The sequence below is a fragment of the Streptomyces sp. NPDC059256 genome (assembly GCF_042753785.1).
Lineage (GTDB): Bacteria > Actinomycetota > Actinomycetes > Streptomycetales > Streptomycetaceae > Streptomyces.
The window spans coordinates 57,672-114,030 of sequence record NZ_JBHYZO010000016.1; the positions used below are offsets into that span (position 1 = coordinate 57,672).

General features: G+C 70.1%; 47 protein-coding genes and 1 pseudogene (2 of these 48 only partly in view). 20 read left to right on the forward strand and 28 right to left on the reverse strand.

Annotated features, from left to right (window positions below; all coding sequences use genetic code 11):
• Nucleotides 1-14, forward strand: partial view of a hypothetical protein gene (locus ACFXJL_RS26515; RefSeq protein ID WP_384634452.1) — the 3' portion only. Its footprint begins 175 nt before the window's first position; 14 of the gene's 189 nt are visible here — the last part of the coding sequence; its start codon lies beyond the left edge, outside the window; its stop codon occupies nt 12-14.
• A gap of 50 nt (nt 15-64) precedes the next feature.
• Here the strand turns inward: ACFXJL_RS26515 and ACFXJL_RS26520 are convergent, their stop codons facing one another.
• A complete protein-coding gene (locus tag ACFXJL_RS26520) occupies nt 65-871 on the reverse strand; it encodes a site-2 protease family protein (RefSeq protein WP_358879419.1) in 807 nt (268 codons plus the stop codon).
• A 130-nt stretch (nt 872-1,001) separates the two neighbouring features.
• On the opposite strand from ACFXJL_RS26520, the gene ACFXJL_RS26525 reads away from it, so the two are divergent.
• Nucleotides 1,002-4,370, forward strand: a complete 3,369-nt coding sequence (locus tag ACFXJL_RS26525) for a BTAD domain-containing putative transcriptional regulator (protein ID WP_384696384.1) — start codon at nt 1,002-1,004, stop codon at nt 4,368-4,370.
• Nucleotides 4,371-4,463: 93 nt separating this feature from the next.
• On the opposite strand, the gene ACFXJL_RS26530 is transcribed toward ACFXJL_RS26525, so the two are convergent.
• From ACFXJL_RS26530 to panB, 3 genes are all read right to left on the reverse strand, one after another.
• Complete coding sequence (locus ACFXJL_RS26530) at nt 4,464-5,330, reverse strand: ABC transporter permease (protein ID WP_384696387.1); 867 nt, start codon at nt 5,328-5,330, stop codon at nt 4,464-4,466.
• Complete coding sequence (locus ACFXJL_RS26535; RefSeq protein ID WP_358879422.1) at nt 5,327-6,367, reverse strand: ATP-binding cassette domain-containing protein; 1,041 nt, start codon at nt 6,365-6,367, stop codon at nt 5,327-5,329. Before ACFXJL_RS26535 ends, ACFXJL_RS26530 begins: the two co-directional genes overlap by 4 nt.
• A gap of 220 nt (nt 6,368-6,587) precedes the next feature.
• Nucleotides 6,588-7,448, reverse strand: a complete 861-nt coding sequence (panB, locus tag ACFXJL_RS26540) for a 3-methyl-2-oxobutanoate hydroxymethyltransferase (RefSeq protein WP_384696390.1) — start codon at nt 7,446-7,448, stop codon at nt 6,588-6,590.
• Nucleotides 7,449-7,620: 172 nt separating this feature from the next.
• On the opposite strand from panB, the gene ACFXJL_RS26545 reads away from it, so the two are divergent.
• From ACFXJL_RS26545 to ACFXJL_RS26555, 3 genes are all read left to right on the forward strand, one after another.
• Complete coding sequence (locus ACFXJL_RS26545; protein ID WP_384696392.1) at nt 7,621-9,354, forward strand: DHA2 family efflux MFS transporter permease subunit; 1,734 nt, start codon at nt 7,621-7,623, stop codon at nt 9,352-9,354.
• A gap of 307 nt (nt 9,355-9,661) precedes the next feature.
• A complete protein-coding gene (locus ACFXJL_RS26550) occupies nt 9,662-10,309 on the forward strand; it encodes a TetR/AcrR family transcriptional regulator (RefSeq protein ID WP_358879483.1) in 648 nt (215 codons plus the stop codon).
• Nucleotides 10,310-10,666: 357 nt separating this feature from the next.
• The gene (locus ACFXJL_RS26555) at nt 10,667-11,698 is read left to right on the forward strand and encodes an endonuclease/exonuclease/phosphatase family protein (protein ID WP_358879425.1); all 1,032 of its coding nucleotides are present in this window, start codon (nt 10,667-10,669) and stop codon (nt 11,696-11,698) included.
• A 122-nt stretch (nt 11,699-11,820) separates the two neighbouring features.
• On the opposite strand, the gene ACFXJL_RS26560 is transcribed toward ACFXJL_RS26555, so the two are convergent.
• The 6 genes from ACFXJL_RS26560 to ACFXJL_RS26585 form a co-directional block, all read right to left on the reverse strand.
• Complete coding sequence (locus tag ACFXJL_RS26560; protein ID WP_384696396.1) at nt 11,821-13,578, reverse strand: NAD+ synthase; 1,758 nt, start codon at nt 13,576-13,578, stop codon at nt 11,821-11,823.
• A gap of 183 nt (nt 13,579-13,761) precedes the next feature.
• Nucleotides 13,762-15,366, reverse strand: coding sequence for a multicopper oxidase family protein (locus ACFXJL_RS26565; RefSeq protein WP_384696399.1), 1,605 nt, complete (start codon nt 15,364-15,366; stop codon nt 13,762-13,764).
• A gap of 83 nt (nt 15,367-15,449) precedes the next feature.
• Nucleotides 15,450-16,001, reverse strand: a complete 552-nt coding sequence (locus ACFXJL_RS26570; RefSeq protein ID WP_384696401.1) for a hypothetical protein — start codon at nt 15,999-16,001, stop codon at nt 15,450-15,452.
• A gap of 161 nt (nt 16,002-16,162) precedes the next feature.
• Nucleotides 16,163-16,948 carry a hypothetical protein gene (locus tag ACFXJL_RS26575; RefSeq protein ID WP_384696404.1) on the reverse strand — a complete coding sequence of 262 codons (786 nt, stop codon included), beginning with the start codon at nt 16,946-16,948 and terminating at the stop codon, nt 16,163-16,165.
• A gap of 55 nt (nt 16,949-17,003) precedes the next feature.
• A complete protein-coding gene (locus tag ACFXJL_RS26580; RefSeq protein ID WP_384696407.1) occupies nt 17,004-17,384 on the reverse strand; it encodes a hypothetical protein in 381 nt (126 codons plus the stop codon).
• Nucleotides 17,385-17,512: 128 nt separating this feature from the next.
• Nucleotides 17,513-18,478: an ATP-binding protein gene (locus ACFXJL_RS26585; RefSeq protein WP_384696410.1), complete on the reverse strand. Its 966-nt coding sequence runs from the start codon at nt 18,476-18,478 to the stop codon at nt 17,513-17,515.
• Nucleotides 18,479-19,056: 578 nt separating this feature from the next.
• Between ACFXJL_RS26585 and ACFXJL_RS26590 the strand changes: the two genes are divergently transcribed.
• From ACFXJL_RS26590 to ACFXJL_RS26600, 3 genes are all read left to right on the forward strand, one after another.
• Nucleotides 19,057-20,028 carry a hypothetical protein gene (locus tag ACFXJL_RS26590; protein WP_384696413.1) on the forward strand — a complete coding sequence of 324 codons (972 nt, stop codon included), beginning with the start codon at nt 19,057-19,059 and terminating at the stop codon, nt 20,026-20,028.
• A 10-nt stretch (nt 20,029-20,038) separates the two neighbouring features.
• On the forward strand, nt 20,039-20,617 hold the full coding sequence (locus tag ACFXJL_RS26595; protein WP_384696415.1) for a GNAT family N-acetyltransferase: 579 nt from the start codon (nt 20,039-20,041) through the stop codon (nt 20,615-20,617).
• Between the two features lie 293 nt (nt 20,618-20,910).
• Entirely contained in the window at nt 20,911-21,777 is an 867-nt protein-coding gene (locus ACFXJL_RS26600; protein WP_384696418.1) for an alpha/beta fold hydrolase, read from the forward strand.
• Here the strand turns inward: ACFXJL_RS26600 and ACFXJL_RS26605 are convergent.
• On the reverse strand, nt 21,762-22,181 hold the full coding sequence (locus tag ACFXJL_RS26605; RefSeq protein ID WP_358879436.1) for a CBS domain-containing protein: 420 nt from the start codon (nt 22,179-22,181) through the stop codon (nt 21,762-21,764). The two genes, ACFXJL_RS26600 and ACFXJL_RS26605, sit on opposite strands and share 16 nt — an antisense overlap.
• A gap of 149 nt (nt 22,182-22,330) precedes the next feature.
• Between ACFXJL_RS26605 and ACFXJL_RS26610 the strand changes: the two genes are divergently transcribed.
• Nucleotides 22,331-22,774, forward strand: coding sequence for a DUF5990 family protein (locus ACFXJL_RS26610; RefSeq protein WP_384634499.1), 444 nt, complete (start codon nt 22,331-22,333; stop codon nt 22,772-22,774).
• A 9-nt stretch (nt 22,775-22,783) separates the two neighbouring features.
• Here ACFXJL_RS26610 and ACFXJL_RS26615 read toward each other — a convergent pair whose 3' ends face one another.
• The 3 genes from ACFXJL_RS26615 to ACFXJL_RS26625 form a co-directional block, all read right to left on the reverse strand.
• Nucleotides 22,784-23,434, reverse strand: a complete 651-nt coding sequence (locus ACFXJL_RS26615) for a DUF305 domain-containing protein (protein WP_384696423.1) — start codon at nt 23,432-23,434, stop codon at nt 22,784-22,786.
• Between the two features lie 19 nt (nt 23,435-23,453).
• Nucleotides 23,454-24,098: a DUF3105 domain-containing protein gene (locus ACFXJL_RS26620; protein WP_358879439.1), complete on the reverse strand. Its 645-nt coding sequence runs from the start codon at nt 24,096-24,098 to the stop codon at nt 23,454-23,456.
• A gap of 129 nt (nt 24,099-24,227) precedes the next feature.
• On the reverse strand, nt 24,228-24,590 hold the full coding sequence (locus tag ACFXJL_RS26625) for a hypothetical protein (RefSeq protein ID WP_358879440.1): 363 nt from the start codon (nt 24,588-24,590) through the stop codon (nt 24,228-24,230).
• A 241-nt stretch (nt 24,591-24,831) separates the two neighbouring features.
• Here ACFXJL_RS26625 and ACFXJL_RS26630 point away from each other — a divergent pair, with 241 nt between their 5' ends.
• Together ACFXJL_RS26630 and ACFXJL_RS26635 are read left to right on the forward strand one after the other, a co-directional pair.
• Nucleotides 24,832-26,193: a glutamine synthetase family protein gene (locus ACFXJL_RS26630; protein WP_329017836.1), complete on the forward strand. Its 1,362-nt coding sequence runs from the start codon at nt 24,832-24,834 to the stop codon at nt 26,191-26,193.
• 173 nt (nt 26,194-26,366) lie between these two features.
• Nucleotides 26,367-26,567 carry an antitoxin gene (locus ACFXJL_RS26635; protein ID WP_329017829.1) on the forward strand — a complete coding sequence of 67 codons (201 nt, stop codon included), beginning with the start codon at nt 26,367-26,369 and terminating at the stop codon, nt 26,565-26,567.
• A gap of 178 nt (nt 26,568-26,745) precedes the next feature.
• Here ACFXJL_RS26635 and ACFXJL_RS26640 read toward each other — a convergent pair whose 3' ends face one another.
• Both ACFXJL_RS26640 and ACFXJL_RS26645 read right to left on the reverse strand, forming a co-directional pair.
• Nucleotides 26,746-27,177 (reverse strand): VOC family protein, encoded by a 432-nt coding sequence (locus tag ACFXJL_RS26640; RefSeq protein ID WP_358879442.1) that lies wholly within the window; start codon nt 27,175-27,177, stop codon nt 26,746-26,748.
• A 54-nt stretch (nt 27,178-27,231) separates the two neighbouring features.
• On the reverse strand, nt 27,232-27,756 hold the full coding sequence (locus ACFXJL_RS26645; RefSeq protein WP_384696426.1) for a pyridoxamine 5'-phosphate oxidase family protein: 525 nt from the start codon (nt 27,754-27,756) through the stop codon (nt 27,232-27,234).
• 232 nt (nt 27,757-27,988) lie between these two features.
• Here ACFXJL_RS26645 and ACFXJL_RS26650 point away from each other — a divergent pair, with 232 nt between their 5' ends.
• Together ACFXJL_RS26650 and ACFXJL_RS26655 are read left to right on the forward strand one after the other, a co-directional pair.
• A complete protein-coding gene (locus tag ACFXJL_RS26650; RefSeq protein ID WP_384696430.1) occupies nt 27,989-30,979 on the forward strand; it encodes a bifunctional [glutamine synthetase] adenylyltransferase/[glutamine synthetase]-adenylyl-L-tyrosine phosphorylase in 2,991 nt (996 codons plus the stop codon).
• Between the two features lie 220 nt (nt 30,980-31,199).
• Nucleotides 31,200-32,261, forward strand: a complete 1,062-nt coding sequence (locus tag ACFXJL_RS26655) for an alpha/beta hydrolase (protein WP_384696433.1) — start codon at nt 31,200-31,202, stop codon at nt 32,259-32,261.
• Here ACFXJL_RS26655 and ACFXJL_RS26660 read toward each other — a convergent pair.
• Nucleotides 32,258-32,863, reverse strand: coding sequence for a TetR/AcrR family transcriptional regulator C-terminal domain-containing protein (locus tag ACFXJL_RS26660; RefSeq protein ID WP_358879446.1), 606 nt, complete (start codon nt 32,861-32,863; stop codon nt 32,258-32,260). The genes ACFXJL_RS26655 and ACFXJL_RS26660 overlap by 4 nt on opposite strands.
• Nucleotides 32,864-32,979: 116 nt before the next feature.
• Between ACFXJL_RS26660 and ACFXJL_RS26665 the strand changes: the two genes are divergently transcribed.
• Nucleotides 32,980-34,548 carry an amidohydrolase gene (locus ACFXJL_RS26665; protein WP_384696436.1) on the forward strand — a complete coding sequence of 523 codons (1,569 nt, stop codon included), beginning with the start codon at nt 32,980-32,982 and terminating at the stop codon, nt 34,546-34,548.
• A gap of 22 nt (nt 34,549-34,570) precedes the next feature.
• Here ACFXJL_RS26665 and ACFXJL_RS26670 read toward each other — a convergent pair whose 3' ends face one another.
• From ACFXJL_RS26670 to ACFXJL_RS26680, 3 genes are all read right to left on the reverse strand, one after another.
• Nucleotides 34,571-35,458, reverse strand: a complete 888-nt coding sequence (locus tag ACFXJL_RS26670; protein ID WP_384696439.1) for a phosphatase PAP2 family protein — start codon at nt 35,456-35,458, stop codon at nt 34,571-34,573.
• Nucleotides 35,459-35,887: 429 nt separating this feature from the next.
• Nucleotides 35,888-37,486 carry an alpha-amylase family glycosyl hydrolase gene (locus ACFXJL_RS26675; RefSeq protein ID WP_384634521.1) on the reverse strand — a complete coding sequence of 533 codons (1,599 nt, stop codon included), beginning with the start codon at nt 37,484-37,486 and terminating at the stop codon, nt 35,888-35,890.
• A 389-nt stretch (nt 37,487-37,875) separates the two neighbouring features.
• Nucleotides 37,876-38,637 carry a TetR/AcrR family transcriptional regulator gene (locus ACFXJL_RS26680; RefSeq protein WP_384696443.1) on the reverse strand — a complete coding sequence of 254 codons (762 nt, stop codon included), beginning with the start codon at nt 38,635-38,637 and terminating at the stop codon, nt 37,876-37,878.
• Between the two features lie 101 nt (nt 38,638-38,738).
• On the opposite strand from ACFXJL_RS26680, the pseudogene ACFXJL_RS26685 reads away from it, so the two are divergent.
• Nucleotides 38,739-38,795 (forward strand): annotated as a pseudogene (locus ACFXJL_RS26685) (hypothetical protein); the annotation flags it as partial.
• On the opposite strand, the gene ACFXJL_RS26690 reads toward ACFXJL_RS26685, so the two are convergent.
• Complete coding sequence (locus ACFXJL_RS26690) at nt 38,790-40,673, reverse strand: hypothetical protein (RefSeq protein WP_384634527.1); 1,884 nt, start codon at nt 40,671-40,673, stop codon at nt 38,790-38,792. The pseudogene ACFXJL_RS26685 and the gene ACFXJL_RS26690 overlap by 6 nt on opposite strands.
• Nucleotides 40,674-41,151: 478 nt before the next feature.
• On the opposite strand from ACFXJL_RS26690, the gene ACFXJL_RS26695 reads away from it, so the two are divergent.
• Nucleotides 41,152-41,985 (forward strand): helix-turn-helix transcriptional regulator, encoded by an 834-nt coding sequence (locus ACFXJL_RS26695; RefSeq protein ID WP_358879452.1) that lies wholly within the window; start codon nt 41,152-41,154, stop codon nt 41,983-41,985.
• Here the strand turns inward: ACFXJL_RS26695 and ACFXJL_RS26700 are convergent.
• Together ACFXJL_RS26700 and ACFXJL_RS26705 are read right to left on the reverse strand one after the other, a co-directional pair.
• Nucleotides 41,975-42,400 (reverse strand): hypothetical protein, encoded by a 426-nt coding sequence (locus ACFXJL_RS26700; RefSeq protein ID WP_384696447.1) that lies wholly within the window; start codon nt 42,398-42,400, stop codon nt 41,975-41,977. The two genes, ACFXJL_RS26695 and ACFXJL_RS26700, sit on opposite strands and share 11 nt — an antisense overlap.
• Nucleotides 42,401-42,838: 438 nt before the next feature.
• Entirely contained in the window at nt 42,839-45,931 is a 3,093-nt protein-coding gene (locus tag ACFXJL_RS26705; protein WP_384696450.1) for an alpha-N-acetylglucosaminidase, read from the reverse strand.
• A 117-nt stretch (nt 45,932-46,048) separates the two neighbouring features.
• Here ACFXJL_RS26705 and ACFXJL_RS26710 point away from each other — a divergent pair, with 117 nt between their 5' ends.
• The gene (locus tag ACFXJL_RS26710; RefSeq protein ID WP_358879455.1) at nt 46,049-46,555 is read left to right on the forward strand and encodes a hypothetical protein; all 507 of its coding nucleotides are present in this window, start codon (nt 46,049-46,051) and stop codon (nt 46,553-46,555) included.
• 140 nt (nt 46,556-46,695) lie between these two features.
• Here ACFXJL_RS26710 and ACFXJL_RS26715 read toward each other — a convergent pair whose 3' ends face one another.
• The 3 genes from ACFXJL_RS26715 to ACFXJL_RS26725 form a co-directional block, all read right to left on the reverse strand.
• Complete coding sequence (locus ACFXJL_RS26715) at nt 46,696-48,207, reverse strand: DUF1996 domain-containing protein (protein WP_358879456.1); 1,512 nt, start codon at nt 48,205-48,207, stop codon at nt 46,696-46,698.
• A gap of 245 nt (nt 48,208-48,452) precedes the next feature.
• Nucleotides 48,453-49,100 carry a LuxR C-terminal-related transcriptional regulator gene (locus ACFXJL_RS26720; RefSeq protein WP_384696453.1) on the reverse strand — a complete coding sequence of 216 codons (648 nt, stop codon included), beginning with the start codon at nt 49,098-49,100 and terminating at the stop codon, nt 48,453-48,455.
• On the reverse strand, nt 49,085-50,347 hold the full coding sequence (locus ACFXJL_RS26725; protein ID WP_384696456.1) for a sensor histidine kinase: 1,263 nt from the start codon (nt 50,345-50,347) through the stop codon (nt 49,085-49,087). Before ACFXJL_RS26725 ends, ACFXJL_RS26720 begins: the two co-directional genes overlap by 16 nt.
• A 255-nt stretch (nt 50,348-50,602) precedes the next feature.
• Here ACFXJL_RS26725 and ACFXJL_RS26730 point away from each other — a divergent pair, with 255 nt between their 5' ends.
• Nucleotides 50,603-52,744: an MMPL family transporter gene (locus ACFXJL_RS26730; RefSeq protein ID WP_384696459.1), complete on the forward strand. Its 2,142-nt coding sequence runs from the start codon at nt 50,603-50,605 to the stop codon at nt 52,742-52,744.
• Here ACFXJL_RS26730 and ACFXJL_RS26735 read toward each other — a convergent pair.
• Together ACFXJL_RS26735 and ACFXJL_RS26740 are read right to left on the reverse strand one after the other, a co-directional pair.
• Nucleotides 52,736-53,020, reverse strand: a complete 285-nt coding sequence (locus tag ACFXJL_RS26735; protein ID WP_358879460.1) for an antibiotic biosynthesis monooxygenase family protein — start codon at nt 53,018-53,020, stop codon at nt 52,736-52,738. The two genes, ACFXJL_RS26730 and ACFXJL_RS26735, sit on opposite strands and share 9 nt — an antisense overlap.
• A gap of 282 nt (nt 53,021-53,302) precedes the next feature.
• A complete protein-coding gene (locus tag ACFXJL_RS26740; protein ID WP_384696462.1) occupies nt 53,303-54,298 on the reverse strand; it encodes an NAD-dependent epimerase/dehydratase family protein in 996 nt (331 codons plus the stop codon).
• Between the two features lie 147 nt (nt 54,299-54,445).
• Between ACFXJL_RS26740 and ACFXJL_RS26745 the strand changes: the two genes are divergently transcribed.
• Both ACFXJL_RS26745 and ACFXJL_RS26750 read left to right on the forward strand, forming a co-directional pair.
• Entirely contained in the window at nt 54,446-55,084 is a 639-nt protein-coding gene (locus tag ACFXJL_RS26745) for a hypothetical protein (protein WP_384696465.1), read from the forward strand.
• 44 nt (nt 55,085-55,128) lie between these two features.
• Nucleotides 55,129-56,359, forward strand: partial view of a PepSY domain-containing protein gene (locus ACFXJL_RS26750; protein ID WP_358879463.1) — the 5' portion only. It continues 194 nt past the right edge of the window; only the first 1,231 of its 1,425 coding nucleotides appear in the window; it begins with the start codon at nt 55,129-55,131; the stop codon falls past the right edge of the window.

Genomic DNA, 56,359 nt, shown 5'->3' on the forward strand with positions numbered 1-56,359 from the left:
CGGCCACCGACTGAGGCACGCCGGCTCCCACCGACTGGGGCAGCAGCCCGAGCCGCCTTCGCCGTCACTGGTCGACGAAGGACTCGCAGAACTCGTTGGTCCCCTGCCAGAAGCGGTAGTACTCCAGCCCGCAGTCGGACTCCAGCCCACCCACGCCCAGCCCGCGCAGTACCGCGTCGACCCCGTCGAAGAAGAAGTGGTTGACCTCGGGGATGAACAGCAGCGCGAACACGGCGAGTAGCCCGAACGGCGCGAACGGCTCCACCTGCCTGCGGATCTTGTACGACAGCCAGGGCTCGATCACTCCGTAGCCGTCCAGCCCCGGCACCGGCAGCGAGTTCAAGATGGCCGCCGTCACCTGGAGGAGCGCCAGGAAGGCCAGCGCGTACCGGAAGACCATCGGAACGCCGTCCAGCGCGTCCAACCAGAACGGCGCCGTGCACACGACGGCGAACAGCACATTGGTGAGCGGCCCCGCGGCCGAGATCGCGCTGTGCTTCCACCGCCCCCGGATGCTTCCGCGCTCGATGAAGACCGCGCCACCGGGCAGACCGATACCACCCATGATCACGAACAGCACCGGGAGCACGATGCTGAGCAGGGCATGGGTGTAGGCCAGCGGGTTGAGCGTGAGGTATCCCTTGGCGCCGATCGAGAGGTCACCGCTGTGCAGGGCGGTGCGCGCATGGGCGTACTCGTGCAGACAGAGCGAGACGATCCACGCCGAGGTGACGAAGAGGAAGACCGCGAGCCCGACCGTCGCCGCGTAGTCCGTCCACACCGCCCAGCCGCTCACCGCCATCACGGCGACGATCCCGAGGAAGACCGGGCTGATGCGCCGGTCGCTGTGGCGTGAGGCGGCAGTGGGCATGGGGCGACTCCGATGGCCGTGGCGCTGACGTGTGCTGAGAGACCGTACAACCGGTGACCGGGCAACGACCGACGGGTGCGGGTCGGTTCCTGGCGGGCGGGCGGTCACCCGGACCGGGGACAATGGCCGGGTGCGCTATCGGCTGATCGGCAACACCTCTGCACTCCGGGACGACGGGACGCCCGTTTCCGTCGGCGGGGCGCGACTGCGCGCCCTGCTGACCGTGTTGGCACTGCGACCGGGCCGTGCGGTCCCGACCGGTGTGCTCGTCGACGAAGTGTGGGCCGGCGATCCGCCCATGGACGCGACGGGCGCGGTGCAAGCCCTGGTCGGACGGCTGCGGCGGGTGCTGGGTCGGGACGCGATCGTCTCGACCGAGGGCGGCTACCGACTGCGCGCGGACCCTGACGACATCGATCTGTACCGCTTCGCACGGATCGCGGGGGAGGGCGCCCGGACGCTGGAACTCGGCGAGCCCGGGACCGCGATCACACTGTTCGACGAGGCCCTCGCACTCTGGCAGGGCGCACTGCTCGCCGACCTTCCGCTGCGTGCCGCCGAGTCGCCCCGTTGGGAGTCGCGCCTGCTGAACGTCCGACGCGGGCGGCTCTCCGCGGTCCTGCTCCTCGGGCGGGCGGGGGAGGCGTTGGAAGAGCTGGCCGCACTGAGCGCGGAGCACCCCATCGACGAGTCGCTCCAACTGCTGTTCCTTCGGGCGCTGCGGGCCACGGGCCGCTCGGCCGAGGCGCTCGCGGAGTACGAGACGTTCCGCCGCCGGCTCGCGGACCGGTTGGGCGCGGACCCCGGTCCTGCACTGCGCGCGCTCCACACGGAGTTGCTCACCTCGCACGGCGAGCGCCCGGACGTGCCGCCGGCCGTAGCCCCCCGTACCGCGCCGAACGCACCGAAGGCCACCACAGGGGCGATCGACGCGGGCACCGCGGGAGGGACGCGCGGGCGGGCCCCGGGGAACCTCAGGTCCCGGCTCACCTCCTTCGTGGGGCGCGAGCACGACATCGAGACCATCCGGGCCGATCTGACCAGGGCCCGGCTGGTCACCCTGTTGGGGCCCGGTGGAGCGGGGAAGACCCGACTGTCCGCGGAGGCCGCCGAAGGTGTCGTCGCCGAGGCGCCCGACGGCGTCTGGCTCGTCGAACTCGCTCCCGTCGACGACCCCGACGACGTCCCCGAGACCGTGCTGACGGCCCTCGGGGCTCGACAGACCGTGCTGCGCTCGGCCGGGGTCGAGGAGTTGCGCAGGGGTGACGACCCCCTGCTGCGGCTGGTCGAACACTGCTCCCGCCGCCGCATGCTCCTCGTCCTCGACAACTGCGAGCACGTCGTCCATGCCGTGGCCACCCTCGCCCAGCGGCTGCTGGAGGAGTGCCCCGGGCTGACCGTCCTCGCCACCAGTCGGGAACCGCTCAACGTCGCGGGCGAGTTGGTGCGCCCGGTCGAACCGCTGCCGCAGCCGACGGCCCTGCGGCTGCTCGCCGAGCGGGGGGCGGCGGCCCGCCCCGGATTCCGCATCGACGACGACGCGGACGCCTGCGCCGAGATCTGTCGCCGTCTCGACGGTCTACCGCTCGCCATCGAGTTGGCCGCAGCCCGGCTGCGGATGCTGACCCCGAGCCAGATCGCGGCACGTCTCGACGACCGGTTCGGACTGCTGGCCAACGGCAGCCGTACCGCGCTGCCGCGCCAACAGACCCTGCGTGCCGTCGTCGACTGGTCCTGGGACCTGCTCGACGACTCCGAGCGGGCGGTGCTGCGGCGTCTCTCCGTCTTCGCCGGCGGCTGTTCGCTGACCGCGGCCGAGGACGTCTGCGCGGATGACGCCGCCTCGGCCGACACCGCGGCCCGCGGCATGGCAGGAGGTACGGCCGTCGCCGACGCGTTGGGTTCGCTCATCGACAAGTCGCTCGTGGTCGCCGCCCCCGCCGACCGGGGAGACATGCGGTACCGCCTGCTGGAGACGGTCGCCGAGTACGCCGCCGAACGACTCGACGAAGCGGCCGAGCGGGCGCCCGTCGAACGCTGTCACCTCGTCCACTACCGTGAGTTGGCCCGCACCACCGATCCGCTGTTGCGCAGCCACGGGCAGCGCGACGCCATCGAGACCTTCCAACGGGAGTACGAGAACCTCCGCACCGCACTGCGCCATGCCGTGCTCGCGCAGGACGAGCAGGAGACGCTCCACCTCGTCCTCTCGCTCTCCTGGTACTGGCAGATCCGTGATCTGCGCTCCGAAGCCCGCCACTGGACGGCGCTCGCCGCGGAGCTGGGGCCCGATCCCTTCGCGCCGCCGTACGCTCCCGCGCCCCCGGTCTACGAGCGGTTCTCGGACGTGCCCCCGCCCATGCCGCCCGAACTCCTCCAGGAGGCCCGCCGCGGGGTGGCCGTGCTACGGCTGATCTTCGTCGACCACGGGGTGGAGGAGTGGGGCACCCCGGAGAACCAGCAGCGGCTCCAGGGGATCACCCGGGTCTATCGGCCCGGCCTGCCACAGACCTGCCGTGTGCCGGGAGCCCTGTGGTTCTACGCCATCCTGCTCACGGAAGACGTGGAGCGGCTCAAGGCCATGCTCGACCGGACCGTCGAGACGTGTCGCGCATTGCACTACGCATGGGAGTTGGCCTGTGCGCTCCACACCCGGGCCGCGCTGCTCGCCCACCGCTCCCATCTGTCGGGGGGCGCCGCCGAAGACGCCGAAGAGGCGTGGAAGATCTTCATCGACCTCGGGGACGACTGGGGTGCGTCGGAGGCGCTGTCCGCCCGGGGCGAGACCCGGGAACGGAAGGGCGAGTTCGATCTGGCGACCGAGGACTACCGGGCCGCCATCACCCACGCCGAACGGATCGGAGCCACCATCCAGGTGGCGGTGTTGAGGGGACGGCTCGCCGGCATCCTGATCGAGATCGGCGAGGGCGAGCGCGGTGAGCGGTTGGCCCGTGAGGTACTGGACGCCTATGACGGGGAGATCAACGAGTCGACCGCCATTGCCCGCATCCACCTGGCCGTCTGGCTCGGGATGACGGGTCGCAGGGCCGAGGCGCGGGCCGAGGTCATCCTGTTGGTCGAGCAGTTCCGCCGCAACACCATGGCGATCTTCGAAGGCATGTTGATCGGCTTCCTCGCCTGGCTCGACATCGGCGACGGGGAGTGGGAATCCGCCCGGACGAGAGCGCTCGCCGCCCTGGAGCGGGCGACTGAACGGCTGAGCATGTTGGTCGCCCCGCAGCTCGTTCCGGTGCATCTGGTGACGCTCGCCAGGACGGTCGTCGGCGGCCGGCCCGAGCGGGCAGCGGAAGCGGCCCGGCTGATCGGTGCCGCCGACGCCCGGGTGCCCCCGGGCTACCTCCGGCTGCGCCACGAGCGCGAGGCGAGGGAGTCGGCCGAGCGGGAGATCCGGGCGTTGCTGGGGGACGAGGCGTACGAGTCGGCCCGTGCGCAGGGCGGCGAACTCACCCTGGAGGAGGCCGTCGCCCTGGCACCGTGATGTCACCCCGTCCTAGCCGTCTCAGGGGAAGCTGCTGGAGGCCCGGACGTCGGCCGTCCCGGCACGGGACACCTCCGCCCGGGCTCCTCGGGCTCAGGTCCGCTTGCGGAAGGCTGCGACGGCCAGGGGCGCGGTGACGAGCGTGACCGCCGCCGCCCAGCCCAGCGTCCAATAGACCGAGTTCGCCCACTCGCCCCCGGTGATCAGGGCACGGGCCGCGTCGGCGAGGTTGGAGAGCGGGTTGTAGTCGGTGAAGGTCTTCAGCCAGTCGGGCATGGTGGACGGCGAGGCGAAGATGGACGAACCGAACTGGAGCGGTGTGAACACCAGGAAGGCCATTCCCTGTACGGCCTGCGGGGTGTTCAGGGAGAGCCCCACCAGGATGAAGATCCACATCAGTGAGGCCCCGAAGAGGATGGACAGGCCCATCGCGAAGAGCAGGTGTGCGAACGAGGTCTGGACCTCCAGGCCGAGGACGAAGCCCATCGCCAGCAGGATGGTCATGGCCACCGCCATCCGGCCCACCTCGACGACGATCTTCGCCACGAGCACCGACGACGGGGCGATCGGCATGGACCGGAACCGGTCCATCACCCCCTTCTTGACGTCGTCGTTGATGCCGGTGCCCACGGCCATGGCGATGCTCATGCCCATCATCGCCATGAGCCCCGGCACGACGTAGTTGACGTAGTCGGCCTGGTTGCCATGTCCGGAGATCGCGCCGCCGAAGACGTACACGAAGAGCAGGGTGAAGACGATCGGCATCAGCAGGACGTCGAACATCGACTGCGGATCCCGCTTGATCTGGAGGAGATTTCGACGCGTCAGCGCTTCGATGTGCCGTAGATGGGCCCGGGGCCCGATGCGGACCTTGCCGGTCACCTTCGGAAGTCGACCGTCCGCGCTGCGCGCTATGGGCCTCGTGGGGCTGGAGGGCCGGGTGGAGGTGTCGAGGTTCATGAGGTGTACTCCGGGATGGCTGCGTCGGTCGAGTCGTGCTGGGTGGCGGCCGGCGGGGTGGTGCCGGTGAGGGAGAGGAAGACGTCGTCCAGGCGGGGCAGTTGCGTGGAGATGTGGGCGATGCCGAAGCCTCGCGCCGACAGGACGCCGATCACGGAGGTCAGTTGTGCGTCGCTGAGGATCGGCACCGTCACCAACTGGTCGTCGGGGACGACACTGACTCCTGCGATGCCGTCGAGGCCGGCCTCGGTGAGGGCCCGAGCCATCTCGGGCAGCCGCTCGGGTTCGCTGGGGCGGATGTGCAGGGTGCGTCCGCCGACCTTGGCTTTCAACTCGTCCACACCGCCGTGGGCGATGACCCGCCCGCGATCGACGACGGTCAAGGCGTCGGCGAGCTGTTCGGCTTCCTCCATGTACTGCGTGGTGAGGAGGACGGTGACACCCTCGTCCGCCATGCCCTCCACCTCGTCCCAGACCTCGTTGCGGGTCCTGGGGTCCAGTCCCGTGGTGGGTTCGTCGAGGTAGAGGACGGCGGGCCGGCCGATCAACGAGGCGGCGAGGTCGAGGCGCCGGCGCATTCCGCCCGAGTACTGGACGACGGGCCTCCTGGCCGCGTCCGTGAGCGAGAAGCGTTCCAGCATGGCGTCGGCGCGGGCACGGGCCTCCTTGCGGGAGAGGTCGAGCAGCCGCCCGATCATCTGGAGGTTCTCCCACCCGGAGAGCTTCTCGTCGACGGATGCGTACTGGCCGGTGAGTCCGATGGTGCGCCGTAGTTCGTGCGGCTGGTGCACCACGTCGTAGCCGGCGACCCTGGCGGTGCCGGAGTCGGGGACGACGAGAGTGGACAGACAGCGCACGAGGGTGGTCTTGCCTGCGCCGTTGGGGCCGAGCACGCCCATAACCGTGCCCTCGGGGACGTCGAGGTCCACGCCGTCGAGTGCCTTGGTCGTGCCGTAGTGCTTGACCAGGCCCCTCACCTCGACGGTGTGGGCGCCCTTGTCCCGGTGGGAAGTGTCGCTGCGGTCGTAGTGCGTCATGCGAACCACGATGGGTGGCCCGACCGACAGCCCACCGATAGATCACCGACAGCCCACCGAGATCACTGCCAGCTCACCGAGCTCACTGACAGATCACCGACGGATGCCTACGGGGCCGGGCAGGGAGGGCGGGGAGGGCCCACCACCCCGACAGCCCGCCGACGGGGGATGGATCGGCGGGCTGTCGTCTGTACCGGGATGGCTCGTGGGCCGGGCTGGCTCAGTGGAAGGTGTGCTCCTCCTGCGGGAACGCGCCGCCGACGACGTCGTCCGCGAATGCCTTCGCGGCATCGCCCAGCGTGCTGCGCAGATCGGCGTACTGCTTGGTGAAGCGGGGCACCTTGCCCGCGGTGAGGCCCGCCATGTCGGTCCAGACGAGGACCTGTGCGTCGGTGTCGGGCCCGGCTCCGATGCCGATGGTGGGGATCTGGAGCGAGCGCGTGACCTCGGCTGCGAGTTGCGCGGGCACCATCTCCAGGACGACGGCGAACGCGCCCGCCTCCTGAGCGGCCTTCGCGTCGTGCAGCAGGCGGTGGGCCGCCTCGTCCCCGCGGCCCTGTACGCGGTAGCCCATGGTGTTCACGGACTGCGGGGTCAGACCGAGGTGCGACATCACGGGGATGCCCGCCTGCACGATCTGCTCGGTCTGGGCCAGCGAGCGCTCGCCGCCCTCCAGCTTGATCGCACCGACGCCCGCCTCCTTCACCAGCCGGGTTGCGTTGCGCAGGGCCTGCACCGGGCCCTCCTGGTACGAGCCGAAGGGCAGGTCGGCGACGACCATGACCCGCCGGGTGCCGCGTACGACGGCCGCGGAGAGCAGGGTGATCTCGTCCATGGTGACCGGGACCGTGGTCTCGTAGCCGAGGTGAGCGTTCCCCATGGAGTCCCCGACGAGCACGACCGGGATTCCGGCCTCGTCGAAGACGGACGCGATCATCGCGTCGTAGGCGGTGAGCATGGGCCACTTCTCGCCGCGCTCCTTGGCGCCGGCGATGTCATGGACCGTGATGCGGCGAGTGCCCTTGCCGCCGTACAGCGTCTTGCTGCTGTCGGCGGGCTTGTTGGCAGCCTGAAGCGTCATGGCTAACGGCTCCTTACGTCATCTCGAGGCACCCTGACGGCGTCCCCGGATCCCTCCCATGGTGGCACTTCGTGTCGCTCGCGGGGAAGGGGGCCCACTCGTGAGCGTCGCCGACGAGTAAAGAATTGCTATACGAGACGGTATCGTATCGAAAATAGTCTAGGGTGGCGCCATGCCGACTCCGCAGCCATCGTCCGGCCCCCTCGGTGCCCCCGTGGCGTCGGGCGATGGGCCGCGCATACCCGCGGCCGTGCACCGGCGCCGCTGGGCGATCCTCACCGTCCTGACGTTCAGCCTGATCATCGTCGTCCTCGACAACTCGATCCTCAACGTGGCCGTCAAGACCATCGCCAGCCCGGCCCCCACCGGCATCGGAGCCACCCAGGGCGAGCTGGAGTGGGCGATCAACTCCTACACACTGCTGTTCGCCGGTCTGCTCTTCACCGCTGGTCTGCTCGGCGACCGCATCGGCCGCAAGAAGGTGCTGCTCTTCGGGATCGTCGTCTTCGGCGTCGGATCGGCACTCGCCGCCTTCTCCACCTCGCCCGGTGAGCTCATCGCGTACCGGGGCGTGATGGGTTTCGGCGCGGCCTTCGTCATGCCCGCCACCCTCGCCGTCCTGATGCACGTCTTCGAGCGCGACGAGCAGCCCAAGGCGATCGGCATCTGGGCGGGCAGCGTCGGCCTCGGCATCGCGATCGGGCCCGTCACCGGCGGGGTGCTCCTCGAACACTTCTGGTGGGGCTCCATCTTTCTGGTCAACGTGCCCGTGGTGATCGTCGCCTTCATCGCCATGGCGGTCCTGGTGCCCGAATCCAAGGACCCCGCGCCCGGGCGCACCGACCCCGTCGGCGTACTCCTGTCCATCGTCGGTCTGGTGCTACTGGTCTACGGGATCATCCGGGGCGGCGAACTCGCCGACTTCACCGAGCCGACCGTGCTCCTCTCCGTGCTCGGCGGCATCGCCGTGCTGGTGACCTTCGTCTGGCACGAGAAGCGCAGCTCCCATCCGGCGATCGACATGAACTACTTCCGGATGCCCGCCTTCTCCGCTTCCGTGGTCGCCATCGCCCTCGTCTTCTTCGCGATGATGGGAGTGACCTTCCTCTCGGCCTTCTACCTTCAGAGCGTGCGCGGCTACAGCGCCCTGGAGTGCGGGCTCCTCGTCCTGCCGCTCGCGCTCGCCCAGATGTTCTTCTCACCGCGTGCCAGGCTGGTCGTCGCGCGCTTCGGGGCCCGTGCGGTCTGCGCGGTGGCATTGGTCCTGATCGCGGTGGGACTCGGGTCCTTCGCCTTCTTCGACGAGTCGACACCGATGTGGGTCTTCGGGGTCTCCCTCTTCGTCCAGGGCGTCGGGATGTCGCACATCACCGTGCCGGTCACCACCGCTGTGATGCAGTCCCTGCCCCGGGAGAAGGCGGGTTCGGGATCGGCGGTCAGCAACACCTTCCGCCAGGTCGGCGGGGCGCTCGGGGTCGCCGTGCTCGGCTCCCTGCTCTCCATCCGCTACCGCGCGGAGATGGAGGGGGAGTTGGCGAACCTCCCGGTCGGCCTCCGCCACGCCGCGGGGGAGTCGATCGAGGGGAGCCTCGCCGTCGCCGACCAGTTGGGCCCGGCCGGCGGGCAGTTGATCGACCACGCCAACGCGGCCTTCATCGACGCCATGCACCTCACCGCGGTCTGTGCGGCTGCGGTCGCCCTGCTCGGGGTCGTGGTCGTCCTACGCTGGCTGCCCGGTCGTCCACGGCCCTCGACCGGGCAGTCTTCAACGGATCCGGAGACGGCTCCCGTGGTGGTCGGCCAGGCCCACCGCACACCCGACCCCCAGGGCACGCCTGCGGCGGACCACGAGCGAAAGGTGCTGGGCACCCCATCGCAGCCCACGGCCCCTTCCGCCGAGCGCTGATCACCGCGGGCGTCCCCATCGGGGACAATCGGCGAGTGGACGGGGCAGAGCGCCCCGGACGGCGGCGCTGATCACGGCAGAGCGGCAGAGCGGCAGAGCGGCAGCGCGACAGACCGGCAGCGCGACAAGACCGACAGACCGACAGCGCGGAAGACAGACCGACAGAGAGCGAGCGGACGTGCCCGTGAAGAAGCGGCCCGAGGAGCATCGCGCCGGCTCGCGGACTCCGCCACCGGCGTCAGGCACCGAGGACGATCGGGCAGCCGGCCCTGACCGGGATGACGCGCCGCCCGGCCCCATCGCCCCCATCGCCCCAACGGGCCCGAGTGCCCCCACCGCCCCGGAGCCCGAGCACCCACCCGTCCGACGGGGCCGCCCCCGGAGCGAGGCGGCCGAGCGGGCCATCGTCGAGGCCACCCTGCGGCTGATCGAGGAGGGCATCCCCCTCTCCGACCTCTCCATCGAGCGCATCGCCCGCACGGCGGGCGTCGGCAAGGCCACCATCTACCGGCGTTGGGAAGGCAAGGAAGCCCTCCTCGTCGACGTCGTCCGCTCCCTGGACCCCGAGGACCCACCCCTGCCCGGCACCTCCCTCCGCGACGACCTGGTCGTTCTCATGGAGAGCATCCACCGGCGCGGCCTCGCCAAGAGGTCGTCGGCGCTGCTCGTCAGCGTGTTCGCACAGATGCAGAGCTATCCCCGGCTGTGGGAGATGCACCACCGGGTCTCCGTGCTTCCGCGGCGACTCCAGATGGACGAGGTACTGCGTCGCGGCATCGCCGACGGCGAGATCCGCGACGACCTCGACTTCGATTTGCTGGGCGATCTGTTCGTCGGACCGATCCTCGTGCGCACCGTGCTCAGACCCGAGGTCGTCTGGGCGAAGGACAGTGCGGAGCAGATCGTGGATGCGGTGCTCGCGGGCGTCCGTCCGCCGCGGTGGTCCTCCTCCTGACGCCCTGTCACACCACGCGCCCCACCCATCGAACTCTCCCCGGATCTTCAACTTCGCACCGCCTTCGGCAACACGACCGCCCCTTCGCCCCCAGGGGACCACCGACCCGGATCGCCACCGCCAGTTCGGGGAGTTGGGCCCGAGCGCTCCGGCGCGACACGCCGCGCCGGAGCACATCTGACGTGTGCGTCTTCGGTCACACCCGCCCTACCAGGCCCAATACAAGGAACCACCGCCGCTGCCCCATCGTCATCGGGACAGTACGGCCGCTCCAGGGCGGTGAGACCAGTACCGTCATCGCCTAATGTCGATGTCGAGGCTGGAATGACGGCGGGCAAGGCAGTGAGGACAGGCTTGATGGTGCAGGCGTACGAGACCGAGACCGGGAGCGGCGACCCGGGGGACCGGCTCACCCGATCCCGATCCCGAGCCCGGCACCTGCTGGACGGCTGGCGCGGTGACCGTGACATCTGGCGGCGCGGCCTGCTGGTCGCCGCGTCCGCAGTGTTCATCGCACTGCTGATGATCTTTCACGCCCAGGTTCCCAACCGGATCGGGAACATGGGCTCGTTGAACGAGACGTTCCTGCCCTGGCTCGGACTCCTCTTCATCCCCCTGCTGCTGGTGGCCGCGCTCTGGCGCCGCTCGGCCACCGCACTGATCGTCCTCCTGCTCCCGACCGTCGTCTGGTTCAACCTCTTCGGCGGGCTGCTCACCGACAAGTCGACCGGGGGCGGCGATCTGATGGTCGCGACCCACAACGTCAATGCGCAGAACCCCGACCCGAGCGGCACGGCGAAGGAGGTCGCCGCATCGGGCGCCGATGTTCTCGCCCTCCAGGAGTTGCCGCAGGGCCAGGTGGCCACCTATCGCAAGGCGCTCGCGGAGACCTACAAGTACCACGTGGTGCAGGGCACGGTCGGCCTCTGGAGCAAGTACCCCCTGGTCGACAACTCCCCCGTGGAGATCAGGGTGGGATGGACCCGGGCCATGCGCTCGACGGTCCAGACCCCCAAGGGCGAGGTCGCGGTCTACGTCGCCCACATGCCGTCCGTACGGGTCAAGATGCATGCGGGCTTCACCGCCAACCAGCGCGACAACAGCGCCGATGCGCTCGGCGAGGCCATCGCCAAGGAGCGGATCGGGAAGATCGTCCTGCTGGGGGACCTCAACGGGACGATGAACGACCGCGCGTTGAACGCCGTGACCTCACAGATGCGTTCCACCCAGGGCGCGGCCGGTGACGGGTTCGGCTTCAGTTGGCCGGCGTCCTTCCCGCTGGCGCGCATCGACCAGATCATGGTGAAGGGGGTCGAGCCGGTGTCGTCCTGGACCCTGCCGCGGACCGACAGCGACCATCTGCCCATCGCGGCGCGCGTCGTACTCTGAGCCGGCTCACGGCCCGGCGCGGTGAGCGGTCAGGGCGCCGGGCCGTGTGCGCGGTGGTTCCGTGATTCGCGGGGGCGCCGGGCCGTGTGGGCGGTGGTTCTGTGATTCGCGGGGACCCGGGCTCAGTGCGAGGTCGACTCCCGCCAGCGGTTGGTGATGGGCAGTCGACGGTCCTTGCCGAAGCCCTTCGCCGAGATCTTGGTGCCCGGCGGGTACTGGCGCCGCTTGTACTCGGCCAGATCCACCATCCGCAGGGTCCGCGCCACCAACTCCTCGTCGAATCCGGCCGCCACGATCGCGTCCTTGCCCTGGTCCCGGTCCACGTACAGCTCCAGCAGTCGGTCCAGTACGTCGTAGTCCGGCAGTGAGTCGGTGTCCATCTGGCCCGGCCGCAGTTCCGCGCTCGGCGGCTTGCTGATGGAGTCCTCGGGGATCGGCGGCGTCTGCCCGCGTTCGTGAGCGGCGCGGTTGCGCCACCGAGCGAGCCGGAAGACGGTCGTCTTGTAGACGTCCTTGATCGGGCCGTACGCCCCGACCGAATCGCCGTACAGGGTGGAGTACCCCACTGCCAGTTCGGACTTGTTGCCCGGGGCGAGCACGATCTGGCCCTCCTGGTTGGAGATCGCCATCAGCGTGGTGCCCCGCAGTCTCGACTGGAGGTTCTCCTCGGCCAGCCCGGTCAGCGCCAGCCCGCTCATATAGGCGTCGAACATGGGCTCGATGGAGACGGTGCGAAAGTTCAGACCGGTGCGCCGGGCGAGTTCGGCCGCGTCCGACTTGGAGTGCTCGGACGAGTACTTGGACGGCATGGACACGCCGTAGACGTGCTGGGCGCCGAGCGCGTCGCAGGCGATCGCCGCGACCAGCGCGGAATCGATTCCGCCGGAGAGTCCGATCAGCACCGAGGAGAAACCGTTCTTGGCCACGTAGGCGCGCAACCCGATGACCAGTGCCGAGTAGATCTCCTCGTCGTCGTCGAGACGCTCCGCATAGCCGCCCGCGACCTCGGCCTCATAGGCGGGCAGCGGGTCCTCGGAGAGCACCACATGGTCGATGCGCAGCCCGTCGTCCACCACTCCGAACGGAGCCTTCCCGGCGGCGGGCAGCTCAAGATCGAGTACCACGCACCCTTCGGAGAACTGCGGCGCACGGGCGATGACCTCGCCGGACGCGTCGACCACGATCGAGTCCCCGTCGAAGACCAACTCGTCCTGTCCGCCCATCATCGCCAGATAGGCGGTGGTGCATCCGGCCTCCTGTGCGCGCTTGCGCACCAACTCCAGCCGGGTGTCGTCCTTCATCCGCTCGTACGGCGAGGCGTTGATGGAGAGCAGCAGCCCGGCGCTGGCCGTCCGGGTGGCGGGCACCCGACCGCCGTCCTGCCAGAGGTCCTCACAGATCGCGAGCGCCACATCCACCCCGTGCACCCGGATGACGGGCAGGGTGTCCCCGGGCACGAAGTAGCGGAACTCGTCGAAGACGCCGTAGTTGGGCAGGTGGTGCTTGGCGAAGGTGAGCACCACCTCGCCCCGGTGCAGGACGGCCGCCGCGTTGCGCGGGGCTCCGGCCGGTTGGCCGTACTTGGGCTGGGCGCGCTCGGAGCGGTCGAGGTAGCCGACCACGACCGGAAGCTCGCCGAGGCCCTCGTCCTTCAGTCGAACGGCGAGCGCCCGCACGGTGGCCCGGGACGCCTCCACGAAGGACGACCGCAGGGCCAGGTCCTCCACGGGGTAGCCGGTCAGCACCATCTCGGGGAAGGCGACCAGATGCGCCCCCTGCTCCGCGCAGTGCCGGGTCCAGCGCACGACCGCCTCGGCGTTCGCGGTGAGGTCTCCGACGGTGGAGTCGATCTGATTCAGGGCGAGACGTAGTTGAGGCACGCCCCCCAGTGTAATCGTCTTTCTGACGCGATGTCCTGGGCGGAGGGTGTGGGACGCCCCACGCACGTGCGGTGCGGGGGGCGCTCCACGCCCTCGCGTGGCGGGTGGTTCCCGGGAGCGGCCCTGGTCGTGTCGTCGAAGCCCGGCTGCGGCTGCTCGACGACACGACCCGTCAGCGGTGTGTCACCTCAGGTAGCCGAGTGCCGTCATCATGCCCGCCTCGGCGTGGTAGACGTTGTGGCAGTGGATCATCCACAGCCCCGGGTTGTCCGCGTCGAAGTCCACGGTGAGCTTGCCGTTCGGCAGGATCACCGAGGTGTCCTTGCGGGCGCCGCCCGCCCTGTTCGCGAGGGCGAAGGTGTGTCCGTGCAGATGCAGGGGGTGCCACATCGCGGTGGGGTTGGTGAAGACCAGGCGGACCCGTTCGCCCGAGCGGATCGCGTGCCGGGGCTCGGGTGAGTAGCTCTGGCCGTCGAAGCCCCAGTCGTACTTCGCCATGCCGCCCGTCAGCTTGATCTTGATCGTACGGTCGGGACTGCGCGCGGGCAGGGCGACGGAGGCGTGCGCGCGCAGGGCATCGGCGCTCACCACGCGTCCGTCCAACTCCTTCGGCCGGACCGAAGCGGTCGGCGCCGCACCGCCCCCGGTCCGCAGGAGCGCCAGGGCGGTGGCCTTCTTGCCCTCGGCGACCGCGGTGAGCGGGAAGACCCCGCTGCCCGCGGTGACCAGGACGTCGTAGCGCTCGCCCATCCCCAGCAGCAGTGCATCGGTCTTCGCGTGCTGGACGGGGAAGCCATCGGTGTGGGTCACGGTCAGCTCATGGCCGCCGAGCGCCACCCGGAAGGCGGTGTCCCCGCCCGCGTTGATGATGCGCAGTCGGATGCGGTCGCCAGGACGGGCGCTGAAGGACGTGGGCGCCTCGGGGGTGCGCCCGTTGATCAGGTAGTGCGGATAGGCCACGTCCCCGGCGTCCCCGCCGAGCAGATCGCTCTTCGCGCCCATCATCATCCGTGACGGTCCCTTCCCCGGGCCGGGCGTCTCCTCGGTGTCGAGCGACATGGGCGCCATGCCCCCGTGCCCCTCGTGGCCGCCGCCCCCCATGCCCTTGCTCAGTTCCGCCAGCACCGCGTCCGGCGTCGAGCCGTCCACCCCGTCGACCCAGTCGTCGAGGACGATGACCCACTCCTTGTCGTACGCCAGCGGCTCCTTGGGGTCCTCGACGATCAGCGGTGCGTACAGCCCGCGGTCCTGCTGGACGCCGGAGTGCGGGTGGAACCAGTACGTCCCCGGGTGCGCGACCGTGAACCGGTAGTCGAAGGACGCCCCGGGCTTGACGGGCTGCTGGGTCAGTCCGGGGACCCCGTCCATGTCGTTGCGCAGCGCGAGTCCGTGCCAGTGCAGCGAGGTCGACTGCGGGAGGTGGTTGGCGAGGGTGAGGGCGAGCGTGTCCCCGGCGGTCACCCGGACCTCCCGCCCGGGGAGGTCGTCGCCGTACGCCCAGGAGCGCACGGTCGTGCCGCCGCCGAGGTCGAGTTGGGTGGCCACGGCGGTGAGCTTGACCTTCCGCTCGGGGCCCGTACCGCGCTTGGCCTCGGCGGCCCGGACCTCGGGGCCGTCGGGGGCGACGAAGCCCTGCGGGGTCTTGCCGGGGGCGCTGGCCTTCCCTCCGCCGCCGTGCCCGGCGTGGCCCCCGCCCGAACCGGAGGTCGAGCAGGCGGCGAGGACTCCGGTCCCGGCGACGGCCAGGGAGGCTCCGACCATGGAGCGGCGGGTGATGTGTGAACGCATGACTGAGTGCACCTCGTGGTGGTGTGTCGATGGAGCTGCTGTGGACGGACGCGCGTTCGCCGCGGGGACGGCGAGGGCTCGGCCTAGGTCCGCAGCACCGACAGTTGGGCCAGGAGGGTGCGGGGAGGCGGTGGGGCGGGACGTAGGGTGTCGACGGCCCGCACGCCGACACCGCGCACGGAGGGGTGGGTGGCCGCGGGCAGCTCCCACCAGTCGCCGGTAACGGCGAGTACGACGCCGGTGGCGGCGAGCACGGCCAGACAGACCGTGGACGGATCCATCCCGTGGTCGCCGCCGTGGGCGTCCTTGGCACCGTGCTGCACCGGCAGTACGGACGTCGACGGCAGGTGGGGCGGGTCGAGCGCCCCTTCGACCAGAGGGCCAGCCACTGCCGCACCTGGCCCGGAGACCGGACCCCGTCCGGCGCCCTGATGGGAACCGTCCTCGGAGGAATCGACCTCGTGGGAGCCGTAGCGGGCGGTGGGGTGCGAGGTGGTCGGGTACGGGGACTGCTCGGGGGCGGCCGTGGCGCTCGACGGCGCGGGATGCCCCACCGTGTGCATGGTGGCGAGGCCGAACAGCAGCGCGACCAACAGCAGCAGCTGTCCCGTCCGCCGGCCGTTCCCCAGTTCCATGCAGGGAATCTTACCCCCACCGGGTATATGAACAGCGCGTACCCATGGGTAGGCGATCATGTGTCGACGACAGCCCTGGTACCCATCCGCCCGCTCGCCGGGGCACCGGACGACGGCCCAGGTGCCTGTTGTCCGGTGCCCGGGCGACCAACCCCGGAGGATCAGGCACCATCGCCGGCCCGGCCCCGTGCCCGGAGCACCGGACGATGCCGGCAGGAGCGCTCTGGTGCCTCGGTTCCGGCCTCAATGGCGCCGATCAGGTCGCTGATCTGCTCCAATGTGGCCGTGCCGATACGGATCTGGTGGGGTCGGTCTTGAACACAGCTGGTGCAGGCCGGATGCGGGGTGACCTTGATCCGAGGGGCCAGGCGGCGGAGCCGGCCGCGGAGGCGGTCCGTGATCCCTTCGGTGTTTCGCCCGTTGGCCGGGTTGGCTCGGGGAGGATGCTTCCCCCCGAGAACCGTGATCAAGGTGAGGGCGTCGCTTGCGCTGATCGTCCCGATCTCCATGCCCAGATCGTTGATCCACGTGTCGCTGACCTCTACGCCGGCAGCATGGAGGGCGGCGCCCAGGCGATGCTTGAGGAGGCCGGACTCCGGCATCTCCTGCCAGATCAGCGTGGTCAAGCGCTGCGCGTCGGCGGGGGTGGCCAGGGTGAGGAAGGGGCCCCGTTCATACCAGGGGGAGACGGTGATCTGCGCGTTGACCTCCTGCCTGTGGAGGGCCTGTTGCAAGGTACGGCGGTCGTCGTCGCAGTCCAGCGGGTAGGCAGGAACCCCTGCCAGGGTGAATCGGATCGGGGAGTGGAAATGCACCGTGACCGACTCTGAAGCGGTCTGGTCCACGAGGGCCCAATGGCCACGGGCCTTCAGGGCCTCGATCAGCTCGCGCATGGCGAGGTCAACTTCTGAGAGGGCGTCGCTGAAGGCCCCGGTGGGCGAGTTCATGGCATGTCCTGAGATGTCGAGAGGGTGGGGGGCGGCATGGGGGCCTGGAGGTCACTCAGCGCGGTGAGCTGAGGGTCCTGTTGTCACGGCTTCCGATGCGTGGCCAGGGGGTACCGAATGAGCTGAGGTCGACTTGGGCGGAAGCCCTCCACGACCAGGCCGTCAGCTTGTATCGACCTGTCCAGTCAGCGGCTTCCAAGGAGAACTCGTGACCGGCCTTGAGGTCCTGCACGATCTCGCGCCGAGCGTCTTCATCCGCGATCCAGGCCCGTAGCAGGGTCGGCGCGTCACCGAGGTCGAGATCGAGCGCTGTCCGGGCGTCGACGGAGAAGAGCGCAGCCGACCACGGAACGTCGGGATCGGGATCCAGGCCGTTGGCGAGGCGCTCCGCCTGCACACACAGCCACCGCACCGCTCGCGCTGCATACGGAGTCACGAACGCACCGAGACAGATGGGCTTGGGCTCGGGAGGCTCGGGGAGACAGTCAGCGGCCACCTCGGCCCAGTACAGGAAACACTCCTCAAAACCCGTACCGTTCCGCGACGAACGCTGGGGGAGCCCGCTCACCGCGGCGTGGAGTGGTCGCCGGCTGCAACGATGGCCCAGATGGCCTTACCACCCTGGTCCAGGAGTTCCACGCCCCACTGGCCTCCGCAGTGCGCAGCCACGAGCGCCAGACCCCGGCCCGATTCAGCCTGGTCACCCACGCTTCGACTACGGGGGAGGGCCTGAGACTCATCCACCACCGCCACCCGCACAGACGTCCGGTCCTGCCTCGTCACGGTCACCCGAATCCGGGGCCCCGACGCGTGCACGAAAGCGTTGGCGACTAACTCCGACACCACCAACTGCGCCGCGTCGGCCACGTTTTCCAAGCCCCACGCGCTGAGCGCCGAGGACACGAGGCAACGGGCGCTCCGCGCCGACTCAGGAACTCTCGGCAGAGTCTCCGTGTAGACGGGACTGGCCGCGATCGCAGTGGTGTTGTCTCTTCGACCTGCCGCATCGTGCGACCCGCTCAGGACGTTCTGCCCCACGGTGACCAGGGCGGTGAGTCTGTGGGGCGGGCAGAGCACACCGGGACCGCTGGGAGGGACCACCCACCACGGGCCTTCGTCCCGGTGCTCCTGCACGTCAGGTGCGGGGACATGGAGCAAAGCCCGGTGGGGGTGCGCCATCGTGCCGACCATCGCCCACCGCATTCCAGCGGCTGCCGGTACGAGAGCCGTGTACGACGGCCCCCGGCCGAAGCCGGCCTGAGTGAAGAAGACCGGTCCCCCTTCAAGGAGTTCGGCGAGCGGGGCCGCGCACTTCGGCGGCTCCGCCAGACCGATGGCGGCATGAACCAGGTCAGCCGGGACAGTGATCGCCCCGAACAACTCACCGGGACGCAGCCAAGCAGCCCCGACCTCCTGCCACTCCCGAGACGCCTGCGGCTCCGACGGGCCAGCGGCCAGTATCCAGCGACCAGAGGAACGACCGCCACTGGCTACTAGCTGTGTGATCTTGCCATCCGACAAGGGGTCCATGAGGGCTCCTCGGTCCGGGAGCAGCCGCCGCAAGTGTGTAAGGCGGTCGGCTGCCATCCGCTGAGATAGATGCGGATAAAACGGGTGTCACGGGCAGTGGAGAGGTCAGCCCGAGGGGGAGGTGATGAGGGTGTACGGATTGCGGAGCGGGTCCGCGTGACTACTCAACGGCATGACCTGAGTCGCCGGGGAGGGCGATACGGGAAATTCAACTCTCCTGCGGATAGGCCGATTTGACCCCTGCTTTACCTCTGTTGGCAGCCAGATTCCTCTACGCTCATCGAGTGCTCCCGACCCAAAATGTGAAACTTGTCGCATGGATGACTGATCACGGGGTCAGCTCCAACTTGCTTGCAGAACAGGTCAATCGGGCCATCGGAGATCTCACTGGGAAGCCTGGCGGCGTCGATGGGTCGACGGTGCGCGACTGGCGTGCCGGAAGGGTCCGGTGGCCCAAGACCGTCACCCGAATCGCTCTTCAGCAGATCACCGGCCTGACCGCACTCGAACTAGGGTTCATTCCCAGGGGCAAGTCCTCGTCGACTCCCAGCCCGCAACCGTCCGAGGAGGGAGGTCCTGTGAAACGCCGCAGGTTCATCGCTGCCGGTACCGGACTCGCTGCCGGAATCACCTCCGCTGCCCCCTTCACCCTGGGTGCAACCGATGTGCAGCGCTTGCAAGACGATCTGGGCAACCTGTTGCGACTCGATGACCAAAATGGCGGCGGACCCGAGCTGGAACGGAGGGCGGTCGCCCTGAGCGACCACGCCGTAAGCCTCCAGACAACCGGTCGCGCTACCACGCGCATCCGCAGCCGGCTCTACTCCCTGGCGGCTTCCTTCCGTGCGCTCGCCTTATGGGCTGCGATCGACTCACGACGGTTGGACCAGGCAGGCCGCCATATGGAGACGGCTGTGACTCTGGCCGGGCTATCCCGCGACGGGCTGGTCCAGCATCAGGTGTGGCGCTTTGCTTCCAGTCTGGCGATCCAGCGCGGAAACTGGATCGAAGCCACTGCGGCCAACGAGGCCGCAGCTCTGACCTCCGTACACCGCAGGGATCCCCTATACGCCTCCCTTACCAACGCGCGGCTCGCCGTGACGTTGGCCAAGCAGGAGCCGGCCCGGGCGCGGCGAGCATTGGACCGCGCGGAACTTGCCTTCGGTCGAGCAGATCTAGCAGCCCACCGGCCGGTCGCAATGGAGTTCTACACCCGGAGCGAGTTGGACGGCCTGCTCGGAGTCGCCCACCTTCACCTCGGCGAGCCGGAGGCTGCCGAAGCCCGCTTTCATCGTTCCATCGCCGGACTTCGCCCCGAACAACACCGCAACCGCGCCTACTACACAGTTCACGCAGCGCAGGCGCAGCTACGACAGAGAGACATCGAGCAGGCGTGCGCTACAGCTGCCACCGTGATTCCGCCGCCGTGGTCGACAGAGAGCGGGCGCATTCCTCACATGCTCGGTGGCTTCACCAAGCAACTTCGGGTCACCGCACCCGACGCCTCAATCACCCGCGAATGGCTCCACCAAATTCGCGCCGCGGACTGAAGAGGAACTGATGACTGACTTTCCACTGACGTTGCGTCGCTTCGGACTTCAGGACGTCGACACCGTGCGAGACACACTTGTCGACACCTACGCCGAGGTATACGCAGACAGGCTCGCCGAACCCTTCCTGTCCCTGCACCGGTTCCAGGAGCGATTGCAGGGTCACATTTCCCGACCCGGGTGGACCGCAGTCGTCGGCTACGACGGCGATCAGGCGATTGGCTACGCCTACGCTGCCCCGCTTCCGGAATCCCCCCGCTGGTGGGTGGGACTGACCGACCCGGCCACCGGGCTCGACACTACGGAGACCGGTTCGCGGACGTTGGCTCTGTTTGAGCTGATGGTCCGGACTCCCTGGAGGAAGACCGGCACAGCGCAGGCCATCCACGAAGACCTCTTGACCGGCCGTCCTGAGGAACGTGTGACGCTGATGGTCGAGCCACACAAGCCCGGCGTTCGGCGCCTGTACGAGCGGTGGGGGTATGCGCGTGTGGGCAGCGTGCAACCGTTCCCGGATTCCCCCACGTTCCACGTCATGCTTCGTGAGTTGGGCGGGGATCAAGGGGCCGGTAGTAGATCCTTGATCTAGCCCGCCTCGCCCCGGCCGTCAGGTCAGAGAGGGGCGTCGGGGCTGCCCCACTGCACCCCGGCGTGTCCTGCGAGGGGTGGTGGACGGTCCGGCTCACGATCGAGGTGCACCGATCTGAGGTCGTCTCGATCGACTCGTGGCCCGAACTCCGCTGGACGTAGGTGAGACCGTGTGAAGCCGAGAGCAGTGCGTCGACGTGCGAGCGTCGGAGGTCGTACCGGGTGGGGAACCTCTCGTACGGCGGTAGTGCCCCGGACGGCGGCCCCTCGCCCACGGGCGGAAGAGGTGCCGTGATGTGGATCCGGATCGCCGGCGTACCCCACCACGTACGCGTTGAGGGCTCCGGCCCGCTCTGTGTCCTCAGCGCCGGGCTCGGCCTGACCTGGTTCGATTGGGACCCCGTCGTCCCCCTGCTCGCTCCTCACCGCACGGTCGTGCGCTTCGACCGCCCTGGGCACGGGCTGAGCGGCCCAGCACTCGTCCCGCCCTCGCTAGCCGGGGAGGCCCACCGGATCGCGGCTCTCGTGCGCGCGCTCGACCCGACGGGACCCCCGGCCCATGAGCCCCGGACCGGCGTGACCGTGGTCGGACACTCCATCGCCGGGTTCCACGTCGAAGCCTTCGCCCGACTCCACCCCTCGATGACCGCAGGCGTGGTCCTGGTCGACTCCAGCGTGGAGGAGGGCGTCCGCACCCCGGCTGCCCCCGCACTGCGGAGCGCAGCGGCCCTTGGCGTGGGCAGCGCCCTCGGTGCCGTTGGTGTCCCCGCGGCCCTTGGCCCCACCGCCCGCCGGCTGGCCGTACGCCTCGCCCGTACCGGGGGCGGCGACCCGGCCCCGCGCGAACTCCTACGGCGCTGCTACGCCACGACCCGCGTCCTGCGAGGAGCGCTGTTGGAGAACGCGCACTACCGCGCGGTCGCCGTCGAACTCCTCGCCCTGCGCGAACGCCGTCCCCTGCCCATCGGGGTGCCCGTCACCGTTCTCGCAGCTTCGACGGGCGGACGGCGCCGACTGGCTCGGCAACAGCGGCTCGCCACCGTACTGGGCGCCCGCTACCGCGAGATCGGGCCCGCGGGCCATCTGCTGATGCTGGACCGCCCGGACGCGGTGGCCCGGGCGGTGCTCGACATGGGCGGCGCCGGTCAGCCCCTGGCGTAGACCCGCTCCACCCACCCGGCGAGTTGTTCGTCCGAGAGGTGCTGGGCCAGATCCGCCTCGCTGATCATGCCCACCAGCCGCTTGCCCTCGATCACCGGCAGTCGACGGATCTGGTGGACCTCCATCTCCTGGAGGACGTCGTCCACCCCCGAGTCGGCCTCGATCCAGCGCGGCGTGCCCTTGGCGAGCTCACCGGCGGTCACCTTGGCCGGATCGTGGCCGAGGGCGACGCAGCCCACGACGATGTCACGGTCGGTGAGAATGCCGCAGAGCCGCTCATTGGCATCGGCGATCGGCAGCGCCCCCACATGGTGGGCACGCATCAGCTGCGCGGCTCGGTCGAGGGTCTCGTGTGCGGGAATCCACTGTGCCCCGCTGTGCATGATGTCCTTGGCGGTGGTCATGACGTTCGCGCCTCCTGGTACGTCACAGCTGCCGCGCGGGCAGCTGAAGGTCCGGGCGAACTCATCGTCATGGGGCCATTGGGAGTACGCGACCGCTGTAGGCCACATGGGTGAATATGGTGCGGGTGGGACCGACGAAGGGGAACGGAATGGCGCGGCTGACCTTGCAGATCAGGGGCCATGAGCTGCCCGGCGGCAGCTGCGGCGAGTACCGCCATGTCCATGTGGGCACCCAGCGGGGCAAGAACCCCGAACAACTGGTGTCGGCGGACGTGGCCGAGACGGTCTTCGACATCCCCGTCGAGACGGTCGGTGCCGCCGACGGCACCACCGACTTCAAGGGACCGCACGTCCAGGGCCCTCGCGGATCCCGATTCATCTATCTGACCTGGGGCGAGCTTCCCCCAGGGGGCGAGTTCGCGATGTTCCGACGGGCGAAGTTCTTCCTCGCCGACCTTCCGCCCGAGGCGGCGGCGGGAGGCACCGTGCGTACCGATGTCGCCCTGACGGACGACCGGGGGCTGCCCCTGTGCGCGGCGGTCCGCCCGCCCCGGATCACCTGGCGGTTCTCCGGAGCGGACGACCGTGATTGAGCAAAGGGCTCAGGTACGCACCTGAGCGCCCCGCTCCTTCAGCAGGTCCACCATCAGTTCCACCTCGGAGCGCTGGGCGTCGACCATGCCCTGCGCCAACTGCTTCTCGGGCGCCACCGTGCACAGACGGACACAGCCCTCGGCCATGGCCACTCCACCGTTGTGGTGGACGATCATCAACTGGAGGAACTCGACCTCGGCGGCCTTGCCGCTGAGGGTTCCGAGCCTTTCCAGCTGCGCCTTCGTCGCCATCCCCGGCATCAATGAACCCTCCCCGGCCGACTGCTGCCCGGAGTGTCCGCTGTGGTCGCCGCCGCCCCGTGACATCCAGGCCATCGGCTCGCTGCCCGTCGTCGTGACCGGCAGCCCCCACAGGTCCAGCCAGCCCAGCATCATGCCGCGCTGGTTGGCCTGGGTGTTGGCGATGTCGTACGCCAGCCGACGGATCCCCTCGTCCTTGGTGCGATCGCGGATGATGAACGACATCTCCACCGCCTGCTGGTGGTGGAGCGACATATCGCGGGCGAATCCCGCGTCCGCGGAGTCGGACGCAGGCGTCCGGGGGCCGCCGCCGTCACCCGCGGAAGCCACCGTCGCGGCCCCGGCGAACAACAGCGCCAGGACGACCGCCGCGATGGCGGCCCAATGCGTACGTGTCATTGCGATCACCGCCCGTTCACTAGCTCCTCAGGCCGCCCGTGCAGGCCGCGCCCTTCTCGGGAGTCTGCTCGCCCAGCACGTACTTGGTGAAGAACTGCTCCACCCGCGAGTCGGACGCCTTCTCGACGGTGAGCTGCTTGCCCCAGGCACTCAGCATGATCGGGCCGGCCTGGTCCTTGACCGGGCTCATCAGCGTGTACTGGTTGCCCTTGACCCGCTTCTCCAACTTGTCCACGTCGGCCTTGGCGGCCTTGTCGTTGTAGGTCACCCACACGGCGCCGTGCTCCAGGGAGTGCACGGCGTTCTCGTTCGGGATCGACTCCTTGTAGACGTCACCGTTGCAGTTCATCCACGCCTGGTGGTGGTCGCCGCCGACCGGGGGCGTCATGGGGTACTTGACGGCCTCCTTGACGTGGGTGCGGCCGAGCTTCTTGGCGTCCCAGGTCTTCTCGTCCTTGATGGGTTCCTTGGCCTGGGCGACCTTCTGCTCCTGCTCGTCGTTCTCCTTCTCCAGCACGTAGACGCCGAAGCCGATGAGCGAGGCGACGACGATGCCGCTGAGGCTGATGGTGAGGATGCGATTGCGACGCTCGCGGGACTGGTCGGCCTTGCGCATGGCCTCTATTCGGGCGCGGCGGTCGTCGCTGGTCTTACGGGAAGCCATGGTGTGTCGTCCTTCTTCACTGGGTGATCGATGGGGGTGTGTGCGGAGCTGTGGGGGGAGCGGACCCGTTGCGGCCCACCTCCGGATCCCGGTCGGGTTGTCTGCCCCGGCCGGCCCGAAAGGAGGGCACTAGGTCCGCAGCACCTGAAGGACGTGCAGATCGGGAGCACGCGCCAGCGCCCCTGAGCGCGTCGAACGATCGACTGCGGGCGCTGTGTCACGGCGGACGCCCTGCTCGCCGGCGTCGACGGGGTGGTCCGGCGGCGGCGACGTCAGTACGGCTGCGCTGACCTCGGGCAGCAATCCACAGGCCCCGCTGTCATAGGGGCAGGAGAAGGCCGGTGGCACATCGCCCGCGGCCGGCGCGGGAGCGTGGTGATCGGTCAGCGGGCCCAGACAGATGACGAGCGCGCCGAGGAGCGTCGCCACGGCACTCAGCAGTGCCGCGGGACGCGTGCTACGCGTGATGAGGTCGAGCCGCGAACCCCCCATGGCCGTGATCGTAGCGAGCGAGCCCGCCGAGCACCTCATACGGGGCGGCCAAAACAGCTTTCGCCAGGTGGCCGGAACCACCCGGGAGCCGCCACGGGCGCCCTCAGGGTCGTACGGCGGTGCCCCCTGACCCACAATGGGGCTCAGCGCTGGTGCGCAATGTGCCGGAAACCCATGGATGGGATGCTCGCGGGAGCGGACGGCTCGACCAGCAATGAGTGGGTGGAAGGATTGGGTGGCAATGGATAAGCAGCAGGAGTTCGTGCTCCGCACGTTGGAGGAGCGCGACATCCGCTTCGTGCGTCTGTGGTTCACCGACGTGCTCGGCTTCCTCAAGTCGGTCGCGGTGGCCCCCGCCGAGCTTGAGCAGGCGTTCGACGAAGGCATCGGCTTCGACGGATCCGCGATCGAGGGCTTCGCCCGCGTGTACGAATCCGACATGATCGCCAAGCCGGACCCGGGCACCTTCCAGATCCTGCCCTGGCGTGCGGAGGCCCCGGGCACGGCCCGGATGTTCTGCGACATCCTCATGCCCGACGGCTCACCGTCCTTCGCCGACCCCCGCTATGTGCTCAAGCGGATGCTCGCCAAGACCTCCGATCTGGGCTTCACCTTCTACACCCACCCGGAGATCGAGTTCTTCCTGCTGAAGGACAAGCCCCTCGACGGCAGCCGACCCGTGCCCGCCGACAACTCGGGCTACTTCGACCACACCCCCCAGAACGTCGGCATGGACTTCCGCCGGCAAGCGATCACCATGCTGGAGTCCATGGGGATCTCGGTGGAGTTCAGTCACCACGAGGGCGCCCCCGGCCAGCAGGAGATCGACCTGCGGTACGCCGACGCACTCTCCACCGCCGACAACGTGATGACCTTCCGGCTGGTGATGAAGCAGGTCGCGCTGGAACAGGGCGTACAGGCGACCTTCATGCCGAAACCGTTCAGCGAGTACCCGGGCTCCGGGATGCACACCCACCTCTCCCTCTTCGAGGGGGACCGGAACGCCTTCTACGAGTCCGGTGCGGAGTACCAACTCTCCAAGGTGGGCCGCTCCTTCATCGCCGGCCTGCTGCGCCACGCGGCCGAGATCTCCGCCGTCACCAACCAGTGGGTCAACTCCTACAAGCGCATCTGGGGCGGTTCGGCCCGCAGCGCGGGCGCGGGCGGCGAAGCCCCCTCGTACATCTGTTGGGGCCACAACAACCGCTCGGCGCTGATCCGCGTCCCGATGTACAAGCCGGGCAAGACGGGCTCCTCGCGCGTCGAGGTCCGCTCCATCGACTCGGGCGCGAACCCCTATCTGACCTATGCGGTGCTCCTGGCCGCGGGCCTCAAGGGCATCGAGGAGGGCTATGAACTGCCGCCCGGCGCGGACGACGACGTATGGGCACTGTCGGACGGCGAACGACGGGCGATGGGCATCGAACCGCTGCCGCAGAACCTCGGCGAGGCGATCTCCCTGATGGAGCGCAGCGAACTGGTCGCCGAGACGCTGGGGGAGCACGTCTTCGACTTCTTCCTGCGCAACAAGAAGCAGGAGTGGGAGGAGTACCGCTCGGAGGTCACCGCCTTCGAGCTGCGGAAGATGATGCCGGTGCTGTAGGCCCTCGCCGCAGCGGTCTCCCCCCGTACGACGGGCCGTCGGAATCCGGTCGGTGGTCCGTCGTTTCCGGGCTCGCAGGGCTTCTCAGGGCTCCTCAGGGCTGTCGGGATGCGGAGCGCCGCTTGTGCGGTGACCCTGGAGTAGAGGGGGACGAGCGCAGAAGGGATGACCCCATGTCCGTGATGGACAAGCTCAAGAACATGCTCAAGGGCCACGAGTCCCAGGCAGACAAGGGCGTCGACCGGGCCGGTGACAAGGTCGACGAGAAGACCCAGGGCAAGTACACCGGCCAGGTGGACACCGCACAGGACAAGATGAAGGGCCAGTACGGCTCCGGTGGCACCTCTGGGCAGGGACAGCCCCCGCAGACCTGACGTACGGGAGTCACCCCGCCCCCTGCGCCCCGGTGCCGGCCCCTCAGGGCCTCGGCACGGCGAGGTGGTGCGAACACACTGCTGGGTGCCGAGGGGAGTCCCGGTGCGCCCGGTGGTCCGCAAGGACCACCGGGGCGCACTGCGTGGTGCTGCTGACGAGGGCCGACCGGGCGGGGGGTCAGCGGTCCGACAGGGGTGACGGCGCCTCCTGGATCGCCCAGCCGTTGCCGTCCGGGTCGCGGAAGAAGGCGAAGGAGTTCCACACTCCGCCCGGACCCCCCTCCCAGCCGCTCTCACCCACGTGCTGGATCTCACTGATGTCCACCGCGCGCTCCACCAGCGCCGCGCGGGCCGCCGCGAGGTCCGTCACGCACAACTGGAGCCCCTGGAGCGCGCCCGGCGCCATCGACCGCTGTCCCGGCGCCGGAGGGAACCCTCCCATCAGGGCGATCGAACAGCGCGAGCCCGGCGGCGTGAGTTGGACGATGCGCACGCCCGGCGCGACCTCTTGATCCACGTCGAGGCGGAAGCCGCAGCCCTCCTCGTAGAACTTCTTCGAGCGGTCCAGATCGGTCACCGGGACGGTGACGACCTCAAGCGTCAACTCCATGAGCGGGACTTCCTCCCTGTAGCTATCGGTGGGGCGAACGGTCGACGGGGCGATTCAGCCCTGACCGAACCGCCAGCGCGTCATTCCGTACGGTCCCTTGGTGAAGCCGAAAGCGGTACGCGGCTCCACCCGGAACACCAGGGCCGGGCCGCCCTGTCCCACGAATACCCCGTCCTGCACCTCGAAGGTCCACTCCGAGCCGTACTTGCCCGTGTACGCGCCGGCCAGCGAACGCAGCCGGGCATCGTCGGTCACCCGCTCCGCCGTGCCCTCGACCACGAGGTCACAACCCCCGTGCAGTGAGTTGACACCGGTCGTGAGCACCACTTCCCGGTTCTCGGCGATGTTCTTCGCCTTGCGCTCGTCCTGACCGGTACAGAAGTTGAGCCCGTTCTCGTGCCACACCGCGATCAGCGGGGTGACGTGCGGGCGGCCGTCGGGACGGACCGTCGACAACCAGAAGACCTCGGCCGCCGTCAACAACTCCACCGCCTCGGACCAGTCCTCGGCCGCGGCCTCGTCCTCGCTGAAACGGGTGATCAACTGGGTCAATGGGGGAGGGGATGCGGAGTCGACCATGGGGGGTGGTCCTCTCGTACGGGTGCGGTGCAACGTTTCGTCGCGGTCGGAGGTCGCCGAGCTGAGTGCAAGGGAGACTGCCTCCGCGGCCCATACTCATCGCTCGGGCGCGGACCACAGGGGACCGCCGCGCGAAGCTGCGGCTAGTCTCCCTTGCAGACCTTGATCGCGGCCCGGTACGAGCGCCGGGCACGGGGCTAGCGCGGGGCGAGCGCGGAACGGAGGCGACGGGATGACGGCGGTTCCCGGGCGCAGGAGCAGTACCTTCACACGGTTGCTGCGGCACGGTTTCACCGACCCAGCCGCCGCCGAGAGACTGCTCGACCTGCCCGTCCTCGCCCCCGTACGGGACGATTCCGTACTGCTGGACGCACTGGGCGCCGCGGCCGATCCCGACCTCGCGCTGCGCAGCCTCGTCCGCCTGGTCGAAGCACAGGACCCGGACGAGCCCCGCGTGCTCCTCGACACCCTCGTCACGGCCAAACCCCTGCGCGATCGACTCCTCGGCGTCCTGGGCGCGTCCGAGGCGCTCGGCGACCACCTGGTGCGCCACCCCGGCGACTGGCGGGTCCTCGCCACCTACGAGTCGACCGACCTCCACCCCGGCGTGGCCGACTTCGAACGGTGCCTCGCCGACGCCGACGACCCCGTCTCCCTGCGCATCGGCTACCGACGCTGTCTGCTGTCCATCGCCGCCCGGGACGTCTGTGGAACGACCGGCGTCGCCCAGACCGCGGCCGAACTCGCCGACCTCGCCACCGCCACGCTCAGGGCCGCCCTGGCCATCGCCGAGGCCGCGGCCCCCGAGGACGCCGCGAGTTGTCGACTGGCCGTGATCGCCCTCGGCAAGTGCGGCGGCCATGAACTCAACTACGTCTCCGACGTCGACGTCATCTTCGTCGGAGAGCCCGCCATCGGCGTCGACGAGAACCTGGCCGTCCAGGCGGCCACCCGACTCGCCTCCCACCTCATGCGCGTCTGCTCCGAAACGACCGTCGAGGGCACGATCTGGCCGGTGGACGCCAATCTGCGCCCCGAAGGCCGCAACGGACCCCTGGTGCGCACCCTCTCCAGCCATCTGGCCTACTACCAGCGCTGGGCCAAGACCTGGGAGTTCCAAGCCCTCCTCAAGGCCCGGCCGGTCGCCGGCGACCCGGTGCTGGGCGACGAGTACATCGCCGCAGTCTCCCCACTGGTCTGGCAGGCGGCCGAGCGGGAGAACTTCGTCGCCGACGTGCAGAAGATGCGCCGACGGGTCATCGACAACATCCCCGCCGCCGAAGTGGAACGCGAACTCAAACTCGGCCCCGGCGGACTGCGGGACGTGGAGTTCGCCGTCCAACTGCTCCAACTCGTCCACGGCCGCGGCGACCCCACCCTCCACAGCGGCAGCACCCTGGAAGCGCTGGGGGCCCTCGCCGAAGGCGGCTACGTCGGACGGGTGGACGCCGCCCAACTCGACGACGCGTACCGCTTCCTGCGCGCCATGGAACACCGCATCCAGCTCTACCGGCTGCGCCGCACCCACCTGGTCCCGGAAGGCGACGCCGACCTGCGCCGACTCGGACGCTCACTGGGGCTGCGCACCGACCCGATCGCCGAACTGAACCGCTCCTGGCGGCGCCACGCATCGGTGGTGCGAAGGCTGCACGAGAAGCTGTTCTACCGGCCCCTGCTCGACGCCGTCGCCCAACTCTCCCCGGTGGAGGCCCGACTCAGCACCAAGGCCGCCCGGGAACGGCTCGAAGCGCTCGGGTACGCCGACCCGTCCGCCGCCCTGCGCCACCTGGAGGCGCTGGCGTCCGGAGTCAGCCGCAAGGCCGCCATCCAACGGACCCTGCTGCCGGTGCTGCTCGGCTGGTTTGCCGACTCCGCCGACCCCGACGCGGGACTGCTCGGCTTCCGCAAGGTGTCAGACGCCCTCGGCAAGACGCCCTGGTACCTGCGGCTGCTGCGCGACGAGGGCGCGGCGGCGGAGAACCTCGCCCGCGTCCTGTCCGCCGGGCGACTCGCCCCCGACCTGCTGCTGCGCGCCCCCGAGGCGGTGGCCATCCTCGGTGATCCAGACGGCCTCAAACCGCGCCGCCGCGACCATCTGGAACCCGAGGTCCTGGCGGCCGTCGGGCGGGCGGCGAACGCCGAGGACGCGGTCGCCGTGGCCCGCGGGGTGCGCCGCCGCGAGTTGTTCCGTACCGCCGCCGCCGATCTGATCGGCTCGTACGGCACCGAGGAGAGCCCCGCCGAGTCCGACCCGGGCGCCCTCGTCGACCGGGTGGGTCTGGCCCTCACCGATCTCAACGCGGCCACCATCGCCGGCGCGCTCCGCGCCGCTGTCGGCGCGCACTGGGGCGATGTGCTGCCGACCCGGTTCGCCGTGATCGGGGTGGGGCGCTTCGGCGGCCGGGAACTCGCCTACGGCTCGGACGCGGACGTGCTCTTCGTCCACGAGCCCCGGCCAGGAGAGGACGAGCAGGAAGCGGCCCGCGCCGCCAACACCGTCGTCACCGAGATGCGCCGGCTCCTCCAACTGCCCACCGCCGACCCACCGCTCCTCATCGACGCCGACCTGAGGCCCGAGGGCAAGAGCGGCCCCATGGTCCGCACCCTGGCGTCGTACGAGGCGTACTACCGGCGCTGGTCGCTGGTGTGGGAGAGCCAGGCCCTGCTGCGGGCCGAACCCATGGCGGGCGACCCCGACCTCGGAGCCCGGTTCATCGACCTCATCGACCCGCTGCGCTACCCCGTGGAGGGACTCGGCGAGGACGCCGTACGCGAGATCCGTCGGCTCAAGGCACGGATGGAGTCCGAGCGGCTGCCGCGCGGCGCGGACCCCACCCTCCACACCAAGTTGGGCCGCGGCGGGCTCAGCGACGTGGAGTGGACGGTCCAACTCATCCAGATGCAGCACGCCTGGTCGGAGCCCGGACTGCGCACCACCCGCACCCGCCCGGCCCTGCGCGCCGCCCATCAGGCCGGGCTGATCGGGGCGGAGGACGCCCAGACCCTGGACGAGGCATGGGTGCTGGCCACCCGGGTACGCAATGGGGTGATGTTGGTCCGCGGCCGGGCGGGGGACACCTTTCCCTCCGACGGTCGTGAACTGGCGGCCCTCGGCCGCTACTTGGGCTATGACCCCGGTCACGTCGGCGACATGCTCGACGACTACCGAAGGACGACCCGGCGGGCGCGCGGTGTGATGGAGACCCTGTTCTACGGGGCCTGAGACACCGGCCGTTGACGGTGTGACCACCGGTGGGGCGGACCCGAACGGCTCCGCCCGTACGCGGTCGACACGCCCCACCCCGGGTCGTTCGGTCCGACGCCGGCGATCCCTACGGTGGTGGGGCGGCTTCCGCCGTGCCGCTGGTGTCCGCTGCACTTCGCCCCCGACATCGACCGAATCGCCGACCATCCGCCCGCGTCCTGACCACCGGAGGAGCCCCATGCCGACCCGGTTGACCCGGATCACCCTCGCGTCCGTGCTCGCCCTGCTGATCGCCGTCCTGCTGCCCCAGCCATCCGCCGACGCACAGGGCAGCCGAGGAGCGGATCGAGTACGGGTCGTCGAGGAACGTCGCGTCGCCCCGCGGATCGTCGATCTGACCCTGGACACGCCGTCCCTGGACACCCCGGGGAAGGTGCGGCTGCTCACCCCCGACGGCTGGGACGAGCGCGACCCCCGGGACCGCTGGCCGGTGCTCTACCTGTTGAGCGGAGGCGACGGCGATCACGAGACCTGGACCCGGGAGTACCTGGTCCAGGACCGACCGGAGCTGCGCGAAGTGCTGGTCGTGATGCCGTCCATGCCGCTGTACGGCTTCTACAGCGACTGGTGGAACCATGGCAAGGGCGGCCCACCGGCCGTGGAGACCTTCCATCTCGACGAGGTCATGCCCCTGCTGGAGCGCACGTACGGGGCCGGGAAGCAGCGCGTCGCCGCGGGCGAGTCCCAGGGCGGCTACGGCGCGCTGTCCTATGCAGCGCACCGGCCGGGGCTCTTCCGAGCCGTGGCCAGTTTCAGCGGTTTCGTCCACCCGTCGCAGAATCCACGGGCGGTCCGAGCGGGCATGACGTACCTCGGTCTCGACTGGCTCGCCCTCTGGGGGGATCCGGTACTCCAACGCGCCCGCTGGCACGCCCATGACCCCTATTTCCTGGCGGAACGCCTACGGGGCACCCGGGTCCACCTGTCCAGCGGAGACGGTACGAAGGGTGAGTTGGACCCGCCGGACGTGCAGCCCGACCCGCATGTGCCGGGACTGGAGGACCCCGACAACCCCTTTCCCGCCGAAGTGATCTCGCCTTCGGAGGCCGTCATGGAGGAGCAGTCGAAGCTGCTCGCGGGCCGGTTGGCAGCCGTCGGAGTGCAGCTCAGCACCCACTTCTACGCCGGCACTCACTCGCCGCCGTACTGGTGGCGGGAGCTGGAGCGCACCCTGCCCGCGCTGCTGGCGGAACTCGGGCCGACCGACCGGCGCGGCTCGCGCGCCCAGGGCATGGCCTAGGCGGCGAGAAGTCGGCGGAAGTGCTCCACGCAGGCGCTCAGCCCCATCTCGAACGCCGCGTCGGACTGTCCCGCCGGCACCGCGGCCAGCGCCCTGGCCAGGGTGGGGGTGCTGTCGTCGTCCGACAGTTCCCACATGGTCTCGGGTGCCGCCAGATCGAGGGCCGAGCCGAGCACCACGTTCTCCACGGCGGTGATCACCGTCAGGACCGACGGGAGGGCGAATCCGGCGTCCAGTAGGGCGCGCACCGCCTGCTCGTATCCCTCCAGGACGCGCGGCGCACGGATCGGGGACGCCATCAGCAGGGGGATCACCCGTGGGTGGGCGGCGAAGGCGGCCCGGTAGGAGCGGGCCCATCCGACCAGGGCGCTGTCCCAGGGCGCGTGCTCCAGTACCGAGGTGTCGATCGCACCGGCGACGCGCTCCCGCATCAGCTCGATGATGCCGTCGCGCCCTTCGACGTGGTGGTACAGCGAACCTGTCTGCACCCCGAGCTTCCGGGCGATCTGCGGCACGCTGAACTCGCCCTGTGCGTCGACGAGCTCCAGTGCGGCGGTCGTGATGCGCTCCCGGTCGATCAGAGGTGTGCGCGGCCGTCCCATGTCTGCGATCTCCCCGTGTCTCTTCCCTGAACCCACGGCAGAGGCTACATTGCCAAAACCGAAAGGCTTTAGGTTTATGGTCTGACGTCCACCGACCTCCAGTGAAGGAGTGCCCCGTGCCCGCTGCCGACATCATCCTGACCGGCGCCCGGATCCACACCCTGGACCCCGCCCGACCCCGGGCGACCGCCGTGGCGATCAAGGACGGAACCATCACCGCGGTCGGTGACACGGCGGACGTACGGGACTGGAACGGCCCCGGCACCGAGACGGTCGACCTCACTGGCGCCACCCTCACCCCCGGACTGACCGACGCCCACAGTCACCCCATATGGGGCCTGGAACTGGCGACGGGCATCGACCTCTCCGGCGTCGGTGACCTCGCGGCGCTCCTGGCGGCACTCAGCAGCGCACCCCGGGTCGACGGCTGGGTGCTGGGCTACGGCCTCGACCACAACGCCTTCGAGGGCCGCCCCCTCCACCACGCCCTGATCCAAGGCGCACTGAACGGCGCCCACGCCTACATCCGGCTGTACGACGGCCACTCGGCGCTCGTCGGCGAAAGCGCCCTCGAACTCGCCGGGATCGATGGGCCGCGCACCTTCGACCAGCGGGCCGAAGTGGTCTGCGATGCCGAAGGACGACCCACCGGCCATCTGATAGAGCACGCGGCCATGGACCTCGTCGCCCCGGTCCTGCCGCGGACTCCGCAGGCCGAACGCGGGACGCAACTGATCGCACTCCTGTCGGCGATGGCCGCCACCGGGCTCACCTCGGCCCATGCGATGGACCTCGGGGGAGGCGCGCTGGAGTTGCTCCCTGCGGTCGAAGCGGAGGCGGACCTCCCGTTGCGCCTGCGGCTCGCACCCTGGTGCATGCCCGGCGCATCGGACGACGACCTCGCCGAACTGATCGCGCTCCAGCGGCACCGGGGCCGCAACTGGCGCGTCGGCGGCGTGAAGTTCTTCATGGACGGCACGGTCGAGGGCGGTACGGCCTGGCTGGAGCAGCCCGACTGCCACGGCCAGGGCGCGGATGCCTTCTGGCCCGACCCGAAGGCATACAGCGCGGCAGTGCGAAGGCTGCATGAAGCGGGGGTGCCGACCGCGACCCACGCCATCGGTGACGCCGCCGTTCGCCATGTGCTCGACACCGTCGAATCGTTGGATGGCGGAGGCCCGCGCCACCGCATCGAACACATCGAAACCGTCCCGGACGACCAGATCCCCCGATTCGCCCAGCTGGGCGTGGTCGCCTCCATGCAGCCCCCACACACCGCGTTCACCCGCGCCGACCACACCGACGAGTGGTCACAGCGACTCGGCGGCGAACGTGCGTCACGGGCCTGGCGCTGCCGGGATCTGCGTGATGCCGGTGCGGTCCTGGCCATCGGCTCCGACTGGCCGATCGCCCACTTCGACGCCCGCCAGGTCCTGGCCATGGGCCGCCACCCCAAGGGCGCGTCCCGGGACGCCGGGCTCACGGGCCTGATGGCGCTGGAGGGGATGACCACGCACGCGGCGTACGCGGCCGGTGAGGAGAGCGCGGCGGGTCGTGTCGCGGTGGGCCACCGCGCCGACCTGACCGCCTTCGGCCTCGACCCGGTCGCGTCCACACCGGACGAGCTCGCCGACGCCCCGATCCCCCTGACGATCACGGCGGGCCGGATCGTCCACCGGGCCTGAAGACCCGCGCCGTCGGGGTGGCCTACTGGCTGGTCCAGGCCCTCGGCTGGCGCAGGCGCTTGGGTGCCCTGTCATTGATCGGGAGCTTCGGCAGCTGGTGCGGGAGTGCGCGGTACCAGGCGTAGGAGAGGGCGAAGCCGAAGGCCAGGCAGATTATTCCGCCCACCGCGTCCAACCAGAAGTGGTTGGCCGTCGCCACGATCACGATCAGTGTCGCCATCGGGTAGAGCGCACCGAGGATCTTCGCCCAGGGGGTCGATGCCAGGGCGAAGATGATCAAGCCGCACCACAGGGACCAGCCGATGTGCATCGACGGCATCGCCGCGTACTGGTTCGACATGTTCTTCAAGTCGCCCGATGCCATCGATCCCCAGGTCTCGTGGACCAGGACGGTATCGATGAAGTTCTGGCCGTTCATCAACCGAGGAGGGGCAAGCGGATACAGGTAGTAACCGACGAGGGCGACACCCGTGGTGGCGAAGAGGACGAGTCGCGCGGCTGCGTAGCGGCCCGGATGCCAGCGGTAGAGCCACACCAGCACACCGATGGTCACGATGAAGTGCAGTGTCGCGTAGTAGTAGTTCATGCCCACGATCAGCCATGTCACCGAGTTCACGGCGTGATTGACCGACTCTTCGAAGGCCAGGCCGATCGCCTTCTCCGCGTCCCAGATCCAGTCGGCGTTCTTCAGCGCCTGCGTCTTCTGCTCCGGGACCGCATTGCGAATCAGCGAGTACGTCCAGTAACTCACCGCGATCAGCAGGATTTCGAACCAGATGCGGGGACGGCGTGGAGAACGCAGGTCCTTGAAGCGCGCAAAACGGGAACGGGGCGCTTCGGCATCCTCGTCCACCATGGGTGACGGGGTGGCCGTCTGGTCTTCCAGAGTCTTCACGGTCGCTTCACCCATGGGACGAGAGTCTGCCAGATGTGCGCCCACCCATCGATCATCCCTCGGTCTTGGATGGGACGCACCCGCTCCCCCTTATGGACGAGTCGGTCGTGCCCCCTAGGCCGGGGGCGAACCCGGAGTGACCCTGGGGAGCCGTCGTGCTCGCACCCTCGAAGGGCCAGCTCAGACGGGTGGACGCGGACACGATACGCGGCCGTGGCCCTTCCGGGCCACCAGGGGTGGGTGCCTCAGCAGTGGCATCCGTCCCATGGCTCGCCCTGGGTGCCAGCCGTCCACCGGGCCACGCGGAGCGTATGGATCAAGCCAATCTCGGCGAGCTATGGCCAGGCAGGGAAGCGGTACCCGGCGCTCCGGGGAGCGGGCCACGGCGTCGGTACCCCCTCGACGGTGGGCGCTGTTCGATGGGAGCTGCATGCTTCGCCGCGGTCAGACCGTCCACCATGCGCAACTCTCCCCCGGCAGTCGTACGACGTCCGCCGCGGGTGTCAGTTCCACCGAAGAGAGCGCGAGGCGCCCCGGCGTGGGCAGTTCGACGGGGTCCGCGAGAGTGTTGAGCGTGCAGACCACCCCGGACCTTCGGAAGACCAAGGTCCCCGCGGGGCTCTCCAGCCACTCCAGCTCGCCGTCGCCGAGACCCGTCAGCTGTTTGCGCAGAGTGATGGCCGAACGATACAGCTCCAGGGTGGACCCCGGTTCGCCGCTCTGCGCCGCCACGGAGAGCGCCTTCCAGCCGTCCGGCTGGGGCAGCCAGCTTCCGCCGCGCCCGAAACCGTACGGAGGGGAGTCGCCCGACCACGGCAGGGGTACGCGACAGCCGTCCCGCAGCCCCTCTTGCCCGTCACCACGGAAGAACGCCGGGTCCTGGCGTACCGAGTCCGGTAGGTCTACCTCCGGGAGGCCGAGTTCCTCGCCCTGGTAGACGTAGGCGGACCCGGGAAGTGCCAGGGTCAGCAGGGCCGCGGCCCTGGCCCGGCGCAGTCCCCCTTCCCCGCCCCCGTAGCGGGTCGTGTGGCGCACGACGTCGTGGTTGGAGAGGACCCAGGTGGTGGTGGCGCCCACCGAGGTCGTCGCCGCCAGGGAGGAGTCGATCACCTGCCGCATGGCGCTCGCGTCCCAGGCGCAGGTCAGGAACTGGAAGTTGAACGCCTGGTGCAGTTCGTCGGGTCGCACATACAGGGCGAGCCGTTCCGCCGAGGGCGCCCATGCCTCAGCGACGCCGATGCGCTCACCGTCGTACGAGTCCAGGAGCCTGCGCCAGGAGCGGTGGATCTCGTGCACGCCGTCCTGGTCGAAGAACGGCAGCACCTGGGCGCCGATCATCTTGGCCTGCTCGCGGCGGCCGATGTCCGGCATCCCCTCGGCCTTGATCATTCCGTGGGCGACGTCGATGCGGAAGCCGTCGACCCCGAGGTCGAGCCAGAACCGCAGGATCGATTCGAACTCCTCGTGTACGGCCGGATGCTCCCAGTTGAGGTCGGGCTGCTCGGCCGCGAACAGATGGAGGTACCAGTCGCCATCGGCCGTACGGGTCCACGCGGGACCACCGAACACGGACTCCCAGTCATTGGGCGGAAGTTCTCCCTCCGCGCCGCGACCGGGCCGGAAGTGGTAGCGGGCGCGCTCGGCCCCGCCGGCGAGCGCGGCCCGGAACCAGGCGTGCTGGTCGGAGGTGTGGTTCGGCACGATGTCCACGATCACCCGCAGGCCCAGCCGGTGGGCCTCGTACACCAGGGCCTGTGCGTCGGCGAGATTGCCGAAGAGCGGGTCGACCACCCGGTAGTCGGCCACGTCATAGCCGCCGTCCGCCTGGGGCGAGCCGTAGAAGGGGGTGAGCCAGACGGCGTCGACGCCCAACTCGGCGAGGTGGGGAAGCCGGGCCCGGGCGCCGGGCAGATCACCGATGCCGTCGCCGTCGCCGTCGGCGAAGGAGCGCACGTACACCTGGTAGATGACGGCGTCCCGCCACCAGTTCGTGGCGCGGGGGACGGGTTGGTCCGTGCGGGTGCGAGCGAGTTCCTGGGTCATGGACGTTCCCTCGTGAGGATGGGTACGGCGTCACAGCTGCCGTGGTGGCCGACACGCACGGGGGATGCTTTCCCCTCATCTGCGGGTCAACGCGCCCCTGTGTTCCCGGATGCGGCAGGATCGGCTGCCTTCGGGGTCTTCCGCAGGGCGCGCGTACGGAGCCTTCAGCGCCGTCGGGTGCGGTTGTGAGCCGGTCCCGACCCCGGTCCACCCCGTACCTGAGGGTGGCGGGCAGCCGGGTGGGGAAGGGGTACCCCTTTACGAAGGTTTACGAAGTTCCTATCGGCTTTACGAAGGTGCTATCGGCGCGGATCGATATCCGGCGCGTTATCCGGCGCGTTCAGGATTCGTTCGCCTGCTTCCTCCCGGCCGGTGGCCGGTAGGGAGGGTCAGCCGTTGCGCGGCGCTGGGACCGTGTCGTCCGCGGTGTCGGCAGTGGCCGGGACGGCGGTGACGGCTGCCGCGGGGGCAAACGCCAACAGGCGCTCCAACAGATCCGCGAACGGCCCCTGCCCCGGCTCCTTGGCCAGCATGTCGACGATCACCCGCGCCATCTCGTCGTCGTACGCCGCGCTCACCGCGCACAAGGCGCCGAAGTCGTGCACCAACTGCAACTCCAACTCGGCGCGCGGGATCTTCCGCCCGTCCAGCCAGAGCAGCGCGGTCGATTCGGCGAGCGCCACCCATGAGCGCACCACCAGGGTCAGCCGAACCGGTGGGGACTCGATGCCCAGATGGCTCATGATCTGTTCGTACGCGGCCTGCCGCACCTCGTCGATCATTGCGTTGGTCGTGGTGGAGCCGATGGCCGGGCCGCCGCGCATCAGCGCGGAGAAACCGGGACCGTGGTGGTCCACGAAGTCGAAGAAGCGGGTCATGACCCGCAGCAACCGTGCGCCGAGGGGGCCTTCCTGCGGTTCCACGAACCGGGCGGCCAGGTCGTCGGCAGCACGGCGCAGCGCCGCCTCGTACAGACTCTGCTTGCCGGGGAAGTAGTGGTAGACCAACGGCCGGGAGATGCCGGCCGCGGCGGCGATCTCATCGATGGACACCTCATCGGGTGAGCGCGAACTGAACAGCTCCAACGCAACGCCGATCAGCTGCTGTCTGCGCTCCTCGACACCCATCCTGCGGCGAACCCCGGTGGTCATGCGAACACCCTACCGATGCCATACGCGCATGTGTTCTATAGGTGGCCTGATGTCGGGCGCGCGGGCATGTGCTAGAAGCACCTTCCGCCCCGGGCCCTTCAGTGTTCCGGATCGCCGTTGGTACGGGTGGATCGCCGCTCCTTTCGAACCCGTCACCCCAAGGCGCCCACCCGGGCGCCGTTGAGCAGGACGCCCGTCAACTCGGCCCGTGCGCCCTGCTGGGCGCGGATCGCCAGGAGTCGCCCCGGCGCCCGCCCCGTGACCCCGCCCGTCGCCGCGAGCGAGGCGAACCGGTCGCTTCCCGCGGCCAGCACATACCAATCGCCCGACGGCGACCGCCACACCACACCCGCGAGCGCCTTAGGATCGCGCACCCCACAGGCCGCTGAGTCGTCGGACCGCGCCACCACCGCACCCATCGGCGCCCCGGGCGCCTGGAACTGGGCCAACACCCGACTGCCCCGACCGCGCCAGGTCTCCGCACGCAGACACAGCCATGACGCGGTGCCGGCCGACCGGGGCAACGGCTGCTGCGCATAGCGCCAGAGGTTCACCGTGCGCACACCCCGGCCCCGGACCTCCGGCAGTAGACAGGCCGTCGACGCCCAGACCGGCAAGGACGTCCGTGGGCGCACGTCCTGCGGGGCCGTCGGCGGGCCGAAGGTCAGCCGGGCCGGAGTCAACTCGCCCAGATCGGTCAGGAACCGGTCCACCGTTCCGTCCGCGATCTCCAGCGTCTCCCACGTTCGGCAGGTGCGGGCCTGCGCGGGGCTCGGCAGCGGTCGGGTCACCCCGTGCGCATCCCGAGGCAGCAACCGGGCATCGACGGCCGGGGCGAGGAGGTCCCGTACCGACACCTTCCGTACCCAGGGAGCCGTCAAGTAGCGGACGTTCCCGTCCGTGCGTCCCACCACCAGCGCGTCCGACGACAGGGCCTCCGCCCCATCGGTCCTGGCGAAGTCCAGTGCCGCACCCCGGGTCGAACCGGTCGGCTCGGCATAGCGCACCACCCGCAGACCGTCGTGCAGCAGCACCACCCGGACTTCGTCCACCAGGCCCGCGTAGAGCAGATGGGCGGGGCCCACCGGCGGTCCGGGGGGCGTGGTCGGTGTCGCCGACACCCGCACCGAACGGCCCGGGCGCGCCCACACGCTCAGGGCGCGCCCCAGGAGCGAGCGGTCCTCGGCCAGTTCCCCGCGCGCCGGCCACACCGAGAAGTCCAGCCGGGACGACTGCCGCCACACCGTGGGCGAGACCCGTACCAGCCGTTCGGGGTCCAAGGCCCGCTCGGCGGCGGGGTTACGGGCGTACGGCGGGGCCGCAGCACCGCGCTGCCCCCATCCCTCACCCGGCATCCCGAGGAGCGCACCGCACACCGCGAGCGCAGCGGCGCCCACCACGGTGGCCCGGGCGTGCTGGCGGCGGCGGATCAGATCGGGCGGCCGGACCTGGAGCGAGCAGGGGTCGAACTCCGTCGACGACAACAGGGCCCCGGCCCGGGGGTCGGCCCGGTGGGCTGTGGCGGCGTCAGTCACGGCCGCATCCGTGTCCTGCGCCCCTGCGGTGTGCAGTACCTGCCGCACCTCGTCCTCGTCCAGGCCCTCCAACTGCCCTAGTACGTACGCGGCGCGGGCCGGCCCGGAGAGCCGGGCGAGACGTCGGTCGAGGGCGAGTTCATCGGCGCCGCCCGAGCGGGGGAACACCCGCAGTCCCCAGATCCGGGGCAGCAGCGGTGGGAGCTGGGCGCGACGGGGGCGGGCGGACCAACTGAGCGGCAGCCCGGCTGCCAACGCCTGCTCGATCACCCGTGCCCGCAGATACGCGTAGCCGCTGCCGCCCTCGTCGACCCGGCCGCGCGGTAGCGAGCGCTGCACCAGGGCGTGGGAGGTCAGGACGCGGCGGTTGCGGCTGAGCGAGGGCGGCAGCACGAGATAGGCGATGCGTACGAGCCGGGGATAGTGCTCGACGAGGGCGGCCTCGGCGTGTTCGAGTTCGAGGGAGGTCCCGGGCGAGGGGATGGTGTCCTGTGAGCGCACGTTCAGCTGAACGAGCGAATCGTCGTATGGTCACCCACGGGCGGTGGCTGGCGAATCACCCACCCCAACAGCCCCATTGCGAGCACTTCCGGTGCGCGGTTCACGACCGGGTGCCGCCCTGGGGCGTTCGAGGGGCACAGTCACGGCCGGCCCGACCTGGACCAACCGGCACCGCAAACGGGCCGAAGGGCCTCAGGCCCGCCGAGACCTCGGCCCTCCGAGACCTCGGGAACAGCAGGAACAGCAGGAACAGTGGGGAGCGGAAGGTCGGCAGGGACCGCAGTCGGCCGAAAGGCCGCAGGTTGGGAGACCGGCGCCTGCGGCCCGGACGGGCTCCGCCGGGGGCGGGCCGTCCGGAACGGTCGCTTCCGTCGCTGGTCCGCGGACGGACACCCGGGAAGGCACCCGGCCCGTCACCCGCGCGGCCCGAGGAAATGCACCGGTGGAGCAGGCCGCCGGCCGTACTACGGTCGGGGGCATGACTACTCTCGCGTCCGACACCGGTGTGGGTCCCCTGCTGAGGGGCTGGCGGGAGCGGCGGCGGGTCAGCCAGCTCGAACTGGCCCTGCGCGCCGACTCCTCGGCCCGGCACATCAGCTTCGTCGAGAACGGGCGTTCCCGCCCCAGCGAGGAGATGATCCTGCGGCTCGCGGAGCACCTGGACGTCCCCGTACGGGAACGCAACGCGCTCCTGCTCGCCGGTGGTTACGCCCCCCGGTACACCGAGACGTCGTACGACGACCCCTCCATGGGCGCCCTGCGTGAAGGACTCCAGCAGCTGCTCCACGGCTACGAGCCGTACCCCGCGATCGTGGTGAACGGGGTCTACGACGTGGTCGCGGTCAACCTGGGGATGACCAGGCTGCTGGAGGGGGTCGCCGATCACCTGCTCACGCCACCGCTCAACGGGATCCGCATCGTGTTGCATCCGGAAGGCATGGCCCCGCGGATTCTGAATCTCCGCCAATGGCGTTCCCATCTGCTGCACCAGATGGAGAACCAGATGTCCCTGGTGCGTTCGGACCCGCTGCGCAAGCTGTACGACGAGGTGGCCTCTTACCCCTTCCCCGACGGCCATCCGGACCACGGTCCGGGAGGGGCCGACGCGTCGGGCGACCCGGGCCCCGGACCGGCGATGCCGTGCTTCGCGCTGCCGCTGCGGATCGCGCACCGGGGACGGGAGCTGTCCTTCGTGTCGTCGATCTCCACGTTCAACACCCCGATGGACGTGACGGTCGCCGAGCTGGCCATCGAGACCTTCCTCCCGGCGGACGCGGCGACCGTCGACCACCTGCGTTCCCTCAGCGCCTGATTCCGGACCCGGCCCGCAGCGCACCCCAGTAGAGACCGGCGAGTCCGGCGGGCACGAGGGCCTGGAGGACGATCCAGACGGTGCCGACGGCGCTCGGGTCCAGCCAGAGGAAGGGAGCGGCGAGACTGAGGGCGGTCCATGCCAGATTGACTTCGATCACCACCTTGACCGCACCGGCGGGCGGCTCCCTGCGGGCCACGATCAGGGCGACACCGATGGTGAAGAGGACGAGGAAGGCCCCGCTGCCGAGGAGGACGTCCGGGTCCACCCCGAGCAGTCTGCCCACCGGGCCGGAGGCGGCGAGGTAGACCGCCGCGGTGGGGGCGGTGACCACGGCGTCGACGGCGAGGAAGCGGCGCAGCATCGTCAGGGGCTCGGTGGTGCGGGCGATGCCGGTCAGGAACGTTGCGGACATGGGGTTCGGCCTCCTGCGGAGTCGTGACCTCGGTGCGGGTCCCGGAGCTTGGGACCCCGAGGGGGCCGGCCCCGGACGGAGTGCGCCGCCCGGGTTCCGGTGGCACAAGGCTGCATCCAGGGGCGGGGCCTCGTCGATTACGCGGGAGGTAATGGGGGTGCGGGCCCGGTGCCCCGGGCGGGGCCGCCGGGCGTTGTCTGCAACACCGTGCAAGGCGCCTCCGGGCCGCGGCCGTTCGCGCCGGGAATCCGCGCAGGGCGGGGCGGTCGAGTGGTCACACGGCCGCATGCCCTCACCAGCCGAATCCCCGCACACCCCGTCCGCCGCTCATGACAGCCAGCCCGCCAGGCGGTCTCCCGCCTGGCACCACCCCACCACCTTGACCAAACCCATAGGGGCACCCCGGCCGCGGGGCCCGACCCGGGGAGCGGCGGAGCCTCAGCCGCCGGTGACCTCCCAGCCGCTGAAGTTGACCGTCCCGCGGGCGCCGCTGCCTCCGTTTATGGCCGTCATGAAGAACCCCACGTCCTGGCTCGATGCCGCGCCCGCCACCGAGACCGTCGCCACCGTCCGCCAGGTGGCGCCCCCGTCCACCGAGCAGGCACCCGTGAGCGAGGTCCCGGCCCCGCGCGTGAGCCGCAGGAGCACGGGAGCCTTCACCCCCGTGATCCGCCGGTAGGTGTCGAGCGTTCCGTCGCCGTTGGAGTCGTAGGACAGCGCCACGCCCTGGCCCGGGGTCACCGCCAGATTGGCGAACCCCGGATCGCCCGGAGTGCCCAGCCGATTGCGCACGATGATGCCGGCCCGTGCCCAACTGGCCGTACGGTCCTGGGAGTCCACCCGAAGCGTCACGCTCGTGCCCTGGCGCAGTACGCCCTCCCGGTAGGCGGTCCCGAACTGGGCCGTACCCCGCCACAGGTCATGGCCCGCGCCGTTGATGGCGAAGCGCTGCTCGAACTGGCCGAAGACCGCGGCATTGCTGGTGAACGTGCGCCACGGGGTGTCCAGCGGCGCGGCGATGTGCACCGCCCCCCGTTGGGTCACCGACACCCGATCCTCGCCCTGTGGCCCGTACCGGGTGCGCAGGGAGTAGGGCAGTGGACGCAAGGGCGCGGTGAGCGGCTCGGTGGGTGCGGTGACCCGCCAGGAGACGGTTCCGGTGCCGCCCGCCGCTACCGCCGCCACCGATGCGGGGCCCTGCGGTTCGGGCGTGACGCCGTCGACGGTCAGGTCGAAGTCGACGGCTCCGGTGGCCCGCAACCCGTTGAGGTTGCGGAAGGAGGCCGTCACGGTCCCCGAACTGCCCGGGGTGAACGCGGCCGGGTCCACGCTCACCGAGGCGAAGCCTTGGTAGGGCGCGGTGGTGAGGGTCTCCAGCACCCGCTGGGCCGTGCGGTGTGCGTCTCCGGTCGGGCGGACCGGATAGGTGCGCCGGTCCTTGGTCCATGCTTCCTCGGCCGCGTACCAGTCGATGGCCTTGGGGGCGCGGTTCTCGCCCAGCGCGGCGACGAGTTCGGCGAGGTACGCCTCCCACTGCGGTACGTGGACGTCGGCGAGCAGTCCGTGCCAGTCCCGGTTGGCGTAGTTGCTCAAGTGGCCGGCCACCACCCGGTCGCCCCAGGTCGTGACGAGGACACGGGCTGTGCGTTCGAGCTCCACGGCCTCCTGCGGACTGGTCGCGAACCGTTTGGCGTCCTCCAGCCACGGCCCGAGGAGGAACGAGCGGTGGCAGCCCGCCATGGTGTCGCTGAGTCGCATCAGCTTCAACCAGAGCGCCGACAGCGCCTTCAGGGTCTCCACGTCCTTGTCGGCGTAGGCCGCGCGCAGCGGGAGCTGGAGGGTACGGGAGCGGTTGGCGAGCGCCTGGCGGGCCACATCGGTGAGGTCGTGGCGGTAGGCGTCGTTGTCGCGCAGTTCGGGGCGGACCTTGAGGAGCTGCTCCAGGGCCCGGTCGAAGGCGGCCGGGTCGAAGGCCGTGCCGATGGCCGATGTGAGGTTGGGGCGGCGGCCGAAGTGGGAGTCGAAGGGGCGGCCGTCGGTGCTGGTGAGCTGGTACGCGGTCGTGGCCAGCGCCGCGAAGGCCGCTTTTGCCGCCGGGTCGTCACCGCCGTAGCGGATGGTGGCGTACTCGGCGAACCAGGCGGTCCGGTCGATGGGCTCCGTGCGCCAGGCGAGCTCGCTGAAGAGTTCCAGGGCGGCCGGGTCCCGTTCGGCCGCCTCCGGCATGTAAGCGGTCCCGACCAGGGCGCTGCCCGGTTTGTCGCGCCAGGCGGTGAACTTGGCCGTCCAGCGGTCGGTGTTCGCTCCGATCGTGGTCCGGCCGCCGAAGTTGGGGATCGTGCCGAAGGCGTAGGGCGCGCCGCCCCACTCCGTGTCCCGGTCCGTGACCGTGTCCAGGTCGGACAGTCCGTCCACGATCAGCACCCGATCGGTGTCGATCGCGTCCAGCAGCGCAGGGCGCGGGTTGGACTGCCAGCCGAGGATCACCCAGGTCGCCTCGGGGCGGGCGGTGCGCAGTGAGGTCTCGACCGCGCGGGCCGCATCCGCAACGGGTACGTCACCCGCGGTGCCGCCCTCGTGCAGCAGGTCCATCTTGAAGTAGTCGATGTCGCCGAACAGTTCCCTCTGGTGGCGGTAGTAGGCGGCGGCGATCTCCGTGAAGACGGTGGTCCGTGGGTCGAGCCAGTCGGGTCGGGGCAGTCCGTTCCAGGTGCCCTGCGGGATGACCCGGGCGCCCGGGTTGCGGGCGACGAAGCCGTCGGGGACGGTCCCGAAGTATCCCGGCAGCACCGGCCGCATGCCCAGTTGGCGCAGCCGACCGACGATCTTGCGCCCCAGTTCCGTGCGGGCCGCCAGCAGTGCGGGGGAGACCGGGCCGCCGTACTCGCTCATGTTCTGGAGCAGCCACCACGGCTGGTGGGAGGGGGCCGGCAGCCAGGTGTCGGCCTCGGTGTCCGAGTAGCCGAAGTCCTTGAGCAGCCGGTGGTAGACGGCCTCTTGCCCGGGGGTGACCAGGACCTCGTTGCAGCCGTGCAGGGCGAGGACGTCGATCAGACGCTCCCAGCGCGCCCAGTCGGCGTAGGGCGCGGTGTAGCCGTCGTGGGTGTCGTTGTAGGAGAAGCGGTGGGGCACGGTTGCCCGCTGCTCCAGGGTCCTACGGGGCGCGGGGAGCACGACGGGCAGGTCGAGCTGGCTGCCCGACCAGGAGATGTGGGCACGGCAGACGTACTTGAGGTACCAGTGCACACCGGTGAGCAGTACGGCGGGAGAGGTGCCCGAGACCTCGATCCGGCCGGTGGTGCCGGTGACCTTGAACCGTTCGGCGCCCTCGATCGCCGTGAGCCGGAACTGGTCGGCGTGGTCCGGGAGGAGTCGTCGCAGCGCGGTGAGCGCCGGAGCAGTGCTGAAGAGGGCCCTGCGCAGCGGGTGCCGGGTCAGCGCCGCGGCGCCGGGGGCGGGGCCGGCGAGTGCCGCTCCCGCACCGATGGCTCCCGCGGTGCCCAGGACCGCACGTCTCGACAGTTCGGACATCAGGATTCCTCCGGCTGGCCCGTATCCGTGATCGCGCAGTGACAGTAGGTGCGCGCGTGGCGCACGTTACTCGGCGTTCGCCCGCGGGGAAGCGCGGTGCGGGGGCACGATGGCCGGATGCGGACGAGGACGAAGATCCGGCGCGGGCGTACGGCCCGTACGGCATGGGCAGTTGTGGCACTCGCGCTCATCACAGGGTGTTCCTCGGGCGGTGACGGCGATCGGCGTGGCGACGGCGACAGTGCGCCCTCGCGGCGCGCGAGCTCTCCCGCGCCGGCCGTCGGCACCCTGGAGCAGCTGGCGGCGCGGGCGAGTTGCACACCGAACGTCCAGACGGACGCGGAGGAACTGCGACAGGCGAACTGCACCACGTCCGACGGCAGGTATGTGCTGACGACCTTCGCCACCGACCGCGGACTCCACGAATGGATCACCGAGGCCAAGGACTACGGGGGCACCTACCTCGTGGGCCGCCGCTGGGTCGCCGTGGGCGACGAGAAGGTGATCACGGCGCTGCGCGGTCGGCTCGGGGGCACGGTCGAAAGCGGCTCGCTCCACCACTCAGGGGGAAGTGGGGGGAGTGGTGGTGGGGGGAGCGATGACCATTCGGACCATGGGAGCTGACCGCGCAGGACTGGGGGGCGCCGCCGAACGGCGGCGCCGGGTGTGCCGTGAGGGTCATGGACCGGGCGTACCGCGGTCCGGTCATGCCGGATGGCCGGATCGGCCCCCGCGCCAAGAGGGGCCGATCCGGCCTGCTCAGATCACCGGCACTTCTCGCCCCGGTTGATGCAGCCGACCATGCGATCCATCAATTTCCTGTCGAAGACGTTGATGAAGTCGCCGTGGTCGGTGACCGGCTTGTGCAGCTGCTCCGGGAAGGAGTCCACGGCGAAGCCCGGCCCCGGCGGAACCTTGTAGACGATCCGCTGGACGAGCTGGGGGATCGCCTTGAAGCCCTGACCACAGCGGCCGTTGCGGTCGGCGAAGGCCACATGGGTGCGGTGGTTCGCGCTGTCGGTGTTCCGGCCGTCCCAGCAGCTTTGGAAGTTGAAGGTCCGCACCACCTGGCTGCCGCTCGGGCAGATCGGGTACTTGTCCTTCAACTGGCGGTCCTCGAAGCCGGTACAGCTCCAGGAGGCGTTGGCATTGCCCGGACCGTTGACGAACGCCTTGGCGTCGCCGGTGATGATGCGCAGGAACCGGGGCATCGCGGTGACCTTGCCGACCGCGCTGCCGCGGAAGGTCAGGGACACCTGGGTCGGCGTCTGGATCTCGCCGACGTTCTTGTCCCTGCCGCCACCGTCCTGGTTGGCGTCGCTCTCGGCCCGACCGTTCTGCACGCGCAGGACGGGCCAGTAGTAGGAGGACCGGTCCCCGCGGTTGCTACAGGTCGTACGGGCCCTCGCCAGGTCCTCGTCGCTCGCGAAGGCGTCGTTGCCCTGGTTCCCGATGTAGTCGTGCATGTGGTGCGCCCCATTGGAGACACCCGGTGCGACGATCACATTGTCGGAGTTGAACAGGCCGGCCGCGTTCACGCCGCAGTTGGACGAGAACGTGCCCCGGGAGGAGCCCCGGCGCTGTTGGGCGCTCTGCACATTGGGGCGTACGGAACGGATGTCGACGAAGTCCGAGCGCACGGGACCGTTCCCGCTCTGGCCGCTGCCGCCCTGACCGTTGCCGGGTGGGCGGGGGCGGTTCGGGGGACGGTTCCCGTTCCCGTTGCCACCGCCGGGCCGGTTGCCCTTCACCTCGTTGTCGTCATCGTCGTCAGTTTCAGGGCCGTCATTGTCATCGTCGTCGTCAGCAGCCGTACGCATGGTGCACGCCGCCATGCCCTGCATGCCCCGGGGCTGCGCGCCGTTGCGTTCGATGGCGGCGACGATCCGGTCGATGCTCTTTCGGCGGTCGTCCTGCAACGGGTCGAGGATCGTCTCATCGGCGACCGCGGGGTCGCTCTGGACCTGCTCTCTGCGCTCGTCGAACCGCTGGTAGGCATCGGCGATCTGGGTGTCCATCGCCGCCATTTCCCGATCCACCTCGGCCCGTGCCGGAGGCGGCATCTCGCGTGGCAGCCCGTCCGCGACCTCGGGGCAGTCGATGGTCGACACCTGCCGTCCGGCGTATGGGTTCTGCGCCTTCTGGCCGGAGCGGCCTTCACCCGCGGAGGCGTTCACATTGACGGCTACCAGCCCACCTCCGCCCAGGATCAGCGCCAACGTCGAAACGATCGCACGGTTCGCCAGCTTCGAGCGTTTTCTCGTCTTGCGTCCCAAGGGAACTCCTCTGCTTCGTCGCCGGGGAGATGGTCGTTTGAGGGTTCTCGCAGGTTCCCCGGCAGAGGGAGAAGCGCGCCGTTCCATACGGACCGGGCCGCGGGGGTGTTCACCCCGGAGTGGAATTCGGAGGAAGGTACAGCGTCAAAACCGACACCAATGAACAAAGGGGTCCGGTGTGAGGTGGACGGTCGGGAGCCGGGTCGCCCCTCGGCTCTTGCGAGTGACGAGCCGTGCCGGCTCTCTCAGCCCCGGTCCAGATACGCCAGCACGGCCAGCACCCGCCGATTGTCGTCGTCGGAGACCGGGAGCCCGAGCTTCCCGAAGATGTTGGACGTGTGTTTGGCCACCGCCCGCTCGGTGACGACCAACTGGGAGGCGATCGCCGCATTGGAACGCCCCTGCGCCATCAGCTCCATCACATCCCACTCGCGTGGGGTCAATCCCCCCAGGGGCCGGTCCTTCGCACGCCGGGTGAGCAGCTGGGAGATCACCTGTGGGTCCATGGCCGTGCCCCCCGCCGCCACCCTGCGCACGGCGTCGATGAACTGGTCGGCGTCGAAGACCCGGTCCTTGAGGAGGTAGCCGACCCCGCCGTCCCCGTCCGCGAGGAGTTCTCGCGCGTACAACTGCTCCACGTGCTGGGACAGGACGAGCACCGGCAGTCCCGGTCTGGCCCGTCGTGCCGCCAGCGCGCACTGGAGGCCCTCGTCCGTGTGGGAGGGCGGGAGACGGACGTCGACCACGGCGATGTCGGGTTTCCCTCCGGCCAACGCCTCGGTGAGCTCCGGGCCGCTCTCCACGGCGGCCACGATGTCGAAGCCGTACGCCTCCAACAGCCGCACGAGACCGTCGCGCAACAGGAACAGGTCCTCGGCTAGGACAACGCGCACGGGATCTCCATCGTGACCATCGTCGGTCCGCCCACCGGCGATGAGACGGCGAGCACCCCGTCGAAGGTGCCGAGCCTGCGTTCCAGCCCGCTCAGCCCCGACCCGGATGCCGGCGATGCGCCGCCCCTGCCGTTGTCGGTGACGGCGATCCGCAGGCCGCCCGTCCCATGGCTGATGTCCACCCAGATCCGATCCGCACCCGAGTGCTTCACCGCATTGGCGAGTGCCTCGCTCACCGCGAAGTAGGCCGCCGACTCCACCGGTGCGTCAGCGCGGCCCGTCAGTTCCACGTCGACCTCGGTCCGCAGCGGCAGCCGCAGCGCGAGCGCCTTCACCGCATCCCCGAGGCCCCGTTCCGCCAGTACCGGGGGATGGATGCCGCGGACCAGGTCCCGAAGCTCCGCCAACGCCTCGGCCGAGGTCGCCCGGGCCCGGCCGATCAACTCCTTCGCCTGCGCCGGATCACGCTCGATCAGCGCCTCCACCGTGCTCAGGTTCATCCCCACCGCCACCAGCCGGGCCTGGGCGCCGTCGTGCAGATCGCGTTCGATGCGGCGCAGCTCAGCCGCTGAGGAGTCCAGTGCGTCGTGCCGGGTCTCGGTCAGCCGACCGATGCGCTGCTCCAGAGCGGCCCGACTCGGGGCCAACAGTCCGGCGATCGTGAAGTGGGTGCGGACCAGGAGGGGGTTGTACCTGAACCCGATGCCGATCAGCGCGACACCCACCAGCGCCGCGGCCACCGCCGTACTCGCACCGCCCACGGGTACGAACGTGTACCAGAAGGTGTGTTGCGACGACACCAGCGGCTTCCACAGGCCCAGGGGCAGCAACAGCCCGAAGACACCGTGGGCGAACAGGCCGGGGGCCACGACGGCGATGGTCGCACCGGCCGTGGAGTCCACGAACAGCCACTGCACATCCCGCCAGGTCGCCGGGTCCCGCAGCAGGTGCGCACAGCGCTCCACCTGCCCCGTCACACCCCGCCGCACATCCCGCGGCAGCGGCCGGTACCCGGCCGGTATCAGTACCCCGCTCCAATCGGCCGCCAGTCGCCTGCGCTGATCGGCATGGGCCCGCACCAGCGCCAACACCGCGGGGGTGGTCAGGACTCCGATCCCCACCACGGTCAGGGCCAGGGACACCACGGTCAGCACGAACAGCGTGATCGAACCGATCAGTGCCATCAGTGTCAGGACCAGTCCCCTGGCACCGGCGAGCAGCGACGCACGCACCGTCGTGGCGTTCATGGATCCCCCTCCTCGTCCCCGTGGTGAGCAGTCTGGCTCGCGGGCCGGATCAGGTCACTGGGCCCTGCCCCCGGCCGTGGGGTGGTGCTGGCACCACCCCGCACCCTCGCCTTTTGGCTCTGCGAACGGGGGGTTCGACGGCTGGGGGAGAGCGCCGCGGGTTTCTAGCGTCGTCGTCGAACGGCACGGGCCCATCGGCTCCGTCGCCAAGGCCCGGTGCCCATTTCGGCCCGACCCCTGGGGGGACTGAACGTCATGAGACGCAATCTCGCGGCTCGCATCGGTGTGTGGAGCGCGCGCCACCGCACGGCGGCCATCGTCGGCTGGCTGCTCTTCGTCGTGTTGTCCGCCGTGGCCGGCGGTGCGGCCGGAATCGTCGAGATGTCGGACTCGGAAGCGGGGGCCGGTGACTCGGCGCGAGCCCAGAAGATCCTGGAGGACGCCGGTCTGGACCGACCGGCGGGAGAACTCATCCTGATCAGCGCCGAAAAGGCCGGGGGGTGGCGGACCGCGGCGACCGAGGTCACGGCCGTGCTCAAGGCGAGCGGCGACGTCAGGACGGTGGAGCCGCCGTTGGCGTCCGATGGTGGACGCGAGGCGCTGATCCGGCTGGAGATGGCAGGCGATCCCACCACCGCGGGGGACCGGGTACAGCCCGTGCTCGACGCCGTACGCGAGGTGGACCAGAGCCACCGGGACGTCGAGCTGCACCAGTTCGGCGACGCCAGCGCGGACAAGCGGCTCGGTGATCTGCTCACCGACGACTTCCAACGGGCCGAACTCACCGCCGTACCCCTGGCACTGGGCATCCTGCTGGTCGCGTTCGGAGCGGTCGTTGCCGCGCTCCTGCCCGTCGGTCTGGCGTTGACCGCATGCCTGGCCGCCTTCGGGTTGCTGTCCCTGGTCAGCCACCAACTGCACCTCTTCCAGACGACCTACTCGGTCATGTTCCTGATGGGACTGGCCGTCGGTGTGGACTACTGCCTGTTCTACCTGCGGCGGGAGCGCGACGAGCGAGCCGCCGGCCGTGACGCCGAGACCGCGCTGCGGATCGCCGCCGCCACCAGCGGTCGGGCCGTGCTGATCTCCGGGGTCACCGTGATGGTGGCGATGGCGGGCATGTTCCTGTCCGGTCTGATGCTGTTCAAGGGGTTCGCACTCGCCACCATCCTCGTCGTCCTCATCGCGATGCTCGGCTCGGTCACCGTGCTGCCCGCACTGCTGTCCTGGCTGGGGGACCGAGTCGACGCCGGCCGGATACCGCTGCTGGGCCGTCGGCGCGCCCGGGCACACGGAAGCGGCGGCGCCTTCGCCGGAGCGGTCCTCACCCCTGTACTGGCGCGACCCAAGCTCTTCGCCGCCCTCGGCGTCATCGCCCTGCTGGCGCTCGCGGCCCCCGCGGTCGGCATGAAGACCGAACAGCTCGGGATGGAGAAGCAGTTCGGCTCCGACTCGCCGCTCTCCGTCGCCTACCAGCGCATCACCGACGCCTTCCCCGGGGGCCCCGAGCCCGCACGGGTGGTGGTGCGGGCCAACGACATCACCGCCGCACCGGTACGCGCCGCCCTGGCCGGCTTCGACCGGGTCACCGTGGACCGTGAGCACGACGTGGCGCAGATCGATGTGCCGCTGGCGGGCAACGGCAGTGACGCACGCTCCCGGCAGGCGCTGACCGAACTCCGCGAGCAACGGCTACCGGCAGCGTTCGACGGCACCGGAGCAGACGTCCACGTCACCGGCTCACTCGCCGAGTCCGTCGACTACAACCAGCAGCTCAAGCGCGGCATCGTCCCCGTCTTCCTCTTCATCACGGCCGTGACCTTCCTCCTGATGCTGTTCTGCTTCCGCTCCTACGTCATCGCCCTGACCTCGATCGTGCTCAATCTGCTGTCGGTGGCCGCCGCCTACGGAGTGATGGTCGCCGTCTTCCAACACGGCGTCGGCGCCGCCCTCCTGGGTACGGAGGCGGTCGGCGCGATCCAGAGCTGGCTGCCCCTGTTCGTCCTGGTGGTGCTGTTCGGACTGTCGATGGACTACCACGTCTTCGTGGTCTCCCGCATCCGGGAAGCGTGGGACGGCGGGGCCGACACCCAGACAGCGATCGGCGAAGGCATCCGCCGTACCGCGGGCGCGGTGACGGGAGCCGCGGCCATCATGGTCGCCGTGTTCGCGGTGTTCGGCACGCTCTCCATGCAGGACATGAAGCAGATGGGCGTCGGGCTGGCCGTCGCCGTGCTGCTGGACGCGACCGTGGTCCGCATGGTGCTGCTGCCGTCGGTGATGGCCCTGCTGGGCGAGCGCAACTGGCGTACGCCCAGGATGCTGCGCCGACTGCCGCGGATGGAGCACGGTGACGAGCCCGCCCCGACGGCGGCCGAGCGAGAGCCGTCACGCTGATTCGGCCGCGGTCACACGGTACTGCTGGACCTGCGCCTCCAAGATCGCCGCGGACTGGTCCGGGTCCGGCCCCGAACCCCGGAACCCGGCCAGCTCCGCTTCGGATGCCCACCGCTCGTACACGATGACCCGATCGTCCTCCAACGGGTCGGCCGCGATCACGAACTCCTGACAGCCGGGTGCGGTTCGGGCCGCGACCACGACCTCGCGGCACCCGGTCACATAGGCGTCCCGGACGAGCGGGTCGACCCGCAGCCAACCGGACACGATCACCATGGAATTCCTCCTTGCACAGCGCACGGACGGCCGGAGCGGTCCCGGCCCATGGGAACGAGACCGTACGGGAGGCAGGAACTCATCGGTGGGAGGGACTCATGCGACCGTCCGGCCGGACCGTGCACGGCAAGATCCGGCCGGTGACGCGGCGTCCAGCGCGCGACGATCGACATCCGCGCCCCACGGCCCGCCCGTGGGAGGGCGGAGACCTCCACCGCGCCAGGGCCGCGGGCCGCGCCCGAAGCCCAGGCGACAGCCGCCACGCAGGGACTCCGGGCCGCCTCACATCCCGAGGAGCTCCGCCTCCACCGACGGATCGAGCCCCACTCCCGGACGGTCCGGTCGCAGCGGCGCAGTGCCCCCGATCGACTGCATCCACGACCAGGTGTCGGCGACCGTCTCCACGGCAGGCCGGCAGGACAGGCCGGTGTCCAACGCCTTCGCCACCTCCAGCCCGTACACCGCCCGATGCAGCTCGGCGGCCTCCGACTGCGGCACCCAGATCGGCAGACCGCTCCACGGCACGACACCCGCCGCCAGGATCGGCGCCGGGTCCGTCCAACGCAGCTCGGCCGTCGACCCCGTGACCCGGACGCACTCCGTCAACAACTCCTCCATCGTCGAATGCGCCGGCGGGCTCACCAGGTTGTACGCACCGCCCAGCCCCGCCGCTGCCGCCGACAGGGTCCACTCGGCGAAGTCCCGCACATCGATGAACTGCAACGGAGTCTCCCGCGGACCGGGTGCGAGTACCGGACCCCCTCGGGCGATCCGCTCCAGCCACCACGGCAGCCGCCCCACGTTCTCCCGCGGCCCCAACAGCAGCCCCAGCCGGACCAGGAGCGTGCGGTCCGCACCGAACGCGTCCAGCGCAGCCAACTCCCCGCCCCGCTTGGCCTGCTCGTACGGCACGTCCACCGCATCGGGCGTCGCGACCACCAGCGGTGCCGACTCATCGCGGACGGCCACCGGAGGCCAGGCGTACACCGAACAACTCGACACATAGACATAGCGCCCCACCCGGTCGGCCAACAACCGGGCCGAGTCCCGCACCACGGTGGGCGCGGCCGACCAGGTGTCGACCACCGCGTCCCAGGTGCCTTCGGCGAGGGCGGCCAACCCGTTCGGTTCGGTCCGATCGCCCAGCAGCTCCCTCACCCCGGGCGGAGCCTGGTGCCTGCCCCGGTGAAAGACCGTCACTTCCCAGCCATGTGCCAGCGCCGCATCCACCACGGCCCGACCGGCGAACTCGGTACCACCCAAAATCAGAAGTCGCATGGGTCGACTGTGCACCTCCCTCCCCACGGTGAACAGGGATTCTGCTGCCAGAAGAGCGCCGCCGACGCTCCCGCCTGCCTCTTCGCTGAGATCGGATCACTCCCACCTCTCCCGCACCCGCCCGAGGGATGGCAGCATGTGCGCACCATGACGGATGTCCGGTCGCCACTGCGCGCCCTGCGAGCCGCACTCTTCGCGGCGATCTGCAGCTCCTTGGCTGCCATGGGGCATTCGTTCACATCTGGCCATGACCTACCGCTCCTGGTGCTGCTTCCGGCCGTTCCCGTGACCGCCGGCTGTGCCTGGCTCGCCGCCGGCCGACGCCGCGGCGCACTCTCCATCGGCCTCGGGCTGCTCGCCATGCAGGGCGCGCTGCACCTGTTCTTCAGCCTCGCCCAGAGCCATCGGGCGGCACCACCGACCGGCCACCACACGGCCTCGATGGACCACATGGCCACGGCGGTGCCGGTCGAGGCCGCCGCGCCGGGCCAGTCCTCGGCGACCATGCTCGCCGCACACCTGGCCGCAGCCGCCTTCTGCGCACTGTGGCTCGCCCACGGTGAATCCGCCTTCTTCCGGCTGACACGCACCGCCACCGCGTTCGCCTTCACCCCGCTGCGGCTGCTGCTCGCCGTCGGGCCCCTGCCGCAGCGCCCGCGGCCCGCACCGGTGCGGCGGGTACCCCTCATCCGCAGGCCGACCGTCCTCCTCGGCCACACGGTGGTGCGCCGTGGCCCGCCCACCCCGTCGTCGTCTCGCGCCACGGCCCCTGGAGCAATCGTCTGACCTGGGGCCGATCCCCCATGTCACACCAACTCCCCAGGATGACCATGGCCATTGACGTCCCTGTCCAGGGCAGCACCGAGACCGAGCAGGAGGCCGCAGCCAGCTCCTCCACCTGGAGTGCACTGCGACCCCTCGTCCTGCGCATCCACTTCTACGCCGGCCTGCTGGTGGCTCCCCTGCTGCTGATAGCCGCCGCCAGCGGACTGCTGTACGCCCTTTCCTTCGAAGCCGAGAAGATCATCTACAGCCATGAGCTGGAGGTCCCGGTCGGCGACCGCGTCCTGCCGCTCGCCGACCAGGTCAAGGCGGCCCAAGCGGCCCGTCCCGACGGCACGGTGACCGCCGTCTGGCCCAGCTCCGAGGACGGAGCCACCACCCGGGTCCTGATGAGCACCCCCAAGGTCGAGGTGGGCAAGTCCCTCGCCGTGTTCGTCGACCCGTACACCGCCGAGGTGCGCGGATCGCTCGCCTCCTACGGCAGCTCGGGCGCCCTGCCGGTGCGCACCTGGATCGACGAGCTCCACCGTGATCTCCACCTCGGCGACCTCGGCCGCCACTACAGCGAACTGGCCGCCAGTTGGCTCTGGGTCGTCGCCCTCGGCGGACTCCTGCTCTGGTTGGGCCGGCGCCGCCGCAACAAGCGCGCACTGCTCGTTCCTGAGCGCGGGGCCAAGGGCCGTCGCAGGACGCTCTCCTGGCACGGAACCATCGGTCTGTGGGCGACGATCGGCCTGGTCATGCTCTCCGCGACCGGACTGACGTGGTCCCGGTACGCGGGTGAGAACATCGGCGCGGTCCAGGACCAGTTGGGCGGCGCGACGCCCGCCGTCTCCGCGGAGATCACTCCTGGCGCCGGTGGCGGCGGGGACCACGACGGTCACGGCGCGGGCCACGGCGGTGAACACCACGGTGCGGACGTCGGCATCGACAAGGCGCTGGAGTCGGCGCGGGCCGTGGGGATCGACGGCAAGATGACGATCGTGCTCCCCGGTGAGGGCACCGGCTACGTCATCAGGGAGACCGACGCCACCTTCCCCATCCACCTGGACTCCGTGGCCGTGGACCCGGCCGACGGCAAGGTCATCGACGACCTCCGGTTCGCCGACTATCCCGTCCTCGCCCAGCTGACGCGCTTCGGCATCGACGCGCACATGGGCGTCTTCCTCGGCCTCGCCAACCAGTTGGCCCTGGCCCTGCTGATGGTGGCGGTCATCCTGCTCACCTTCTGGGGCTACCGGATGTGGTGGCTGCGCCGTCCCACCAAGGACCGCAAGC

What these genes read in the sequence shown, in the direction of transcription:
- ACFXJL_RS26520 (WP_358879419.1), bottom strand. Translation starts at nt 871, where the DNA reads ATGCCCACTGCCGCCTCACGCCACAGCGACCGGCGCATCAGCCCGGTC.
- ACFXJL_RS26530 (WP_384696387.1), bottom strand. Translation starts at nt 5,330, where the DNA reads ATGAACCTCGACACCTCCACCCGGCCCTCCAGCCCCACGAGGCCCATA.
- ACFXJL_RS26535 (WP_358879422.1), bottom strand. Translation starts at nt 6,367, where the DNA reads ATGACGCACTACGACCGCAGCGACACTTCCCACCGGGACAAGGGCGCC.
- panB (WP_384696390.1), bottom strand. Translation starts at nt 7,448, where the DNA reads ATGACGCTTCAGGCTGCCAACAAGCCCGCCGACAGCAGCAAGACGCTG.
- ACFXJL_RS26545 (WP_384696392.1), top strand. Translation starts at nt 7,621, where the DNA reads ATGCCGACTCCGCAGCCATCGTCCGGCCCCCTCGGTGCCCCCGTGGCG.
- ACFXJL_RS26555 (WP_358879425.1), top strand. Translation starts at nt 10,667, where the DNA reads ATGGTGCAGGCGTACGAGACCGAGACCGGGAGCGGCGACCCGGGGGAC.
- ACFXJL_RS26565 (WP_384696399.1), bottom strand. Translation starts at nt 15,366, where the DNA reads ATGCGTTCACACATCACCCGCCGCTCCATGGTCGGAGCCTCCCTGGCC.
- ACFXJL_RS26570 (WP_384696401.1), bottom strand. Translation starts at nt 16,001, where the DNA reads ATGGAACTGGGGAACGGCCGGCGGACGGGACAGCTGCTGCTGTTGGTC.
- ACFXJL_RS26575 (WP_384696404.1), bottom strand. Translation starts at nt 16,948, where the DNA reads ATGAACTCGCCCACCGGGGCCTTCAGCGACGCCCTCTCAGAAGTTGAC.
- ACFXJL_RS26585 (WP_384696410.1), bottom strand. Translation starts at nt 18,478, where the DNA reads ATGGACCCCTTGTCGGATGGCAAGATCACACAGCTAGTAGCCAGTGGC.
- ACFXJL_RS26595 (WP_384696415.1), top strand. Translation starts at nt 20,039, where the DNA reads ATGACTGACTTTCCACTGACGTTGCGTCGCTTCGGACTTCAGGACGTC.
- ACFXJL_RS26600 (WP_384696418.1), top strand. Translation starts at nt 20,911, where the DNA reads ATGTGGATCCGGATCGCCGGCGTACCCCACCACGTACGCGTTGAGGGC.
- ACFXJL_RS26605 (WP_358879436.1), bottom strand. Translation starts at nt 22,181, where the DNA reads ATGACCACCGCCAAGGACATCATGCACAGCGGGGCACAGTGGATTCCC.
- ACFXJL_RS26610 (WP_384634499.1), top strand. Translation starts at nt 22,331, where the DNA reads ATGGCGCGGCTGACCTTGCAGATCAGGGGCCATGAGCTGCCCGGCGGC.
- ACFXJL_RS26615 (WP_384696423.1), bottom strand. Translation starts at nt 23,434, where the DNA reads ATGACACGTACGCATTGGGCCGCCATCGCGGCGGTCGTCCTGGCGCTG.
- ACFXJL_RS26620 (WP_358879439.1), bottom strand. Translation starts at nt 24,098, where the DNA reads ATGGCTTCCCGTAAGACCAGCGACGACCGCCGCGCCCGAATAGAGGCC.
- ACFXJL_RS26625 (WP_358879440.1), bottom strand. Translation starts at nt 24,590, where the DNA reads ATGGGGGGTTCGCGGCTCGACCTCATCACGCGTAGCACGCGTCCCGCG.
- ACFXJL_RS26630 (WP_329017836.1), top strand. Translation starts at nt 24,832, where the DNA reads ATGGATAAGCAGCAGGAGTTCGTGCTCCGCACGTTGGAGGAGCGCGAC.
- ACFXJL_RS26635 (WP_329017829.1), top strand. Translation starts at nt 26,367, where the DNA reads ATGTCCGTGATGGACAAGCTCAAGAACATGCTCAAGGGCCACGAGTCC.
- ACFXJL_RS26640 (WP_358879442.1), bottom strand. Translation starts at nt 27,177, where the DNA reads ATGGAGTTGACGCTTGAGGTCGTCACCGTCCCGGTGACCGATCTGGAC.
- ACFXJL_RS26645 (WP_384696426.1), bottom strand. Translation starts at nt 27,756, where the DNA reads ATGGTCGACTCCGCATCCCCTCCCCCATTGACCCAGTTGATCACCCGT.
- ACFXJL_RS26650 (WP_384696430.1), top strand. Translation starts at nt 27,989, where the DNA reads ATGACGGCGGTTCCCGGGCGCAGGAGCAGTACCTTCACACGGTTGCTG.
- ACFXJL_RS26655 (WP_384696433.1), top strand. Translation starts at nt 31,200, where the DNA reads ATGCCGACCCGGTTGACCCGGATCACCCTCGCGTCCGTGCTCGCCCTG.
- ACFXJL_RS26660 (WP_358879446.1), bottom strand. Translation starts at nt 32,863, where the DNA reads ATGGGACGGCCGCGCACACCTCTGATCGACCGGGAGCGCATCACGACC.
- ACFXJL_RS26670 (WP_384696439.1), bottom strand. Translation starts at nt 35,458, where the DNA reads ATGGGTGAAGCGACCGTGAAGACTCTGGAAGACCAGACGGCCACCCCG.
- ACFXJL_RS26675 (WP_384634521.1), bottom strand. Translation starts at nt 37,486, where the DNA reads ATGACCCAGGAACTCGCTCGCACCCGCACGGACCAACCCGTCCCCCGC.
- ACFXJL_RS26680 (WP_384696443.1), bottom strand. Translation starts at nt 38,637, where the DNA reads ATGACCACCGGGGTTCGCCGCAGGATGGGTGTCGAGGAGCGCAGACAG.
- ACFXJL_RS26695 (WP_358879452.1), top strand. Translation starts at nt 41,152, where the DNA reads ATGACTACTCTCGCGTCCGACACCGGTGTGGGTCCCCTGCTGAGGGGC.
- ACFXJL_RS26700 (WP_384696447.1), bottom strand. Translation starts at nt 42,400, where the DNA reads ATGTCCGCAACGTTCCTGACCGGCATCGCCCGCACCACCGAGCCCCTG.
- ACFXJL_RS26705 (WP_384696450.1), bottom strand. Translation starts at nt 45,931, where the DNA reads ATGTCCGAACTGTCGAGACGTGCGGTCCTGGGCACCGCGGGAGCCATC.
- ACFXJL_RS26710 (WP_358879455.1), top strand. Translation starts at nt 46,049, where the DNA reads ATGCGGACGAGGACGAAGATCCGGCGCGGGCGTACGGCCCGTACGGCA.
- ACFXJL_RS26725 (WP_384696456.1), bottom strand. Translation starts at nt 50,347, where the DNA reads ATGAACGCCACGACGGTGCGTGCGTCGCTGCTCGCCGGTGCCAGGGGA.
- ACFXJL_RS26730 (WP_384696459.1), top strand. Translation starts at nt 50,603, where the DNA reads ATGAGACGCAATCTCGCGGCTCGCATCGGTGTGTGGAGCGCGCGCCAC.
- ACFXJL_RS26735 (WP_358879460.1), bottom strand. Translation starts at nt 53,020, where the DNA reads ATGGTGATCGTGTCCGGTTGGCTGCGGGTCGACCCGCTCGTCCGGGAC.
- ACFXJL_RS26740 (WP_384696462.1), bottom strand. Translation starts at nt 54,298, where the DNA reads ATGCGACTTCTGATTTTGGGTGGTACCGAGTTCGCCGGTCGGGCCGTG.
- ACFXJL_RS26745 (WP_384696465.1), top strand. Translation starts at nt 54,446, where the DNA reads ATGACGGATGTCCGGTCGCCACTGCGCGCCCTGCGAGCCGCACTCTTC.